Here is a 57,671-nt window from a genome sequence, read left to right as displayed (position 1 = left end):
TACGAGATCGCCACGGCTCTGAGACCAGATGCAGGGACCAAGTCGGTGGAGGTTCAGCGTCCCCCTTGGCTGGGTGCGTCCGTCTAGCCACACAGCCCGCAGACCCGCAGCCCAACAGCGATGAACGGTGAGACGCATGAGCTCCGCCTCGACCAGTCTTCTCCCTGTCGATGCCAACCTCGGCTGGACCCTGGCCGTGCTCCTCGCAACAGCCGTGGCGGTTACCGCCACGGCCCGTTTGTCCCCCGATCAAGGCTTTGGCCGAGCGCGCGAAGTCCTGACTGCGGGAGTGCGTGCTGCCGTGCAACTCACAGCCGTATCCGCGGTCATCGGATGGGTGGTGTCCTCCCGCGCCGGCCTGCCGGCGTTCCTGATCCTGATGTACGGGGTCGCGGTACGCACTGCAGGCCGACGGATCACCGCGAACGGATCCTGGTGGTGGGCAGGAGTGCCGATCGCCGCGAGTGTGGTACCAGCTATCGCCCTCCTTCTGGCCACACGACTCGTCCCGCCCCACGGCATATCCGTCATCCCGATCACCGGAATCCTGATCGGAGGCGCCCTCACCGCGACCGTCCTGGCCGGCCGCCAGAGTCTCTCGGCGCTCGCGCAACGCCACGGTGAGGTCGAGGCCGGTCTGGCGCTCGGGATGACGGAACGCGATGCCAGGATCGAGATCGCGAGGCCCGCCGCTTCCGACGCGCTGCTTCCGGGTCTCGACCAGACTCGGACCGTCGGCCTGGTGACCCTGCCGGGCGCTTTTGTGGGCATGCTGCTCGGCGGAGCCGACCCACTGGTCGCCGGAGCCGTTCAGCTCTTCGTCCTCATAGCCCTGATGGCCATTCAAGCCGTGGCTGTGACGGTCACTCTCGAACTTGTAGCCCGTTGCCACATCACCGCCGAGCAACCAGGCGGGCCCCGGGCGACACACACCCGACGGTTCTCTGTGCACCGCCGGCGGACGCCGGTCCCGCCACAACCGTGACACCGCTGCGGACTCCATGCGCGAGACGGAAGCCACAAGACCCGCGCGCCGACGCTCGCTTGCCCCCAGGCGTTCAGGCACGTCGCGCGAATCGGCACACCAGCCCCTTCTACGCAGTGCAGGCTCTCGCCCTTTGCCGAGCGGGCGCAGGCGGAGGAGACGATGTACGACTCGAAGCGGCCCGTCGACCAGACCAAAGAGGAGACACGGCGCAGGGGCCCGGGGTGCCTGCTGCCTCGGTGTGGGCAGGCACCCCGGAGCACATACTCAAAAATTGGCCGGCAAACGACTCGGCTTTCGCTGGCGCCGTTGAGGCGGCAGCGGCCCTGACCACCGCCCATGACCTTCAGCAGGGCAAGCGTCGAACCCGCGCGGCGATCCGAGTCATGCTGGTGGCTCTCAGCTCAAGGACAGGGTGGCAGACTGCGGCTGAAATCGCGGGCTTCACGGCACACCAGTTCCGCCAGCTCCGGAAGACTTCCCCCTCACTTGCCGCGCTCACGGACGCAGCCAGACGGCGCGCCTGCGCAGACCGGCGCACTTTTGGCGTTCCTCGGCAAGCTCTTCCAGCCCGGCCGCCGCGACCTGTCCTGGGTTGGGTGGCTACGCCCGCTCGCTGCGGGTCCTGCCTTCCTGGGCGTGCGCGTAGGCCATGAGGCCGAGCAGGACAGCCAGCAGGACCGCGGATGAACCAGGAGTACCGAGGTTGAGACCGCCCTTGGCGACCGGCTTGGTCAGGAAGTCGCCCGCAGTCGCGCCGAGCGGGCGGGTGAGGACGAACGCGATCCAGAACAGCAGGACGTTCGGCACCACGGGCACCTTCATCAGGGCGACCAGTACAGCGAGCAGCCCGGTCACCAGCAGCGCGCCGCCCGCGTAGCCGAGGCCGGAACTGTCGGACAGGAAGTCACCCATGGAGGTGCCCAGGGTGTTGGAAACGAGGATCGCCGACCAGAACAGGGCCTCGCCGCGGAAGGTGACGATGTCGCGGATCTGGAACGTCATTCCGCTCAGCCGCCAGACCGCGAAGACGACCACCAGGATCGAGATGAGGATCGCCGCGCCGACGGGATAGCCGAGGCCGAGGCCCTGTGGCCCCCAGCCGAGTGCGGTGGCGCCGCCGGACAGGTACTTGGTGCTGGCGTCGCGGTTCATGAAGTCGGACATCGTGGTGCCGGCCATGCTGGTCGACAGGATGACCGTCCAGTAGAAGAACGGGTTGTAGCGGCGGGACCTGAGCTGGACGACGAGGGTCACCACGAAGATCAGAAACAGCGCGATCGTGGTGAGGAAGTAACCCAGCTTCAGGGTCTGGGAGAAGAGGTCTCCGGCGGTCTCGCCCAGCGTCGTCGCCGCGATCTTCATGATCCAGAAGGCGAGGGTGACCTCGGGCAGTTTCTTCATCACCGATTTCGTCGTGCTCGCGACGTCGAAATCGGTGAGGCCGTTCGGCTGCTGCAAGGCGGGGGCTCCTTGTGGGGTCGCACGGCAGGACGCTAGCCCGGCTATGGAGAGCGAGCGCCTTGCCAGATGGGCGACCGCGGCGAAGCGATCGCGATCAACGACCTTGGCAGCGTCAACCTGAACCCCGCCTGAATGCCTGCTCCTTCCCTGTTCAGGCGGCGTGGCGCGCGGCTTACTGCGGCTGCACGACGTCCTTCCGGGTCATCGCCAGGTACACCACCAGGCCGAGGACGACACCGAGGAACAGCACGCTCGTGACGACGGTGCCCAGGCCCACTCCGCCGTCACCGGTCGGCTGCGAGAGGTAGTCGCCGACGGACGCACCGAGCGGGCGGGTGAGAATGTAGGCGATCCAGAAGCTCCACACCGCGTCCAGGTCAAGCGCGAAGTGTGCGAGGGCGACCGCGGCGATGACCAGGGCGAACAGGACCGCGGACAGCCAGTAGCCGAAGTCCATCCGCTCGGAGACCAGGTCTCCCGCCGCGGTGCCGAGAGCGAAAGTGAACAGGACGGCGAGCCAGTAGAAGGACTCGCGGCTGGTGGTGTCGATGCTGTGGATGGACAGTGTCCGCTCGCGCCGGTACCAGACCACGAAGACCACCGCGAGGACGATCGCGAAGACGCTGGTGCTCGTCTCCAGCGGCACCCCCATGTTGTCGGTGAGATTGTCGCTGATCAGCGTGCCGACGACGCTGATCAGCGCGACGGCCGACCAGTACACGCCGGCACGGTAGGCGCCCGTGCGGAACTGCACGACCAGGACGACCGCCAGCAGGGCGCTCATCAACACCGACACTCGGGTCAGGCCGAGCCCGGCCTTCTCGTCGAGCAGGTCGGCGGCGGTCTCCCCGACCGTCGTGCACAGCACCTTGATGATCCAGAAGTAGACAGTGACCTCGGGCACCTTGTTCCAGCAGAACCGGCGGCCCGAGGACGCCGCGGCATCGACCGACGAGGCCGCCGTGGTTTCTGATGTCTCGTGTGCCATGAGGCCCGACCGTGCCACGGACTACCTGAACACATCCTGACTGCCGTGTCGCATTCGCCGCCCCGCCGCCCTCGCCCGAGCAGCGTGGTGCCGTGTCGCCTCCCGGCCACGGCCTTGTCATGGCGGCGCTCCGCTCTTGCCGCCGGACTCCAGATCCCCGTCCTGCATCAGCCGTGACTCCCGCGAGATGTACATCTCCAACCGGGGCGGGGGCACCATCACCGTGTTCGACTTCAAGGAGGGCCGACTGACCAAGAAGTGGCGCCTGCCGGACGGCGGCAGCCCCGACATGGGCTGCCTCTCCACGGATGGCAAGGTCCTGCGGCTGTCTGGCCGCTACAACTCCGCGGTTACGCCATCGACACCACCACCGATGAGCAGCTCGCCCGCATCAGGGTGGGCAGTGGCCCGCCGGCCTCGCGGTGAAGCGTGATCGGCGGCGACTCCAGCGGAGTCGCCGCCGATCAGGTCCGTCAGCGCATATCCGCGAGTAGGGTGCGGAGTTCAGCCTCCTGGTGGGCCGACGACATCGGCGGGTTCGAGTGGTCGATACCGAAGGTCTTCAGGACCTGGTCCATCTGGGCGTCGAGGAACGTCCATCCTGTGTTGTCCAGCGGCTGCAACGAAGCCTGGTCAGCATCCCAGAGGTCTCGCAGCGACTGGGCAGCTGTGTGGGCCCCGGTAGCGTTCCCCGAATGTACGTCCCTGAGCGAGGTCGATGCGAGTGTCCTCAGCGCGTCGACCTTCGTGGACGGGAACTTCTTCACGGCCTGGCCAGGGGCGAGGTGAACGGTGGAGGTGGCGTCTTCCTCCGGCGCCGGTCCGACGTGCGGCTGGCTGTGCGCCCAGACCAGCAGGACCCCGGTGGCCACGGCGAGGAGGACGAAGCCCACCAGCGCGGTGCGCTCCCTGCGCGGGTTCGCGGTGATCTGCGGGGTGTGCGAAGCCTCGTAGGTCTCGGTCACGTCGGAGCGCGTCACCGTCAGGTAGACGACAGTCGCCAGGATCAGGCCGAGGAAGATCAGGCTGGTGGTGAAGGTGCCCAGTGCGAGGCCGGTCGGTTCGCCCGGCTGAGCGACCTTCGGGGAGGCGAGCCAGTCACCGATGTTGGCGCCGAGCGGGCGGGTCAGGATGTAGGCGAGCCAGAAGGACAGCACCGGGTTCGCGCCGAACTTCCGCAGCAGCGTGATCGAAGCGATGAGGCCGAGCGGCAGCAGGACCGAGACTCCCGGGCTCCAGCCGGTGAGTTCGAGGGTCCAGTCGCCGGTCGCGGTGCCGAGCGCGAAGGTGACCAGAACGGTGAGCCAGTAGAACGACTCACGCGACAGCGTCGTGACCGAGTGGATCGAGAGGGTGCGCTCGCGCAGCCACCACACGCCGAAGACCACGGCGAGCAGGACCGAGAACACTGTGGAGCTGATCCACAGCGGCACGTTGAGCTGGTCGGTCAGGATGTCGGTGTAGAGCGTGCCCGTGACACTGACAACGACCACGGTCAGCCAGTACGGGAACGGGACGTACCGCTTCAGCCGCAGCTGGACACCCAGAACCACCACGAACACCGCGGTGAAGATCCATGCCGTGTTCACCAGGCCGACGCCCAGCTTCATGTTGATCCAGTCGGCGAAACTCTCACCGACGGTCGTGCACAGGATCTTGATCACCCAGAACCAGAGGGTGACCTCGGGAACCTTGTTCAGCATCAGCCGCCCGCTGCAGCGCGTGCGGGCTTCGCTTGTCGTTGTCATGCAACAAGGTTGGCTCGGCCAACCTGCACACAACCTGACTACGCGATCGCCTCTGGCGTGGGGAAGGTCACCTCGACGCGACCGTGACCATCCGCGATCGCACGGACTGCCACTCCCGCGGACACGGCGAGACGTTGCACTACCGCCAGCCCCAACCCGTGCCCGTCGCCGCTGGTCACGCCCGCTTCGAAGACCCGGTCAACCTCCGCCGGGTCGAACCCCGGGCCGTCGTCGAGGACATCGATCACGGCCCCCTGGGGCTGGACGCGCGCCGTGACCCAGACGCGCGAACTCGCATGCCGCAGGCCGTTCTCCAGCAGTGGGGACAACACAGCCACAACGAGTTCGGTCGCCACGGCGACATCGACGTCGGCCGGGATGGCGAGTTCGATGGAGCGACCCGCGATCGCCTGTCGCGCCGCCGCCCTGAGATCGCAGCGGGTACCGCCGCCGATCCGTGTCCGGGCGGCACCAAGAATCGTGGTGATCGCCGTGTTCAGGCGGTCGACCTCGGTCAGAACGGCCTCTGGTGCCACATGCTGACCGGAAAGTTGCGCCAACTGTGCCTCGCCCCGCAGGGCCGTCAGGGGCGTCCGCAACTCATGGGCGATCTCATCGGTGAGCCGGCGCTCGTCCGCGAGCGCGTTGTCCACGCGGTCGAGCAGGCGGTCGAGAGTTCGCCCGAGCTCCCCGAATTCATCCCGAGGAACTCCGAGGTCGAATCGGCGCCCGGGTTCGTGATCGCCCCATTCGTCGGCGAGAGCGGCCATTTCGTGGACCACCCTCAACGCACGACCCACCACGAGGTGCGCGACGACGCCTGCGAGCAGGATCGAGATGCCGCCCAGAATGAGTGACATCGTCAGGCTGTGCTGCTCCGACGTCTCGTACTGCGTCAGATCCACCCTCACGACCACCATGACGTGGTGGCCTTCCAGCCGGATCGGCTGGGCGTACAGAAGGTGACTGCCGACCGTGGTGGTCTGGGACTGCCCGGAGCCTACGAGCGCATCGACGCGTTCAAGGACGCTGCCCGGCACGATCCCGTCAATGAGGTGCCCATCGGCGTACACCCAGGAGACCGTGTCGAGCGCTTCGTTGCCGCCCTCGATCAGCACGACGTGGCCACCGCGTACGGCTACGTTCGCCGCCACCGCCTCCGCACGTGTATGCGCCAGAGCGTTCGCGTCGGCGTCGGTCACCTGGCTCAGCAACACGTGCGAGACCACCACCAGCACTGCGACCACCGCTGTCGCGATCAGAACCGCAAGGGCGACGACCCTCCCGCGGAAGCCCGTCACTCCCATCGATAGCCCACCCCGCGGACCGTCGCCAGGCGATCGGCCACGCCCAGCGCACCGAGCTTGGTCCGTAGCCGGCGAACGTAGGAGTCAAGGGTGTTGTCGCTGACCTGCGCGCCATGCGGCCAGCCCGCAGCAACCAGGGCGTGGCGGCGTACCGCGTCGCCCTGTGAGGCGATGAGCCTGCCCAGCAACCGGAACTCGGTCGGCGTCAGGCTCTCGCTCGTCGAGCCGTGGATCACGACATGTTTCGCCGGATCGAGAACGACGCCCCTCGGCGGGGTCGTCGCGGTTGCTCTGCGTAGCAGGGCGCGGACCCTCACCAGCAACTCCGGGATGTCGAACGGTTTCGTCATGTAGTCGTCGGCTCCCGCCTCGAAGCCGCCCACCTTGTGATGCATGCCGTCCAGAGCGGTGAGCATCAGCACCGGAGCATCAACGCCACGGGCCCGCAGCGCCAAGCAGACATCGCGGCCGTCAGCGTCCGGGAGTCCTAGATCCAGGACGACCAGGCGAGGGACCGGCTCAAGTTGCCGCAGCAGGCTGTCCGCGGTGGAAGCGACTGCGACCGTATGGCCGTCGTGCTCAAGTGCACGCTTGAGCACGTCACGGACCGCTGCGTCATCCTCACACACCACAATAAAAGCCACAGACTGACCTCAGGTACTCCAGCAACGGTTCTCCATTTTCCCCGGCCAGCGCCCTGGTAGTGCCCGAGATCCGCGACGGCTTCTACCTCCGGTGCGGCTGGGCGGTCCCGCGTCGCTCTGCCCTTCAGGCTCAACGTCGGCGACGACCGGTGCAGTGCGCCCGCTGATGCCGCCCCGCCATTGACCGGACGCTGATCACCCTCGCCCCTCCTCGGACCGTGCCGCCCGGCGCCCGCGGTACACCTCGGCGACGAGGGGGACCAGAGACACGACGACGATCAGTGCCACCAACGGGAGCAGGTAGCGGTCGACGTTCGGGATCGACGAGCCGAGTCCGTACCCCGCGAGGGTGAGGCCGACGCTCCACACGAGCCCGCCGACGACCTGCCACAGGGTGAACGTCCGTACCGGCACCTCCAGCGCACCCGCCACCGGATTGAGGACCGTGCGCACCACGGGCACGAAACGGGCCAGCACGATGGCCTTGGCATACCCATAGCGCTCCAGGAGTTCCTCCGCGCGCTTCGCCCCTTCGTGCAGTCGCGGGGAGTGGCTGCGAGCCAGCAGTGCTCCGCCGGCCTTCCGCCCGAGCAGATATCCGCACTGAGCCCCGGCCAGCGCGCCTGCTGCCGCCGCCACGAGCAAGGGGCCGAGAGACAGGTGCAGGCCCCCCTGCGCCGACCCCGTGCACAGCAGGCCGGCGGTGAACAGCAAAGAGTCGCCCGGCAGGAAGAATCCAATCAGCAGTCCTGTCTCGGCGAACATCACCACCGCGACGCCCAGCACACCGAAGGCCGCCAGCAGGGAGTGGGCGTCGAGCACGTTCACAGCCAACTGGGACGCCGCCGGAATCGGTGCCGTCATGGAGCAGGGTCCTTTCGGATGGATTAGTTCAGACAGACAACTAGCCGACTACAGCCTTGTAGACATCTTCTGGAACCCTAGACGCTCGCCGGGAGCATCCGCTCCCGCATGTCACCCTGGCGCGGCCGACGACAGAAGGTCGACATAGGCCGGAAGGCTGCCCGGTTCCCGCGATACGCCCACCATACGCCCCACCTCTACGTGATGTAGTAGGCGTTCGGGAATCGTCCGGAATCTCACATTTCGCCGGGCGGTCGGGCGAGACGAGAGAGGCGGCGTCACGGCGATCGCCCCAGACGATCAGCCTGTTCATCGGGACACGTACCCCAGGACCTCCACGATGGCCTTCACCCCGGCCATCGCTGCCCGAGTCGGCACACCGCCGGCGACTTCCGCGCGGTGCGGTCACGGACCTTTCTCATCGCGGTTGCCAGCGCCCCGAACCCCGACGACGATCACGACGGCCCGCGCGCTGGCCATATCATCCTCTTAGCCACCGTGACCAGGCGCTTTGGCGAGGCATTCAGGTTGTGGTCAGGTTGAACGCGCGGTAATGAAATTCATGCACCGGAAGTCCCCAAGCGACGGTAAAGGGGCCGGGGGCAGCGGGAGATGACCATGTCATCGTGCGCACCATGACCACAGACCGTCTCCTCGACGACCGCCCCCTCACCTCCTTGCGCACCATGGCGAACAAGGTGCCGGAAGTGACCGCCTACTTCTGGATCATCAAGGTTCTCACCACCGGGATGGGCGAGACCGCGTCGGACCTGCTGGCCAAGGTCCTCGGCCCGGTGCCGGCGGTCGGTCTCGGAGGTCTCGCCCTGGCTCTCTCCCTGGCCGTGCAGTTCGCCGTGCGACGTTACGTCGCCTGGGTCTACTGGACGGCCGTCGTCATGGTCAGTGTGTTCGGCACGATGGCCGCCGACGTGCTGCATGTCGGTCTCGGCGTGCCGTACATCGCGTCCACTCCGCTCTTCCTCGTCACGCTGGCCGCGGTCTTCGCCCTCTGGTACGCCGCCGAACGCACCCTGTCCATCCACAGCATCACCACGCGCAGCCGGGAGCTCTTCTACTGGGCCGCCGTCCTGGCGACCTTCGCCCTCGGCACCGCCGCCGGTGACCTCACCGCGACCGCCGGATTCGGCTACCTCGGCTCGGCCGTCCTCTTCGCCGTGGCGATCGGCGTGCCCGCACTCGCCCACCGCTTCGGGAGCCTGGCCGCCGTGCCCGCCTTCTGGACGGCGTACGTCATCACCCGCCCCCTGGGCGCATCCCTCGCCGACTGGATGGCACTCGGGCACACTCGTGGCGGCCTCGGGTTGGGACTCGGTCCGGTCACCCTCGCCTGGACGGTCGCCATCGCCTGCTTCGTCGGCTACCTGGCGGTCTCACGCAAGGACACGTCCTACAACAAGTAGGACATGGGCGGTAGCCTGTACGCAACGACGGCGAGGGAAGGTGGACGGCGAGGTGACGGGCCAAGGAGACGAGGAAGCCCACGAGGCATCCGGCAGGCGGGCTCGCGGCCAACTGGAGAGCGATGTACTCGCCGCGCTCTGGGCGGCAGACGGTCCACGGACCGCGCGGGAAGTCCGGGAACAGCTGCCGGGCGACCTCGCTTACACGACCGTACTCACCATCCTGTCCCGGCTGCATGACAAGGGCATGCTGGTACGGCACCGCGAGGGCCGTGGCTATGCCTACGAGCCGGCCCGCGACGAGGCGTCGCACACCGCCCAGCGCATGCACTCTCTGCTGACGGGTGGCTCCGACCGTCAGGCGGTGCTGACCCGTTTCGTCTCGGAGTTGTCCGAACAGGACGAGCACCTGCTGCAGCAGCTGCTGTCCGGGCACGACGACGTACTCCCCGAGAGCCGGCGTCCGCCCGGGAAGCGGTGAGCCGGTGCTGGTCAGCGTCTATATTCCGTTCCTCGTCACGGCCGCACTCGCCGTGCTCGCACCGCCCGTGGCGCACCGGCTGCCCCCGCGCCCTGCGGCCCTGGCGCTGGCCTGCGCCGCGCTGGTGACGGCGGCCGGATGGGCGGGATCCCTCGCCCTGCTGGCTTTCACCGGCGTGGCGCAGATCCCGCAGATCGCCGAGGAGGGCCGCTGGTCCGTGTCCGCGCTGCGCTCCCAGGATCCCGTCTATGCCGTGGTCGCGGCCGTCAGCACCCTGGTGCTCGCGGTGTGTGTCGTCTCCCTCGGCTTGGCCGCCGTCCGGCAGGGCCGCCACCTGCTCCGGGCCCGGCGGGAGTGTGCCGAGCTGCCCGGGCACACGGAGTTGGCCGTACTCGACGACGACGTCCCGCTGGCCTTCGCACTGCCTGGGTCACCGGGCCGGATCGTCGTGTCCCGGGGGATGCTGCGCCGTCTCGGTGACGCCGAGCGCGAGGCACTGCTCGCCCACGAGCGGGCGCATCTGCGCGGGCGTCACCACGTCTTCCAGAGCGTGTGGCGGCTCACGGCCGCCCTGAACCCCTTGCTGCGACCAGTGGCCGTCGCGGGCAACTTCGTCCTGGAGCGCTGGGCCGACGAGGAGGCCGCCGAGCGGGTCGGTGACCGTACGGTCGTCGCCCACGCCGTGGGCCGCGCCGCCCTGGCATCCGCCGGTGCGTCCCGTCCCGCCGCGCTGGCCGCGACCGGCGGGGTGGTGCCCCAGCGGGTACGGGCCCTGCTGGCCCCGCCGCCCGCCCGTCGCAGTCTGCCCTTGCTGGCGGGCGGTCTGCTGCTGGCCGTCTGCTGCGCGAGCCTGGCCAACGCCGCCTCGGACAGCGACCGCATGCTGGACAGCGCGCAGTGGGCGCTGTCCAGGGCACATGCCAATACCACCACCGCGCCGACCGACCACGACGATGCCCCTGGGCACGGACCGGACGGCTGCTGTGCCGCCCCTGATCGTCCGGATCACGGAGAGCGGCATTTCTGACCTGCCACGCGCCGGCCCTCACCCCGTCGCGCGGTCGCCCGGAAGGATCGGCAGGGGCACGGCGAACATACCCGGTGCACGGCTCGCACCAAGGCGAGCCGGCCGCCGAGCGAGAAGGCCGGTTCACGGGCGAGCGTGAGCCCGATGCCGGCGCCCGGCCGGTCTACGCCGAGTCCTCGTCCACCGACACCGGCGGCCACAACGAGAAAGCCACGGCCGCCGCCCTCGTGCGCACCGCCCAGGCGGATGCTGGTCGCCGTCATCACCGCCGACGGCGGCAAGCCGCCGCGCTACTGACCGGGGCCGGCTCCGGGTCCGTCTGGACGGTCCGGTGTACGCGCGCCTTTCCCCAGGTCCCACTGACACATGGCCGCCTCGCTGCCGGTAACCGGCCCGCCGGCCCTGGTGCCGGTACTTCCGGTGCCGCGACTCCTGGTCCTGGCGGTTCTGACACGCCGCCAGATGGTGTGAGTCTGCGCTGTCGGACGGACGGTCAAAGTGGCTCCCCCGCCGAAGCGGCTTGCCGGGCCGGCGCTGTGGTGGCGATGAGCTCGGTCGTCAGCAAGGGGCGCAGCGACCCATGGCTCAGGGCGCCGACCAGCGGGGTGGCCCAGCGGCGCAGCGCCAAGCTGACGAGGAAGGCGACCGGGAGGGCGACGGCAGCGGAGCCGAGGACGTCGTGGGGGTAGTGGGCACCGACGTAGACCCGGCTGAAGCCCTCCAGTACGGCGAACACGGCGGCGACGGCGCTCAGCCGGCGGTCGAGCAGGAAGAGCGCTGCCACGGTCGCGGCGGCGACGGCGGCGTGGCCGCTGGGGAAGGCGTAGTCCGAAGGTGCCGGGCAGGTGTCGACGAAGTAGGCGTGGGGCATCGACCGGCAGGGCCGCACCTCCGCGACGAGCTTCTTGACGACCTCGGCGGCAGCGAAGGCTGTCAGGACGGCGACCGGCGCGGCCAGCGCGACGGTCATCACCTGCGGGCCACGGCGCCGTGCGGTCCACCAGCCCGCGATCATGAGGATGGCGAAGACCCCGAGACCAAGGTTGGTCCACACCTCCATGGGCGTGTTGAGCCACTCGGTGTCACGGGCGAAGTCGGTGACCGAGGTGAACAACGAGCCGTCGATGCCGGATCCGTCGAGGGCCAGTTGCGCGGTGGCGGCCACGGCCATAGGGAGAGGTCCTTCCGTCCTTGTGAGTGCGTCAAGTGCTCACGGGATGAGCGAGCGGCCATGGGATTCGGGCTCTGTCATCGGTCACCTCGCGCTCGTGAGATGACGCTTGAATGACATGGCTACGACGCCAGAGTGACCACCCGACTAATCTACTACATCTTGTAGATCAATGAGGATGGGCCGTTCGCCGCCCAGTGCGGCCAAGGTCGGTTGTTGCCCGGCGGTGCCTGCGGAGACCCCCACCTGACGGGTCAAGCCCAGAGCAGGGACGACGCTGCATGCGCGAGGTCGGATTGGTTCGATCGGGGGCAAGGGGCGACGACCGGGACGAACCGCCCCAGCAATACCGCCAGCCTGGGCCCGTAGCGCGCGAACAGCGCCTCGGCCTGGTTCGGACCTCGCCACGCCCCCCGGGCCCGCGCGGCCGCACCGCCCGGCCGCCGCACCACCCCAGCCAGAAACCGGTCTGCGCACCGGCGAGCGCACCCACACCTGCGCAGGTCAGCACCAAGGGCAGTGACAGCCGGGCCGCACCCAGCGTAGTGAGCGAGCACGCCAGCCCGGCAACAGCAGGGGCAACCGGGCAGGAAAACGCCCACCACGGGCAGGGCGGTCTCGGCGAAGACCACGACCGGTACGGCCCACGCCCCGAACCTCGTCAGCATCGCCCGTGGATCCAGCGCTGCCGCAGTGGTCATGAGACCTGACGCCATCGGCACCCCTCCCCTCAGCCAACCGCCAATGCCTCTACATCTCGCAGTAACTTGACCGGCATCAACCGGGATGCCACAGCCCGAGCCGCTACCGGACCCCCATCCTGCGGCGATCGCTTCCTAAGTTCTACATCATGTAGTAGTTTCCCTTCTCGGCACCACAGCGGTCGAGTCGTGGCCCTGGCCCGCGCGCAGGCGCGGCCTCGGCCTGCCCGCAGCGCCGTCTGGGCCGGGGTATGCCGCCGGGGTATGCCCGGCGTGCCCCGTAGCCCATCAGGAGGCGATCCACCGTGGTCCACCGTGACGACCTGGTGCCGGAGTCTGCGCCCTCGCCGTCCGCCGCACCGCCGCAGGGCGGTGCCGGGCGGATCGCGATCATTTCGGCCGGTGTCGGCGCGGGACACGACGGTGCGGCTGCGGGGCTGGCCGAGCGGCTGGCCGAGCACGGGTACCTGGTGGACCGGCACGACTTCCTCGACCTGCTGCCCACCGGTACGGGCCGACTGCTGTGCGGTACCTACCACCGCATGCTGACCTGGATGCCGGACGGCTACCAACGCCTGTACGCGGCCACCGACCGGGCCGTACGCCCCGGCGCGGTGTGGCGGGCCCTGTTTCGCGCAGCCGAGCAGCGCACCCTGCGGGCGCTCGCGCCGGACACCCGCGCGGTCGTCTCGACCTACCCCGGCGCCAGCCAGGTCCTCGGTGCACTGCGCCGGCGCGGCAAGCTGACGGTGCCGGCCTTCACCTACCTCACCGACTTCTCCGTCCACACCCTCTGGGTTGCCCCCGGCATCGACGCCCACCTGGCCGTGCACCCGGTGCCGGCGGCCCAGGCCCACGTACAGGGCGCGGCCGCCGCCACCGTCGTCGGTCCGGTCACCGATGCGCGCTTCACCCCCGCCACCGCCGGGCAACGGACCGCCGCCCGCGAGCGGTTCGCCCTGCCCGCGGACGCGCCCCTGGCCCTGCTGGTCGCCGGGTCGTGGGGCGTCGGACCGGTGCGACGGGCCGCCGCCGAGATACGGGAGACCGGGGTCGCGGTGCCCGTGGTGGTGTGCGGACGCAACGAGTCCCTCGTGGAGGAGTTGCGCGCGGACGGCATCGCGCACACTTTCGGATGGGTGGACGACATGCCCGGGCTGATGCACGCCTGCGACGTCCTGGTGCAGAACGCGGGCGGGCTGACCTCGCTGGAGGCGTTCGCCGCCGGGCTGCCGGTGGCCAGTTACCGCTGCATCCCCGGTCACGGCCAGACCAACGCGGACGCCCTGGACGAGGCGGGCCTGGCGGCCTGGATCCGCGACCCGGCGGACCTCGGCCCGGTGCTGGCCGAGCTCCTCCACGGACCACGCGGTCGGGCCCAGCGTGCGGCGGGGCTCGACCTGCATCGCCTGGCCCCCGGACCGGTGACCGCCATCGCCGCCAGAACCGGGCCGCACCCCGCGCCGGACGCACAGCCCGTGGTACGGCGCTTCGCCGGCCGACGACGGATCGCCCTGACGGCCGTCACCGTGGCGGCCACGGCCTGTCTGGGCGTCGCCGCCCCACTGGCCTACGCCTACAACGAGACGCCCGCCCGCTTCACGGCCGTCGCCCATTACCTGGATGGAGACGGACGATGACCCCGGCCCGTCTCGTCCGTGCCACGGCGCTCGCCTCGGCCGCAGCGGTGCCCGCGCTCGCGGCATTGCACGCGGCACCCGTCATCTCCACATTCGGGCCGCTGCGCAACGCGGCCATGCCGCGCCTGGCCGGACGCGGCCGGCCGGATCACGTCGCGCTCACCTTCGACGACGGCCCCGACCACCTGTCCACCCCGCGCTTCCTAGACTTTCTCGACGCACGCGGGCTGCGGGCCACCTTCTTCCTGCTCGGCTCCATGCTGGCCCGCTCACCGGGGCCGGCCAAGGAGATGGCTGCGGCCGGCCACGAGATCGCCGTCCACGGCTGGCACCACCGCCCGCTGCTGCTCCGCGGTCCCCGCGCCGCCTACGACGACCTCGCCCGCGCCCGCGACGCCGTGGCCGACGTCACCGGCAGGCCACCCGTGCTCTTCCGGCCGCCTTACGGGGTGATGAGCACCGCCGCCCATCTGGCCTGCCGGCGCCTCGGTCTGACCCCGGTGCTGTGGACCTGCTGGGGCGAGGACTGGCGCAGACGGGCCACCCCTCAGTCCGTCGAGCGCACCGTCCTGACGGACCTGCGCGGTGGCGGCACCATCCTGCTCCACGACTCAGACTGCACCTCCGCCACCGGCTCCTGGCGCACTACCCTCGCCGCGCTGCCCCGCATCCTCGACACCTGCCAGGAACGCGGCTGGCAGGTCGGCCCCCTGCGCGAACACGGCGTCCCCGGCCTGCCCCGCCGGTGAACGCTCGCGCCAAAAACACGCCGCCCAGCGCCGGCCGCGCTGTCGGTGTTCGCCAGGGCGACCCCAGAATTCCCGGCGTTCTTCCTCCAGGTCACCACGCCCGTCGGCCGCGTTCCGCCATGATCTGAGTGAAGGGTTGAGCCACAGTTTGGAACCTCAGATGATTGCTTCCTGGCGGTCGGCGACTCCACCTGTCAAGTCCCGGTGGTGGTACACGCCCAGGCCCTTCACCGGCTGTGGAGCCGCGGCGAGCGGATCGGCGTCCCACAACACACTGGCGAGTGAGGCGGCGCCGGACCGCGATGCGACGACTCAGGGCCGGCCGCGGGCGCTTGTCGGCGCAGGTGTACTGCTCGTCGGCGTGGGCGTGGGTGAGATGTTGCCGCCGGTCGTGCCGCCGAGGAGGCCGCCGCCAGTACCGGCAGTGGTTCCGGCGGTGTCGGTCGGACTCGGGCTGACACAGTGCTTCCCGTGCCCGCGGCACGGTGCGTTGGTAGGGGTCGGAGTGGCCGGCACGGTCGGGGTGGCCGGGGGTGTGCTCTGGGCCGCAGTGGCGGAGGGGGTGGGCGAGGGCGCGCCGTATTCGTCCGTGGACTGACCGAGCGCGGGTGCGGGCGGGAACTGCTGGACGGGTTGCCCCTGGAGGGCGGCGGTCATGTAGCCGGTCCACACCTCGGTGGGCATGTCGGCGCCGAAGACCTTGGCGTAGCCGCCGACGCCCTGCATCGACTGGAGGCCGGCGTTCTTCGGGTCCTCCTTGAACATGCTCACGGCCGTGGTCAGTTGCGGGGTGTAGCCGATGAACCAGGCGGACTTGTAGTCGTCGGTCGTACCCGTCTTGCCGGCTGCCGGGCGGCCCAGGGCCTGAGCGTTGGTACCGGTGCCATTCTTGACGACGTCTCGCAGGACGTCGGTGATGGTGCCGGCGGTCGAGGCGGGCATGGCCGTGGTGCCCTTGGGCTTGTCGAAGCCGGTCAGCTGCCGGCCGTTGGCGACGACCTTGGTGACCGAGTACGGCTCGTGCTGGATCCCGCCGTCGTCGAAGGTGGCGTACGCGTCTGCCATCCGGATCGCCGACGGTGTGGAGGTACCGATGTAGAAGCCCGGGGTGTCGTACTGCAGGGTCGTGCGCAGGAGCCCCGCTTTCAGGGCCTCGCCCTCCACGTTGTCGTAGCCGACGTACTCGCCGAGCTGGACGTAGGGGGTGTTGACCGACTGCTCCATCGCCCTGCGCAGGGTGATGTAACCCCACTTCGTGGACACGTCGTTGCGCTGGTGCAGGAGCCCCGTGGGATCCTTCGAGTCCGGCAGCTCCCGGCCCTGCTGGTTCTTGATGGTGATGCCGTCGTCGCCGTCGAACTTCGAGGCCGGGGTGATCGGTGCGGCCGGCTGCCCCGGGGAGAGGACCGCGCCATGGTCGAGGGCGGCGGCCAGGTCGACGGGTTTGAAGGTGGAGCCGACCGGCACGCCGGTCGCGTCCGCGTTGTCCGTCCAGTGTCCCTTGTTCCAGCCGGGCCCGCCGTACAGGGCGACGATCGCGCCGGTGGACGGATCGATCGACGCCGCGCCGACCTGGACGTCCTTGTCGGCCGTGCGGTGCTGCGGATCGAGATGCTTCCGCTCCATCGCCGTGACGGACGTCGACAGGGCGCTGACCTTCTTCTTGTCGAAGGTGGTGTAGATCTGGTAGCCGCCGTGACCCATCTGCTGGTCCGTGAGGGACGTGTGGGCCTCGACGTATTTCTCTGCGGTCTGCACCAGGTATCCGGTCTGCCCGGCCATGCCCGCCGACGGCGTGTACGGCTTGGGCGTGGGGAACCCCGCCGCGAGGTACTGCTGTTCCTGGGCGTCGGTGATCTTGTGGATCTTGGCCATCCGGTCCAGCACGTACGTCCAGCGGGCCTTGGCCTGGGCCTTGGCCTGCGGGTCGGTGTCGGCGTGCATCAGCAGGCTCGGCTCGTTGACCGTGGCGGCGATGAAGGCCCCCTGGCTGACGTTCAGCTGGAAGGCGTGCACGTGGTAGTAGGTACGGGCCGCGGCCTCGATGCCGTAGGCGTCCCGGCCGTAGTAGCAGGTGTTGAGGTAGCCCTGCAGTATCTGCTGCTTGGACAGCTGGCCGCCGATCTTCAGGGAGATCATGATCTCCCTCAGCTTGCGGGTGACCGACTGGTCCTGGCTGAGGTAGGTGTTCTTCACGAACTGCTGGGTGATGGTGGACCCCGACTGCACCTCACCTCCCGTGGCCATGTGGTAGACGGCGCGGAGCATGCCCTGTGTGTCGACGCCCGGGTCGGAGTAGAAGGTGGCGTTCTCCGCGGCGAGGAAGTCCCACTGCACCAGCTTCGGCACCTGGGCGAGATCGACGTTCTGCCGGTTGGTCGCCCCCTGGGTGGTCATCACCGAGCCGTCCGACCAGTAGTAGGTGTTGCTCTGCGCTTGGGTACTGGGGTTCGCACTGGGAATGGTCGTCGTGGCGTAGGCGTAGCCGAACAGGCCCAGCAGGCCGGCGACGAACAGCAGGAAGGTGCCCGACACCAGCTTCCACGACGGCAGCCACCGGCGGAGGCCACGTCGACCGGCGCGCGGGTAGTCGATCAGGCTCCGCCGACTGCCGGCAGTTCGGCGGGCGCGCCCGTCCCGGGACTGCGCAGCCCTGCGTGCCGCGGCCCGGCCACCGTTGTGCATGCCGTCAGAGCCGGGCGATGTGGTCCTCCCCGACGATCGGCGCCGATGTTCGCTCATTCTCGCCACTCCTCAGTCAGCGCCCCGTCCCCCGTCAGCGCCGCGAGGCCACCCACGGATGCCCCCTTGGGGCCTGCCGGGACGCGCTTGCACCCCTGACAGCTCCTACATGTTGTAAGAGTAAGGCGCGCCCGCACTACGCATGCGGCCGCCCCCTGACCAAAGGCGCGAGGCAGCGGGCCGCCATCAGAGGTCGGGCTGCCGCTCTCTCTTCGGCCGGAGCGGAGCAAAGGGTGAGCTGGTCACAGGTGTCGGTTCTGTGATGCGGATCCGCCGTCGGGTTCGGCTCGCGAACAGGACGGAGAGCACGAGCGAGGTGATGAGCGAGATGACGCCGCCCAGGACCAGGGTGAAGCGGGCTCCGAGAGCGTCGGACACCAGGCCGACCAGCGGTGCGCCGACAGGGGTGCCGCCGAGGAGGACGAGAAAGTACACGGACAGGACGCGACCCCGCAGCCGTGGGTCGGCATGGAGCTGGACCAGCGCGTTGGCGGTGGTGGTCACGGTCACCGCGGCACATCCGGTGACGAACAGCAGGACCAGGAACGAGCCATAGCTCGGCATGAGGCCCTGCGCGACTTCCAGTGCGCCGAAGCCGATCGTGGTGGAGGTCAGACGGCGTGCGGTGGGGGGCTTGCCGTGGTTGGCCCAGTAGATCGCGCCGAGGAGGCTGCCCAGAGCGTAGGCGGCGGAGAGGTAGCCAAAGGCGGCGGCGCCTGTGTGGAACACGGTGATGGCGACGAGCGAGATGGTGACCTGGAAGTTGAGGCCGAAGGTGCCGACGAAGGCGATGAGGCTGATCGGCAGGAGCAGTTCCGGGGTGGTGGCGATGTGGCGGAGTGCCTCGCGCGCTCGGGTGCGGCCCGGCCGCGCGCGGACAGGGGCGTCCGGCATGTCGGCACGGATGCTGATCAGGCCGTAGAGGACGGCCAGGTACGAGGCGGTGTTCAGGAGGAACACCGGGCCCGTGCCGAAGGCTGCGACGGTCAGGCCGGCAAGGGCCGGACCGATGGCGCGGGCCATGTTGAACTGGGCGGCGTTCAGGCTGACCGCGCTGGCCGTGCGCTCGTGGGAGACGAGTTCGCAGATGTAGGCGTTGCGGGCGGGACTGTCCACGGCGGTGGCGGCGCCGAGGGCGAAGGCCAGCGCGTAGAGGGACAGCAGGTTCACCGCTCCGGTGACCGTGAGCAGTCCCAGCAGGAGCGACTGGGCGGCCATCGCCGTCTGGGTCAGGAGCAGCGTCCGTCGCTTGGAGTACCGGTCGGCCAGCACGCCTCCGGTCAGGCCGAGCAGGGTCTGCGGCAGGAACTGCAGCGCAGTCACGATGCCGACCGCGCTGCCGCTGTTGCCGGTGGTGTGGAGGACGAGCAGGTCCTGGGCCGCGCGCTGCATCCACGTGCCGACGTTGGAGACCAGCTGTCCGAGCAGGTAGCGCCGGAAATTCGGGACGGCGAGTGCGTGCGTCGCCGGCAGGCGGAGGACGGCGCTCATGACGTATGACGGGCATACGTGTCGCCTGCGACGGGCGCGCCGGTGTCGTCGAGGTGGTGGAAGGTCGGGTGGGGGTGCATGAGGAACGCGTGGTGGGAGATGTTCCACGCGTAGGCGCCGGCCATGGCGAAGGCGACGCGGTCGCCGACGCGCAGCCGTTCGATCATGATCCGGCTTGCCAGTACGTCCTTGGGCGTGCAGAGCTGCCCGACCAGCGTCACCGGCTCGTCCTGGACCTCCGGACGGTTCCAGGGTCGCAGCCAGGTGTCGTCGGGGATCACCTCGAAGGGCTGGTCGTGCTGTTTCGCGGCCGGGGTGCGCAGGTGGTGGGTACCTCCGCGCAGTACGGCGAACGCGTGCCCCCGGCTGAACTTGATGTCCAGGACCTGGGTGACGTACCAGCCGCAGTACGCCGTGACCGAGCGGCCGGGCTCGATCCGCAGGGTGAGGTGGGGGTGGCGGGCGAGGACCCGGCGCAGTCCGGCGCCCAGAGCGGGCCAGTCGAACACCCTGGGCGGATGCGTGTAGTCGACGCCCATTCCGCCGCCCACGTTGACTTCGTGCAGGTCCACTCCGTGATCGCGGGCCCAGCTCTCGGCCCAGGCGAGGACCTTGTCGACGAGCAGGAGATGGGGCTGGGCCTGGAGGCCGCTGGCAAGGTGGAAGTGGAGGCCGCGCAGTCGGACGCCCGGGACCGACTCCAGCACCTCCAGGCAACGGTCCAGTTGTACGGGATCCACGCCGAACGGCCCGCCGCCCATGGCCAGAGCGACTCGGCCCACGTCGACGGGCAGGTTGACGCGCAGCAGGACGTCCACGGTCCGGTCGCCCAACAGGGTGGTGAGCACGCGGAGTTCGTGTTCGCTCTCGATGTGCAGGCGCTCGGCTCCCGCGTCCAGTGCACGGCTGAGCTCCTGCCGCGTCTTGCCGGGACCACCGAAGGCGATCGGTGCGCCCGGGACGATGGCGCGGACGTGGTCCAGTTCCCCGCCGGAGGCCACCTCGAAGCCGTGGACGTGTTCGGCGAGGGTGCGCAGGATCAGGGGGTCGGAGTTGGCCTTGGCCGCGTACAGCAGCTCGACGCGGTCCGGCAGTGCGGCCCGGATCATACGCACGTGTTCGCGCAGGTCGGGCAGGTCGTAGACGTAGGCGGGCAGATCGTCGTCGGGCAGGGCGGCTACGAGGTCGTACATCTCGGGCCTCACCGGACCACCTCGCGGGGGAAGTCCGCGCCGAGCGGGCTGGGCAGGGGCACGTAGGTCGCGTGCCGGTCGGCCTTGCGGGACCAGCGCAGCAGAAGGTTGGCCTTGGCCGGCAGCGGTACGCCGGACAGCAGGGCACGCAGGCGCGGCGGTTCGGCGGCGGTGCGGGCGTAGCCGGCGAGGTGGTCGCGGACCAGGCCCCACAGGGCGGGTTCCAGGGCCGGGTCGAGGTCGGCCAGGGCGCTGAGCATGTCGGCGGTGTGGTTGACCAGGAGGCAGTACGCGACCCGGTTCCAGCCGTGTTCGGGATCGTAGGTGAGGGGACCGCGCACGTCGTCAGGGAGCTCGTCGAGTGCCTGCCCGTGTCGGCCGGGCAGGAGCTTGGTGCCCTCCAGGTCGCGGAAGAACATCTGCGCGGGAGTGCCGTCGGCCTCGACGCCGACGACGACGTTCTGCAGATGGGGTTCGAGCACGACGCCGTGTTCGAAGTAGGCGGCCAGTACCGGCGGCAGCAACAGCCCGAGGTACGCGTCCCACCAGGCCAGGATGGAGCCGTCGCCGCGGGCGAGCAGCTGGGAGACATGGGCTGCGCTGGTCGGATACTCGTCCGCCACCGCGGCGGCGAGCAAGGGTGTGACCCCGGCACGCAGATGGTGGCGCAGGCCGGAGCGGACGATGACGCCGAAGCCCTCCAGGAGGGCGGTGTCGCCGGCCGTGTCGAGGGTGCGGTAGCCGGGCTCGGCCAGGAGCGCGCAGCCCGGGAAGCGGTCGGTGAGCCGGGCGAAGACGGGCTGGAGCAGCCGGTTGAGGGCAACGGCCCCGGACAGCTCATAACTCGCATGCCTGCGGACGCAGTTGGTGAGGCGGACGTTGAGGCTGAACTTCAGGAACGCGTCGGTTTCCGGGGCGTACAGCGTCCGCACCGAGGCGGTCGGCACCAGCTCCGGGCCGCCCGTGCCGGTGTCCACGACATCCCCGGCGGCGACCGCCTCGCGCAGCCGGTCGTGGTCCTTCAGCAGCCGGTACTGCCAGGGGTGCACGGGGAGTACGGCGAACTCCGGGTCGGCCACCGGGTGCAGCGCGTCCAGCACGTGCGGCTCGCCCTCCTCCCGTACGAGGTGGCGGCGTACCGCCAGATAGCGCAGGCGGAAGCGGGTGGCGGTCTCCGGGCCGTACGCCAGCCAGTCCGCCGGATCGCCGGTACGGGCCTTGGGAGTGGGATGGAAACGGTGGCCGAACACCAGGGACTGCTCCGAGGCCACGTACGGGTCCGCGGGCGCCCGGGCGCCCGCCCGCTCCTCCAGTACGTCGCGGATCGTGTCCCGGCTGTCCGCCACCTGGCCCAGGAACTCCTCGTTGACCAGGCCCGTACGCTGTTCCAGTTCCTCCTGGATGCAGCCGGCCAGCTCGCGCCAGTCCACGGTCACCCAGGAATCGCCGTCGAGCCGCTGCACCGAGCCCTCGAAGCGATGCGCTCCGATCAACGAGATCCGACGCAGCGCGGCACGCAACAGAAGGCCCCGGCGGGGCAGTCGTAGCAGGAGGTGATCGTCGACGACCGTCACCTGATGCTCGGGGGCGGACACCTCGCGGATCAGGCAGTTGAGCAGCGTGTGGGTCGTGACGAGGTCGGCCGTCCGCGACGGCTCCGCGGTCGGCGAAAGGACGGTGGTGGCGCTATCGATGTGGGGGGCCGTGTCGGTGGTCATGCGGTCGCTCCAGTGGGACAGCGGTCGGGGTCAGAGGTCAACGGCAGAGCGCCAGGGGGTTGGGCACGGACGTCCATTGCGCGGCACCCGGGTTCTCGGACAGGCGCATGGCGATGGTCGCCTTCAGCGGCATCGTGTCCCCGAAGAACGCTGCCGCGTCCTCCTGGTCCGGCAGGTCGGCGAAAACGCGGCGTCCGGCCTCGGCGACCGTGCCCCACAGCGCCCGTGGCTCAGCCGCCCGGGTCCGGCCGAGGACGTCGACCAGCTCGCTGAAGACCCCGCTGACCAGGCCGCCGAAGAGCTTGGTGCGCAGCGCGTCGATGTCGTCGCCTGCGCGGGTGCCGAGCAGCGGCGGCAGCGTGAAGCCGCATCGGGCCAGGCGGCGCGGGCTGACCCGTACGCCGTCCAAGTCCCGGTACAGCACCCGCACCGGCCGCCCGTTCCGCAGGACGACCAGGGTGTTCTGGCCGTGTGCCTCCAGCGCCACCCCCATGGACAGCAGCGTCAGAGCCGGCGGCAGGACGAGGCCGGCGAGGTCCGCCAGCCAGCGCACCGGGTCCCCCGACACCACGGCGGCTCCGGTCGCGTGCACGGCCGTGAGGGGTACGGCGATCTCCCCGGCGTCGAGGTGGCACTCGGTCGATTCCCGGATCATGGCCGTCAGGCTCGCGGAAGGCTGTCCGTCCACGCGTACCGAGCCGCCGCCCAGCTCCCGCAGGACGCGCAGGCTGCCGCTGTGTCCGGCCTTGTCGAGGACGGCCGCGACCAGCTCGGAGAGCGGGGGCCCGTCGGCGACCTCGGCCGCGGAGATGGTGCGCCGGTAGTTGGTGACCTGGACGTCGAGCGCGGTCTTGACATGGCAGCCGGGCAGCGCGCCCAGAGGTGCGAGGGTACGCAGCGACAGCAGCGGGCGGGCCGCGATCGTCTCCTCCACGACGGCCAGGTCGCGGTGGTGCCGGAGCACGTGGTCCCGCTGCCAGGGGTGCACCGGCAGCAGGTAGGCGTCGCCGTCCCGCAGTGCCCGCGGCCAGTCGCCGGCACCCTGCCAGCGGTCGGCCGGGACCGCGACCAGGGCCAGTCGGACGACCGGGTGGTGTTCGGGCGCATAGGCCAGCACGTCGGCGACGGACATGCCGGTGCGCGTCCGGCAGCAGGGGTGCTGCGGGTGGCCGTCGACGACCGCCTGCTCGGCATCCGCCGAGTCGGCCGGGGAGACCTTCCGGTCCGCGTTCGCGGCTCTGGCGAGGGCCAGGTTGACGACGCTGTTGTCGAGTTCGCCCGCCAGCCGCTCCGCCGCGGCAGTACGCAGGCCGAGCTGTCCCAGCAGCCGGGCCGGGTCGCTGATCGGCCCCTCCGGCCCTGACACGGCGAAGTCCTGCGGAACGTCGCCGAACGGCCGCGCGCCCGCCTCGGCCGCCGAGAGCGAACCGCCCCGTCGCAACTCGACAACCAAAGATCCGGCCTCACGGCGACGCCTGGTCACACCGGGCAGGGGTTCTCGTCCGAAGGCGCCCCACAGGCGGGACAGCACGGTGGCGCGTGCTCCCGGGAGCGCGGTCGCGAAGGGCTCCACCAGCTCCGGGCGGATGCGGCGCAGTTCGTCGATGGGCATGCGGTGTCCCTGGTTCTTGCGGTGGCGGGTGGTCCGGTGGTGCTCCGGTGGCACCGACCGCCCGACCGACGCTACGGGAAGACGATCAAGGGAATTGCCAGAGCGAATACAGCGGGAGGTCGCGGACACCCCCGAAACAGCATGTCGCCCTGCGCGGTTCCGGCCGGTCCAGCCGAGGAGGACGCCAGGGCCCGCGGACTGACCTTGGATCAGGTTCCCACTGTCGCCGGGGAGACCGAGTGCCGGCGTCCGACGTCTTAACTCTTGGCTTACGCCACGCTGGCCAGTCCCTTGATGTCGTCAAGAAGCCGCGCCACAGCGAATGAGCCGACCGTGGAAGATCACTGGCTCGGGGGAGCTTACGGGTTTTGCGCCACGCGCCGTGGCCGGTGTCTGTGAGCCTTTCGGCATGCGTGTCTTGCTGATCGAGGACGACGACCGGGTGGCCGGGCCGTTGGCGGAGGGTCTGCGCCGTTTCGGGTTCACCGTGGAACACGCCAGAACGGGGGCCGAGGGCCTCGCCGCGCCGGAGGTGGCGATGGTGCTGCTGGACCTGGGGCTGCCGGACATGGACGGCATCGACGTGTGCCGGACGCTGAGATCCCGCTCGTCCGTACCGATCATCATGATCACGGCCAGGGACGACGAGGTGGACCGTGTCCTCGGGCTCGAACTGGGTGCGGACGACTACGTCTCCAAGCCGTTCGGCGTACGGGAACTCGTCGCCCGGATCCGGGCCGTCACCCGCCGCGCCCGCCCAGCGGTTCCGGACCCCCAATGTGGATCTTCGAAGCCCTCTGACGGCCTCAGTCGTCCCGGGACGTCCGACATCCAGCGGATCGGCCCTCTGACCATCGACTGTCGCACCCGGCAGGTACGCCTGCACCAGACGTCCATCGCCCTCGCGCCCAAGGAGTTCGACCTGCTCACCTGCCTTGCCGAGGACCCCGGCGCCGTCTGCTCCCGCCGGCAGATTCTCGACGCGGTCTGGGAACCGAACTTCTTCGGCCCCACCAAGACCCTCGACGTCCACATCGCCGCGCTGCGGCGCAAACTCGGCGACGCGTCCTGGATCGAGAACATCCGCGGAATCGGCTTCCGCCTCGTCCCCCCGGCACATCTCGACGCCCCGTCCGCCGCGGTGCAGACGCGCGGCGGAGAGATCCGGTGACCCGTCGCCTCCTGCTCAGCCACCTGAGCCTGATACTGCTCGTCCTGCTCGCCCTCGAAGTGCCCTTCGGCGTCTTCTACGCCCGCAGCGAGCTGGCCCGCTTCTCCCGCACGGCGGAGCAAGGAGCGATGACGCTCGCCGAGGTCTGCGAGGACAAGATGGAGCACGGACTGACAGCCGACCTGCCCGACCTCGCCCTCGCGTACGGGCGGCGGACCGGCGGCACCGTGCTCGTCGCCGACCGCCGGGGCATCGTCCTCACCGACACCGCTGCCCACGCCGTGGTCGGCACGGACCTGTCCGCCGAGCCGGACATCTCCACGGCACTGCACGATCGCCCCACCGTCGGCACGCGCAGGGCCCCGCCCGCAGACAGTGAATTCCTCTTCGTCACCGTGCCGGGCGGGTCCAACCCCGCCGTCGCCTGTGTGGTGCGAACGGTGTACGCGCTGGGCCCGCTCAAGGCCAGGGTTCGCACCACCTGGCTGGTCCTCGCCGGCGTCGGTCTCGGAGTCCTCGCCGCCGCCTCCCTGATCGGGTTCGCTCTCGCGCGCTCGATCACCCGCCCCGTGCAGGCCCTGGAACGGGCCACCGCGCAGCTCGCCGAAGGGCGGATCACCGATCCCCCGGCCACCGACCACGGACCACCGGAACTGCGCAGGCTCGCCGGGTCGTTCACCCGGACCGCGACCCGGCTTCAGCACCTGCTCCAGGCTCAGCAGGCGTTCGCCTCCGACGTGTCACACCAGCTGAAGACACCCCTGACCTCACTACGCCTGCGCCTGGAGAACTTCGAGCCGCACCTCGCCCCCTGCGCCCAGGACAGCCTCGACAAGGCACTCGGAGAGCTGGAGCGGCTCAGCCGCATGGTGCAGGGGCTGCTCGCTCTCGCACGGCTGGAAAACGCCGAGATCCGCGCAGAGGCGACCGACCTCAATGCCGTCGTCTCCGACCGCGCGGACATCTGGACGGCCTTCGCCGCCGAACAGCAGGTCGACATCATCGTGTCCGGAGGCGCGTCCGTGCCGGTGCTGGCAGTCCCCGGCGCACTGGAACAGATCATCGACAACCTGCTCTCCAACGCGCTCCGTGTGTCCGCACCGGGAACCTCCGTCACGCTGGCCGTCATCACCACCCCCACGCAAGGCACCCGCACCCCGCCCATGACCGAGCTGCATGTGATCGACCAGGGCCCCGGCATGACCGAGGCCGAACGGCACAGGGCCTTCGACCGCTTCTGGCGAGCTCCCCACGCCGACCACGACGGCACCGGCCTCGGTCTGCCACTGGTCCGGCACCTCACCCGCGCAGGAGGGGGCCAGGTCACCCTGGAGGCAGCCCCCGGCGGCGGACTCGACGCGGTCGTCCGCCTCCGGCACGCCGAATGCCGCGAGCAGCAGGATCACCTCGTCACCACCGCGGACGTCGACACGGCGGCCCGATCCACACCCGCGCGGTAAGGCGCGGGTGGCCTGTACGCCGATTGCGCACCGCGAGCATCCCGACTCGCAGCCCTACAGTCCGCACACGGTTTCAGTTCAGCGCCGGACTCGCACCGGCTCCCCCGGTGGCGCCTGTCCGGCAGGCCGGTGGTGGGCCTGCCGGACTGCTGGTTCAGCGGCGCGGTGGGCGGCTGCGCGGGTCCGGTGCGGCGGGCCTGGGGGCGGCCCGGACGCCGGTCCGGTTGGCGGGAGGCGTGGCGGGACCGGTGCCGGCCTGCGAGCGTCGAATAGCTTCGCCAGACCGGAAAGGACCTCCGACGCAGGTCAGAGGCCCTTCCCCAAGCAAAGCCGCAGCTAGCGGCAGACGAGTCGGGCTGTACGCCAGGTACTGTCGCGTTCCAGGTGCAGGGGCCGGCCGACGGATACGCCCCGTCCTGCCTGTGCGGGGCGTATTGGTCGGCCGGTCCGCGGTTCAGCTGTCCTGGTTCTGCCCGCGGCTGAGGCTGAGCAGCGTGTAGAGCAGCAGGGCGGAGGCCAGGCCGACCGCCCAGCCGTAGTCGGCCAGCGGCTTGAGGAACGGGATGACACCGTCGGCGGGGAACGGGCCCTGCTTGACGCCCTTGACGACGGTGGAGTATGAGCCGCCGACGGCCAGGACACCTCCGACCACGAAGGCCGCCACCGCGCGCAGGTTCCAACCGCCCGTGTACCAGTACTGGCCCTGAGACTCGTACAACTCCCGCAGTTCCAGGCGGGCTCGGCGCACGATCCAGTAGTCGGCTACGAGGATGCCGGCCACCGTGCCAAGGAGACCTCCGACGAAGCCGAGCCACGTGAAGATGTACACATGCGGGTTGGCGATCAGTTTCCACGGCATGATCAGGACGCCGACCACGCCGGTGATCAGCGCGCCGGTGCGGAAGCTGACCAGCCGTGGCAGCAAGTTGGACAGGTCGTACGCCGGGGAGACGACGTTGGCGGCGATGTTCACCGACAGGGTCGCCACCATCACGATCAGCAGCGCGAACAACGCGCCGACGGTGTTGCTCATCTTCGCGCTCAAGGCGATCGGGTCCCAGATCGGCACCCCGTAGACAGCCTGCGAACCAGACGTGACCAGCACCGACAGGATCGCGAAGAGGGTCATCGTGGTCGGCAAGCCCAGCGCCTGACCCCACAGTTGAGCGCGCTGGCTGCCGCCGAAGCGCGTGAAGTCGGGGATGTTCAGCGACAGGGTAGACCAGAAACCGATCATGCCCATCAGGGAAGGGAAGAAGACCTTCGCGAAGTCGCTTCCCCAGCCGAGACGTGAGGGCTGGTCCAGGAGCGGACCGAAGCCGCCCGCCTTGGCGGCCATGACACCCAGCAGGACCAGCGCGCCGACTATCACCAGCGGCGCCGCCCAGTTCTCGACCCTGCGCAGGGTCTCCATGCCGCGGGTGATGATCGCGACCTCGATCAGCCAGAAGACAACAAACGACAGCCACTGGGTCCACGGCGTGCCCGATATCGTGCCGGCGTTCTGCCAGCCGTGGCCAAACAGTTTGCCGGCGAGCAGGAAGATGCCCTCCCCGCCGATCCAGGTCTGGATGCCGAACCAGCAGCAGGCCACTGCCGCGCGCACCATCGCTGGCAGGTTCGCACCGCGGACCCCGAAGGACGCCCGGGCGAAAACGGGGAACGGGATGCCGTACTTGGTTCCGGCGTGACCGGACAGCAGCATCGGCACCAGCACGATGACGTTCGCCAGCGCGATCGTCAGCACCGCCTGCTTCCAGTCCATCCCCAGCGCCACAAGCCCCGAAGCCAGCGTCCACGAAGGAATACAATGCGCCATGCCCACCCAAAGGGCGAGATAGTTGTAAGTCCCCCACGTACGGCGCTCGATCGCGACTGGCACCAGGTCCGCGTTGGCGAAACGCGAATCGTCCAGCACCGCCGGATCGGACAAGGCGACCCGGCCGTCCGGATACACCTGCTGTGCAACGGCCGGATCGGCCAGGGTTCTTTCACTGGAAGACAACGGAGACCACCTCATATCTCAGAGATCCCTGCAAGGACATGACCCGGGGAGCCTGGACTCAACCCCACGACGACAGAGAGCGAAGGACGAGCCGACCAGCCCCCGCTGACAGAAGCGCCGACGACGAAAGGCCTCCCGCCCCGGCCTACTTTGACTCACATAGCGGACAATTACTCTCCCCGTTAGCGTGATCGCCCACAAAGACGCTGGTCAGCGCCTCCTCGCGGAGTATGTGTTCTCTCTTGCGCGACACACAGCGCGGAGAAGTTGTACGTGGTCCAGGTGCGCTTCTCGACGGGGACCGGCAGCAGGTCCTCGTTGGCGTACGGGCCGCTGGGCAGCGGCGAACCAGGAGCGATCTCCACCCGGCCGTCGGCGAGGGTGACTTGGGAGGTCGGCGGTATGGCCGTGGGAGCGGTGTCGGTCATGGGCAGGCCAATCAAACGAGGGGCGGATCCGGAAAGGCCGTGCGGGCTCCGGCTCCCTCCCCGGGACGGTGGGGAGGGGAGAACAGGAGTGGGGGGATGGAGAGTTGAGCGGGGTTTATGGGTGTGGGGTCAGCCGTTGACCGCCGGGATCACCTGCGCGCCGTACGCGTCGATGACCTTCTCCTGCGCGTCGTGCATGTCGTAGAGGGCGAACTGGTCGACGCCCAGCTCACGCAGCGCGTTCAGCTTCTCGATGTGCTTCTCCACCGGGCCGATGAGGCAGAACCGGTCGACGATCTCGTCGGGCACGAACGCGGTGTCGGGGTTGTCGGCACGTCCGTGGTGGGAGTAGTCGTACCCCTCGCGCGCCTTGATGTAGTCGGTGAGTTCGTCGGGTACGGCGGCGGAGTGCTCGCCGTACTTGGAGACCAGGTCGGCCACGTGGTTGCCGACCATCCCGCCGAACCACCGGCACTGCTCGCGCGCGTGGGCGAGCGCCTCGGGCGAGTCGTCCTCGGTGACGTACGCGGGGGCGGCGACGCAGATCTTGACGTCGGACGGGTCGCGTCCGGCGGCGACGGCCGCGTCCTTGACGGCCTTGACCATGTACTCGGTCAGGTAGAGGTCGGCGAGCTGGAGGATGAACCCGTCGGCCTCCTCGCCGGTCATCTTCAGGGCCTTGGGGCCGTACGCGGCCATCCAGACGGGGAGTTCGGCGCCCGGCTTGATCCACGGGAACTTCACGACCGTACCGCCGAGGTCGGCCTCGTCGCCGCGGCCCAGCGCGCGGATGACCTTCATGGCCTCGCTGATGCGGGCGAGGGTGTTGGGCTTGCGGCCGGCGACGCGCATCGCGGAGTCGCCGCGGCCGATGCCGCACACCGTGCGGTTGCCGAACATGTCGTTGAGGGTGGCGAAGGTGGAGGCGGTGACCTCCCAGGTGCGGGTGCCGGGGTTCGTGACCATCGGGCCGACCGTCAGCTTCGACGTGTTGGAGAGGATCTGGCTGTAGATCACGAACGGCTCCTGCCACAGCACGGCGGAGTCGAAGGTCCAGCCGTACGAGAAGCCGTTGCGCTCGGCGCGCTTCATCAGGCTGATGACCCGCGAGGCAGGCGGGTCCGTCTGCAGGACGAGTCCGAAGTCCATGTGCGCCACTCCTAGTTGAGGTACTGACAGGTGGAGCGGGGCGTGTAGACACCGTGCCCGGCATGTCCGGTGTACTCCCGCTCGCTGATGACGAGTTCGCCCCGTGAGAGGACGGTCTCGACCCGGCCGGTGGTGCGCTTGCCCTCGTACGCCGAGTAGTCGACGTTCATGTGGTGCGTCTCGGCGGACATGACCTGTTCGGCGTGCGGGTCGTAGATGACGACGTCGGCGTCGGCGCCCGGGGCGATGGTGCCCTTCTTCGGGTACATGCCGAACATGCGGGCCGGGGTCGCGCAGGCGATCTCGATCCAGCGGCGGCGGGAGATGTGCCCGTCGACGACGGCCTGGTGGAGCAGGTCCATACGGTTCTCGACGCCCGGCAGACCGTTGGGGATCTTGGAGAAGTCGCCCCGGCCGAGCTCCTTCTGCCCCTCGAAGCAGAACGGGCAGTGGTCGGTGGAGACCACCTGGAGGTCGTTGGTCCGCAGGCCCTTCCAGAGCGCCGCCTGGTGCTCCTTGGGACGGAGAGGCGTGCTGCACACGTACTTCGCGCCCTCGAAGTCGGGCTCCGCGAGATTGTCCGTGGACAGGAACAGGTACTGCGGGCAGGTCTCGCCGAAGACGTTCAGGCCCTCGTCGCGCGCCCTCGTCAGCTCGGCGACGGCCTCCTGCGCCGAGACGTGCACGACGTACAGCGGCGCACCGGCGACCTGGGCGAGCCTGATGGCGCGGTGGGTGGCCTCGGCTTCGAGGAGCGCCTTGCGCACCTCGCCGTGATAGCGGGGGTCGGTCTCGCCGCGCGCCAGCGCCTGTTCGACCAGTACGTCGATCGCGATGCCGTTCTCGGCGTGCATCATGATCAGGCCGCCGTTCTCGGCGGAGCGCTGCATGGCACGCAGGATCTGGCCGTCGTCGCTGTAGAAGACGCCCGGGTAGGCCATGAACTGCTTGAACGAGGTGACCCCCTCCTCGACCAGGAGGTCCATCTCCTTGAGCGTCTCCTGGTTCACATCGGAGACGATCATGTGGAAGGCGTAGTCGATGGCGCAGTTGCCCTCGGCCTTGGCGTGCCACGTGTCCAGGCCCTCGCGCAGGGTGTGCCCGACGCTCTGCACCGCGAAGTCGACGATCGTCGTCGTACCGCCCCAGGCGGCGGCCCGGGTGCCGGTCTCGAAGGTGTCGGAGGCGAAGGTGCCGCCGAACGGCAGCTCCATGTGGGTGTGGGCGTCGACCCCGCCCGGGATCACGTACTTCCCGGTGGCGTCGATGACCCTCTCGGCCGTCCAGGCCTCGGCGGCCGGGGTGCCGGAGGCGGCGAGGGCGGCGATACGGCCGTCCTCGATCAGGACGTCGGCGTGGATCTCGTCGGACGCGGTGATGACGAGACCACCACGGATGACGGTACGGCTGCTCATGCGATAACGCTCCGCTGGGTTGTGGTCGAAAGGTGCGGGTCGTCTGTGGCTGGTCGCGCCCCGCGGCGGAGCCGCGTGTGGACGCTGCCCCGCGCCCCCTGCGGGGCGCGGGTACCGCCTGGTTCTACGGAGCGGTCAGCGGGTTGTACGCGTCCGGGCGGCGGTCGCGGTAGAACTGCCAGCGGTCGCGGACCTCGCGCAACTTGGCCAGGTCCAGGTCGCGGACCACGAGTTCGGTCTCCTTGTCGCTCGCCACCTCGCCGACGAACTGGGCCTCCGGGTCGACGAAGTACGAGGTCCCGTAGAAGTCGTTGTCGCCGAGCTCCTCGACGCCGACCCGGTTGATGGCGCCGACGAAGTACTCGTTGGCGACGGCCGCCGCCGGCTGCTCCAGTTGCCACAGATAGCCGGACAGGCCTCGCGAGGTGGCCGACGGGTTGAAGACGATCTCCGCGCCCTCGAGGCCCAACGCCCGCCAGCCCTCGGGGAAGTGCCGGTCGTAGCAGATGTAGACGCCGATCCTGCCGACGGCCGTGTCGAAGACCGGCCAGCCGCTGTTCCCGGGGCGGAAGTAGAACTTCTCCCAGAAGCCGGGGACCTGCGGGATGTGGTGCTTGCGGTACTTGCCGAGGTACGAACCGTCCGCGTCGATCACGGCGGCGGTGTTGTAGAGGACGCCGGGCTGCTCCTCCTCGTACATCGGCAGGATCAGGACGAGGCCCAGTTCCCTGGCGAGCGCCTGGAAGCGCTTGACGATGGGGCCGTCGGGGATCTGTTCGGCGTACTCGTAGAACGCCTTGTCCTGGACCTGGCAGAAGTACGGTCCGTAGAACAGCTCCTGGAAGCACAGGACTTGAGCACCCTGCGCGGCCGCGTCGCGGGCCGCCTGCTCGTGTACCTGGATCATCGACTCCTTGTCGCCGGTCCAGGCGGTCTGGAAGAGGGCGGCACGGATCACTCTGCTCATCGGGACCTCCGGTCGCTCGGTGTGCGAGGAGCCTAGAAAGCCGGCAAGCCTGCTCTGAGTTGCACGGTGTCACGTCTGCGGGCGCCCGACGTGTCACGGTGTCACCCTGTCGTGGGCTCATGTTTCACCGCCGTTTTCCCAGGTCGTCGCATGTTTCACCCCTGTTGCGCGTCATGCGCGAGGAGCGCGATGTGCACCGAGGCCGCCTGCTCGAAGTCGTCGAGGTCGACACCGAGCCGCGCCTGTATCGCCTCCAGGCGGCGGTACAGCGCGGGCCGGGAGACGTGGTGGAGCTGGGCGGTGCGGGACTTGTTGCGGCCGGTGGCGAGGTACGTCCGCAGCACGGACAGCAGGTCCTCGTCGGCCCCGCACAGCAGCCCGTCCAGCTCCCGCTCCGCGAAGGACTGCACATGCGGATCGTCCCGCAGCAGCCGGATCAGCCCGCGCAGGTGTACGTCCCTCAGGCGGACGACGGCCGGGAGGTCGAGGGCGGTGGCGGAGTCGGCCACCGCGTCGGCCACGTGCCGGGCCTCACGCAGCCCGGCGGGCACGTCGTCCCAGGCGATACGACCGTCGGCCGCGGCGACCACCGTACGGGCCGCGCCGGACTTCGTCCGCAGCCGGGCCGCGAAGTGCGCCGCGAGCGCCTCGGCGTCCTGGTCGCGGGCGAGGCTCAGCAGGACGGCGGTGACTCCCTCGGTCAGCTCGGCGACCAGGCCGGGCAGCCCCAGCAAGCGCAGCATCCGGTCGAGTTGGCCCGGGTCGCCGTCGCGCACGACCAGCGGGACGAAGGCCCGCCGGTTGACCGGCAGTCCGGCGGCACGCGCCCGGGGCAGCAGCTGCCTGGCGGGTACGACACCGCTGATCAGGTCGGTCAGCAGGCTCTGCGCGGACTGCTCCTCCCAGGTGTGGGCGGAGCCGCCGCCGAGCATGCGGTGCAGGACGAGGGCCTCGGCGGCACGGTCGGCGAGCAGCCGCCCGGTGGCGGTGTCGCCGCGGTAGCCGCACAGCACGATCCCGCCCCACCGCTCCCCGCGCCCGCCGAGCTCGGCGCGGATCCAGCCGTCGCCCTCGCTGCCGCCGGCCTGCCGGGAGATGCGTTCCCAGTCGCGCAGCACGTCGTCCACCGCCGACCGCTCCCCCGCCGTGGCCAGGACGCGGTGGGCGAGGTTGGTGACGACGACGGGACAGGCGCTGTGGTGGGCGATCTCGTCGAGCAGGCGTTGCAGCGGGGCGCCGACGGTGATGAGTGCGGTGAGGGCCGTACGGACGGCCTCGGAGAGGCTGACGGCGGCGAACTTGCGCCGTACCAGCCGGGACTGGACCTCCTCCGTCAGTTCGGCGAAGGGGAAGGGCCGGTGGAGGACGACCATGGGCAGTCCGCAGCGCTCGGCGGCGCGGCGCATCACGTCCGGCGGGGCCGGGAAGGCGCGGCCGAGTCCGAGGACGACGGCGGCTGCCTCGGCGCGGTGCAGTGACTGGATGTACTCGGCCTGGAGGCTGTCGTCGCCGGCCAGCAGCACTCCGGTGGTGAGGACCATCTCGCCGCCGCTGAGCATCACGCCGACGTCGGCTGCCTCGGCGACGTGCACCCAGCGCACGGGCCGGTCGAGCTGGCTCGCGCCGGCCACCACCTCGGGCTCCCCTGCGAGCACCCGTTCCAGAGTGAGGACCTGGCGGACCGACAGGGCGGGTTCCAAGGCGGTGGTCATGGCGGTGTTCCCTTGTTGTGGCGTTACCGAGTGCCCGTTATCGGATGCTCCTCAGAGCGCGTTCGAGGATCGCGGCGCCTTCGTCGGCCTCCGCGACGGTGAGGGACAGCGGCGGTGCGATGCGCAGGGCGCTGGTGTTGTGTCCGCCGCCCTTGCCGATGAGCAGGCCGCCCTCGCGGGCCGCTTCGAGCACGGCGGAGGCGGCCTGCGGATCGGCCTCGTCCGTCCCGGGCCTGACGAGTTCGACGCCGATCATCAGCCCCCGGCCGCGTACCTCCCGTACCCCCGGAACCTGCGCGCCGACGGCCCGCAGCCGTTCGATGAGCAGGCCGCCGACGCGCCGGGCGTTGCCCTGGAGGTCGTGTTCGAGGAGGTAACCGAGGTTGGCGAGCCCGGCCGCCATGGTGACCTGGGTGCCGCCGAACGTCGAAATGCTGTTGGCGTCGAGGCAGTTCATGATCTCGGCGCGGGCGACGACACCGCCGATGGACATGCCGTTGCCGATGCCCTTGGCGAAGGTGACGAGGTCCGGCGGGCCGCTGCCGGCGTGCGCCTGCCAGCCCCAGAAGTGCTCGCCGGTGCGGCCCCAGCCGGTCTGCACCTCGTCGGCGATCCACAGGATGCCCCGCTCCTGGAGCACCTCGCGGAAGGCCGCGTACAGACCGTCGGGCGGGGAGGTGAAGCCGCCTACGCCCTGGATGGGTTCGGCGATCAGCGCGGCGGGCGGGCGGGTGTGGCCGAGGAGGTCCTTCAGGTCCTCGACACAGGCCGCGATGAAGTCGTCGTCGCCGAGATGGGCGAACGGACCGCGCGTGCGCACACCTCCGTGGACGTACAGCGTCTGCAGCGGCGACAGGGACGTCGGGGACCAGCCGCGGTTGCCGGTGATGCCGACCGCGCTGAAGGAGCGGCCGTGGTAGCTGTTGCGCATCGCGAGGATCGTGTTGCTGCGCCGGTATGCCGTCGCGAGCAGCAGGGCGGTGTCGTTGGCCTCGGTGCCGGAGGTGGTGAAGAAGACGCGGGCGTCCGGGATGGCGCTCAGCTTGGCGATGCGCTCGGCGAGTTCGACCATCGGCCGGTTGAGGTAGAGCGTGGAGGAGTGGATGATCCTTCCGGCCTGCTCGCTCACCGCCTTCGTCACCTCGGGCAGGGCGTGCGCGGTCATCGTGGTCAGGATGCCGCCGAAGAAGTCCAGGTAGCGGTTGCCGTCGGCGTCCCAGACGTGCCGGCCCTCGCCGTGGGTGATCTCGAGGGGGTCCTCGTAGTAGAGGGCGAGCCAGTCCGGGAGGACGTTGCGGTGGCGGGCGTGGAGCTCGTTCACGGCTGCACCAGCCCCTCGTAGGCGTCGGGGCGGCGGTCGCGGTAGAAGGCCCACTGCTGCCGGACCTCCTCGATCAGGTCGAAGTCGAGGTCACGGACGACGAGTTCCTCCTTCGTGTCGCTGGCCACCTCGCCCACGAACTGGCCGCGCGGGTTCACGAAGTAGCTCGTGCCGTAGAAGTCGTTGTCGCCGTACTCCTCCTGGCCGACGCGGTTGATCGCGGCGATGAAGTACTCGTTGGCGACGGCCGCGGCGGGCTGCTCCAGCTGCCACAGATAGGCGGACAGGCCACGGTGGGTGGCCGACGGGTTGTAGACGAGCTGGGCGCCGTTCAGGCCGAGTTGGCGCCAGCCCTCCGGGAAGTGGCGGTCGTAGCAGATGTAGACGCCGACCTTCCCCACGGCCGTGTCGAAGACGGGCCAGCCCACGTTGCCCGGTTTGAAGTAGTACTTCTCCCAGAAGCCCTTGACCTGCGGGATGTGGTGCTTGCGGTACTTGCCGAGGAAGGTGCCGTCGGCGTCGATCACGGCCGCGGTGTTGTAGTAGAAGCCGGACTGCTCGACCTCGAAGACCGGGACGACGATCACCATGCCGGTCTCGCGGGCGAGCTCCTGCATACGGCTCACGGTCGGCCCGTCGGGAACCGGCTCGGCCCAGCGGTAGTGCTCGGGTTCCTGGACCTGACAGAAGTAGGGGGCGTTGAACACTTCCTGGAACCCGATGATCCTGGCTCCCTGCCGGGCCGCCTCGCGCGCGTGTTCCTCGTGTTTCGCCACCATGGACTCGGTGTCGCCGGTCCAGGTGGCCTGGACCAGTGCGGCTCGTACGACGTTGGCCATGAGCTGCTCCTTCGACGGGACGTCAGAGCCTCTACGCCCGTAGACGCAGGTCGTAGAGGGACGAACGTAAGCCTCTCGGACGGCCTTGCCAAGACCATCGTCGTTAACCCGCGGAGTCGATCGCGTTTCGCACCCCTGTGGGTGATCCGCTGGGACGGTCAGGTGGCGAAGCCGGCGGCTCAGGCGGTGAAACCGGCCACCCTCAGGGCGTGCACCAGGTCCCAGTGTCGCTCGTCCGAGACACCCTGGGCCGCCTCCAGCAGCAGCGGTACGAGGGACTGCGGGTCCGGCGCGACGCTGCGGGCCGCCTCCTCGGGGGGCCGCACGCGCACGTACGCGTCGAGGAGCGCGCGGACCTCGCGCCGGCGGCCCTCGCCGGCCAGGGAGAGCACGGCCTCGCCTATCTCGGCGGCGGGGCGGGCGACGCCCTGCCGCAGCATCTGCTCGCCGTCGGCGCTGCGGCCGGCCGCGACCAGGGCGTCGGCGGCGGCGACCAGCCGGTCGCCGGGCAGCGCGGCGGCCTCCCACAGCAGGGTCGCCCAGTCGGCGCCGAGCCCGGCGCGCTGGAGCTCGGCGGCGAGCAGCGGGAAACGGGCGGCCGGCCAGTACGTGACCTCGACCAGCAGGGCGTGTGCCTCGCCGCTGCGGCCTTCGGCCCGCAGCCGCACCAGCCGCCGCACCGTCTCGGCGGTCTCCCGCCCGGCCGCCGCGTCCAGCGGCTCGACCTCCGGCTCCACCCGCGCCACCGCCTCGGCGGCCCCCGCGAAGCGCGCTCCGCGCGGGGTGCGGCCGGTGGCGGCCGGGGCCGGCGCGGGCAGGGACGGTACGGCCTCCGGCGATACGACGGCGGGGGCGGCCTCCTCCTCGATCACCCCGGCGAACCGGGCACTGCCACGGCGCCGCTTGCGCTGCTTGGCGGGGGTGGGTGCGGGAACGGGGGCCGAAGCGACATCGGCGGGCGGCGTGTCGGTGATGGGCGCCGGCTCGGGGGCTGCGGAAGCCGGGGCGTCGTATCGGGGGCTCGGGGCTCCGTAGACGCCGGGGTCTCGGTGCTGGGAGGCGTCGTGTGCGCGGGGGGCGGGGTGCCCGGAACCGTCATGGGGGCCGGGGACGGGGGACTCGGAACCGCCATGCGCACCAGGGGCGCGGTACTCAGAACCGCCATGTGCACCAGGGACGGGGGACTCGGAACCGCCATGTGTACCGGGGTCGCGGTACTCGGAGCCGTCGTAGGCGCCGGGTTGGAAGTACTCGGAGCGAGGGGCGTCGGGTCCGTCGTACTCGCGGGTCGTGCCGTGCTCCGGGCCCGGGAAGCCGGCCCCGGAGGGGGCCGCGCCGCGGGTGTCGCGTTGCCGGGGCAGCGACTGGGGGCCGGAGTCGCGGGGACGGCCTCCGTCGAGCCGGTACACGGCCTCCGCGTCCGCACCCGGCCGCCGGACGGCCTGCGTGCCCCGCACCTGGCCGCCCACTCCCCGCCGGTCCAACTCCTCCATGCGGGCTCGGAGTTCGGCGCACCGCGCGGTGGCGCGTTCGTGGTCGTCGCGGGCCCAGGCGAGGTCGAGGCGTACCGTGTCGACCTCCTCCCTGGTGGTGGCGGAGGCGAGCAAACGGCCGAGGTCGGCCTGCCGTTCGGCGGCGTACCGCTGTTCGCGGAGCATCACGTCGAGCCGGTCACCGAGGGCGTCCCGGCCGCCGGGCCGGGCGTCGTACGTCGAGAGCGCGGCGGCGTGCAGTGCGCGGGCGCGCTCCTTCTCCGGCGCGGCGACCGCGGGCCCGTACCCCGCGGCAAGGTCCTGGAGGAGCGCCTCCACGACGTCCCAGGGCGGCACTTCGTGCCCGTCGAGACAGGCCTGCATGCCGTCGGGATCGCGCTGCCAGAACACCGCGCACCAACCGCCGCCCTGATCAAGGCGGGCCAGCAGGCCATCCAGGTACTTCGCGAACTCCCGTACCCGGCCCGGGAGTTGATCCACTGTCATCGCCCAACTCCCGCCAGACCGGAATACTCCGCTTCGCAGGAAACACCGGACGTGTTACAGGACGGCTACGGGGAGTTTTCAGAGTGGACGCAGTGACCTCCGCGACCGCGGCCCCCGGCCGTGACATCAGCCCCCGAGGCCGCCCAGCCCTCCAAGGACCCCGAGCACCCCGGCCGGCGCACACCGGCCCGCCAGCTCGTCCATCGACAGCCCGAGCGCGCGGGCCAGCGCGGCCACCGTGAAGAACGCGGGCGTCGGCGCCCGGCCGGTCTCGATCTTGCGGAGCGTCTCGGCGGAGATGCCCGCGCTCGCCGCGACCGACGTCATGCTGCGGTCGCCGCGGGCCTCACGCAGCAGCCGGCCGAGCCGTTCGCCACGTTCGCGTTCTTCGGGGGTCAGCGGAGTGCGCACCATGCCGCCATTCTAATACCGGTATAGTAATTGGCATGGTGGAGCTGAAGACAGACACATCGATCGACGCCATGTACGAGGCGGGCCAGGTCGTCGCCAGGGCCCTCACAGCCGTACGCGAGGCCGCGGACGTCGGCGTCCCCCTACTGGAGCTGGACGCGCTGGCGCACGACGTGCTGCGCGGGGCGGGCGCGACCTCGCCGTTCCTCGGCTACCGGCCCTCCTTCGCCCCCACCCCCTTCCCTGCCGTCATCTGCGCCTCCGTGAACGATGCCATCGTGCACGGCATCCCGGACGGCTACCGGCTGCGCGACGGCGACCTGCTCTCCGTCGACTTCGGCGCCGAACTGGGGGGCTGGGTGGGCGACTCGGCGATCAGTTTCGTCGTGGGCACCCCGCGTCCGGCGGACCTGCGGCTGATCGAGACCGCCGAGCGGGCGCTGGCCGCGGGCATCGAGGCGGCCGTCGTCGGCAACCGCATCGGCGACATCGCGCACGCGATCGGCTCGGTGTGCCGCGCCGCCGGTTACGGCGTCCCGGACGGCTTCGGCGGCCACGGTGTCGGCCGGCGCATGCACGAGGACCCGCCCGTCCCGAACGAGGGCCGCCCCGGCCGCGGCCTTCCCCTGCGCCACGGCATGGTCCTGGCGATCGAGCCCATGCTCGTCGCGAGCGGGCGGGACGGCTATCACGCGGCCCCCGACGGCTGGACGCTGCGCACGGACGACGGCTCCCGGGCGGCCCACGTCGAGCACACGGTGGCCGTCACGGAGGCGGGCCCCCGCATCCTGACGGCCCGCTGACCGTCGCGGCGGGCATCCGCCGGCAGCTGCCCCCGAGTCATGTTCTTCGCGGTCCCGCCCGCACGGCCGTCGCCGCCACGGACTCCGGCCGCTGTCTGCTGCTCGCCGAGGAGGACGAGGCGGACGAGGCAGCCGCGGAGCTCTGCGGCTTCGTCAATCCCCACAGCGCGCGGGACGGGCGTGTCCACGTCGACAACCCGCATGTGCGGCCCGGCCGGGTCGGCACCGGCCTCGGTCGCCTCCCCCTGCCGCGCGACTTCGCCCGGGCCGCGTCGGCGTACCCCGGCCGGGACGTCTTCCTGGAGGTGCTGCGCGGCAACGATCGTGCGATCGTGTTCTACGAGCGCCAGGGCGGCCTGCGCACGGCAGAGCGCCCGCTGCGTCTGGCCTCGGGCCTCGTGCTGGACGAGATCGAGTACACCTGGCCCGCCGCCGTGGTGGGCCGCCTGACGGCAGCGGACGTATGGGACTCGCCGCAGGCGTAAGCCGGCCGCGTCCGGGCACCCGCGTCCGGACGTGCACGTCGATCAGCGAGCGCGTCCCGGTACTCCCCCGGGTTCCCGGCTCCGCCCGGACCGGGGGACCTCATCGGGACGCCGGAACGGAACGCCATGACCAGCGGCTTCACGGGACCGGAAGGATACGGCCCGGACCCCCTCGGAGAATTCCTCGCACGCTTCTTCGGCGGACCGCGCCCCGGTCCCCGGCAGATCGACATCGGCCGGCTGCTCAGTCAGCCGGCCCGGGAGCTGGTGCGCGGCGCCGCCCAGTACGCCGCCGAGCACGGCAGCCGGGACCTGGACACGCAGCATCTGCTGCGGGCCGCGCTCGCCGCGGAGCCCACCCGGAGCCTGCTCAGCCGCGCCGGCGCGGACCCCGACTCCCTGGCGACGGAGATCGACGAGCGCTCGGGCCCGGTCCAGCACCCGCCGGGTGAGGCCCCGCCGCCCACCTCGCTCTCCCTGACCCCGGCCGTCAAGCGCGCCCTGCTGGACGCCCACGAACTGGCTCGCGCGAACCGCGCCGGTTACATCGGCCCCGAGCACGTGCTCAGCGCCCTGGCCGCCAACCCGGACTCCGCCGCCGGCCACATCCTCAACTCGGCCCACTTCGCCCCCACCGGGCTGCCGCCCGAGGCACCGGACGGGGTGCAGCCGCCGCTCGCCGAACGCCCGCGGCCCACCTCGACGCCGACTCTCGACAAGTACGGCCGCGATCTCACCGACCTGGCCCGGCAGGGCCGTATCGACCCGGTGATCGGCCGGGACGAGGAGATCGAGCAGACCATCGAGGTGCTCTCCCGGCGCGGCAAGAACAACCCGGTGCTCATCGGTGACGCGGGCGTCGGCAAGACCGCCATCGTGGAGGGGCTCGCCCAGCGCATCGCCGACGGGGACGTGCCGGACGTGCTCACCGGCCGCCGGGTGGTCTCCCTGGATCTGACCGGCGTGGTCGCCGGCACCCGGTTCCGCGGGGACTTCGAGGAGCGGCTGAACAACATCGTGGGCGAGATCCGCGCCCACTCCGACGAACTGATCGTCTTCATCGACGAGTTGCACACCGTCGTCGGCGCCGGCTCGGGCGGCGAGGGCGGCGCGATGGACGCGGGCAACATCCTCAAGCCGGCGCTGGCCCGCGGCGAGCTGCACGTCGTGGGCGCCACCACGCTGGAGGAGTACCGGCGGATCGAGAAGGACGCGGCGCTGGCCCGCCGGTTCCAGCCGATCCTGGTGCCGGAGCCGACCGGCGCGGACGCGATCGAGATCCTGCGCGGACTGCGCGACCGCTACGAGGCCCACCACCAGGTCCGCTACACCGACGAGGCGCTGGTGGCGGCCGTGGAGCTGTCCGACCGCTATCTCACCGACCGCCGGCTGCCCGACAAGGCCATCGACCTGATCGACCAGGCCGGAGCCCGGGTACGGCTCGGCGCCCGTACGAAGGGTACGGACGTACGGACGATGGAGCGCGAGGTCGAGCAGCTCACCTGTGACAAGGACCAGGCGGTCGCCGACGAGCAGTACGAGCAGGCCACCCAACTGCGAGACCGAATCGGCGAGTTGAAGGAGCGGATCGCGGAGGCCACGGGCGAGGAGGCCGACGAGGGGCAGAACCTGGAGGTGACGGCGGAGGCCATCGCCGAGGTGGTGTCCCGGCAGACCGGTATCCCGATCAGCCGGCTCACCCAGGAGGAGAAGGAACGCCTCCTCGGTCTGGAGAAGCATCTGCACCAGCGGGTGATCGGCCAGGACGAGGCCGTCGGTGTCGTCGCCGAGGCGGTGCTGCGGTCCCGCGCCGGACTGTCCAGCCCCGACCGGCCGATCGGCAGCTTCCTCTTCCTCGGCCCGACCGGTGTCGGCAAGACGGAGCTGGCCCGCGCGCTCGCGGACGCGCTGTTCGGCAGCGAGGAGCGTATGGTCCGGCTCGACATGAGCGAGTACCAGGAGCGGCACACGGTCAGCCGACTGGTGGGCGCCCCGCCCGGCTACGTCGGCCACGAGGAGGCCGGCCAGCTCACCGAGGTGGTGCGCAGGCATCCGTACTCGCTGCTCCTGCTGGACGAGGTCGAGAAGGCGCACCCGGACGTCTTCAACATCCTGCTCCAGGTCCTCGACGACGGCCGGCTCACCGACTCCCAGGGCCGCACGGTCGACTTCACCAACACGGTGATCGTGATGACGAGCAACCTCGGCTCCGAGGCGATCATCCGGCGCGGCGCCGGTATCGGTTTCGGGCCGGGTGGCGGCGAGGCCGACGAGGAGGCGCGGCGCGAGCAGGTCCTGCGACCGCTGCGCGAGCACTTCCGGCCGGAGTTCCTCAACCGCATCGACGAGATCGTCGTCTTCCGCCAGCTCACCACGGACCAGCTGCGGAAGATCACCGACCTGCTGCTGGAGAAGACCCGTCGGCTGCTGCACGCGCAGGGCATCGGGGTCGAGTTCACCGACGCGGCCGTCGACTGGCTGGCCGAGCGCGGCTACCAGCCCGAGTACGGCGCCCGTCCGCTGCGCCGCACCATTCAGCGGGAGGTCGACAACCGGCTGTCCCGGCTGCTCCTCGACGGCCGGATCGGGGAGGGCGGCCGGGTGACGGTGGACGTGGCGGACGGACAGCTCGCGTTCCGTACACAGGAAGCGGAAACCGAGCAGCCGCCCGCCCCCGAGCTGTGAGGTGCTACGACGCCGGAGACACCACCATCGCCGAGCCGCCGCCGCGCCGTACCGTCTCGGCGGCGGCCAGCCACTTCCCGTTCGGCAGCCGCTGGACGCCGGTCGCCGCGCCGATCTCCGGGTTCAGCTTGAAGCTGTGCCCGATGGCTTCCAGCCGTGTCCTCACGTCGCTGTCGTAGAGACCGGGTTCGAGCTCGGTCTGGGCCGCGTTACGCTGGCTGGCGCGGGGTGCGGCGATCGCGTCGACGAGCGGCAGGCGCCGGTCGAGGAACCCGGTGAGGGTCTGGAGCACGGTGGTGATGATGGTCGCGCCGCCGGGGGATCCGAGCGCCACCACCGGCTTGTCGTTCTTGTCGAGCACGATCGTCGGGGAGATCGACGACCGCGGCCGCTTGCCCGGACCCGGCAGGTTCGGGTCGTGCACGGCCGGGTTGGCCGGGGTGAAGGAGAAGTCCGTCAGCTCGTTGTTGAGGAGAAAGCCCCGGCCGGGGACGGTGATGCCGCTGCCGCCGGTCTGCTCGATGGTGAGCGTGTAGGAGACGACGTTGCCCCACTTGTCGGCGACCGTCAGATGCGTGGTGTTCTCGCCCTCGTACGTCGTCGGGGCCGCGGTGCCGCCGGTGGCGCAGGCCGCCGGGTCGCGGGGGTCGCCGGGGGTGACGGGGCTGGTGAGGACGGCGTCGTCCTTGATGAGGCACGCGCGCGAGTCGGCGTACCGCTGTGACAGCAGTTCCTTCGTCGGTACGTCCTCGAAGGCGGGGTCGCCGACCCAGCGCCCGCGGTCCGCGAACGCGATCCGGCCGGCCTCGATGAAGTGGTGCAGGTACTGGACCTCGCTTGCCTTGGAGAGGTCCGTCTTCTCCAGGATGTTGAGGGCCTCGCCGACGGTGGTGCCGCCGGAGGAGGAGGGCGCGATGGAGTAGACGCCGAGGCCGCGGTACGAGGTCCTGGTGGGCGCCTGGAGCTTGGCCCGGTAGGCCCCGAGGTCCTTGGCCGAGAGGTCGCCGGGGCGGGCCTTCCAGCCGGAAGCCACGTCCACGGGCGGGTTGTTGACCGTCTTCAGGACGTCCTTGCCGATGTCGCCCCGGTAGACCGCGCCGACGCCTTCTTTGCCCAACTCCTGGTAGGTGCGGGCGAGATCGGGGTTCTTGAAGGTCGAGCCGACGACGGGGAGCCGTCCGCCCGGCAGGAACAGCTCGGCGGTGTCCGGGAAGTAGCGGAAGCGGGTCTCGTTGGAGGCCGTCTGCGCACGGAAGGTGTCGTCGACGGTGAAGCCGTCGCGGGCTATCCGCTCGGCCGGCTTGAGTACCGTGCCGAGCTTTTCGCTGCCCCACTTGTCCAGCGCCGTCGCCCAGGTGGCGGGCGTGCCGGGTGTGCCGACGCTCAGGCCGCTGGAGACGGCGTCGGCGAAGGCGAGCGCCTTGCCGTTCTCCACGAACAGGTTGGAGTCGGCGGTCAGCGGGGCGGTCTCGCGGCCGTCGATGGTCTGCACCTTACGGGACTTGGCGTCGTAGTAGACGAAGTAGCCGCCTCCGCCGATGCCGGCGGAGTAGGGCTCGGTCACGCCGAGTGCGGCGGCTGTGGCGACGGCCGCGTCGACAGCGTTGCCGCCCTTCTTCAGGACCTCGATGCCGGCGGCGGAGGCGTCCGCGTCGACGCTGGCGACCGCGCCGCCGTAGCCGACGGCGACCGGGACTTTCGCGGGGCTGTTCCCGGCGGAGCCGGTCTGTGCGGCGGGTGGCGCCGCGGCCCCCACCGACACCACAGCGGCCGAAACCGCCAGGACTGCCAGATTCCGCGCGACAGGGCGACGCATCCGCACCTCCAGTCAAGGGACCGTTCAAGCAGCCTAATCCATCACCCTGGCCGCGTCAGGACCGTGTCGAACACCGGTCCGCACGGGCCCGCTACCATGCGCGCCCATGACTGACGACGTGCGCAACATCGTCCTGGGCGTGGTGGCGGCCGGCATCAGCGCCGCTCTCGGCTGGCTGGCCCGCACCTACCTCTGGAAGCGCAGGCTGCGACGCAAGCAGGCCTTCTTCGGGCTGCCGGACAACTCCGAGTCGCTGCTGGTGGTCAACCGCGAGGCGGGCGGTCCCGAGCTGACGGTGACGCGGCACGACGTGTTCGCCCTCCTGGAACTGGCCGCGCTCGTCAAGGACTGCAACGCGAACGCCCAGGTCGTCGCGCACGACGCGGCGCAGCAGGGGTTCGGGGAACGCACCGAGTTCTGCGTGGGCGGGCCGGCTTCCAACCGCCGTATGGCCGCGCATCTCGGCTCCCTGCTGCCGGGGGTGCGGGTGAACGTCGACGCCGAGCCCGGTCCGGACCGCGGCGCCTTCCAGATAGGCAGCGAGCACTACCGGCTGGATCCGGGCAAGGGCGAGTACGTGATCCTGGCCCGGCTCACGGCGGGCCGGCGCCGGGACGCGCGCCCGGTGTTCCTCTTCTGCGGCCAGCGCGCCATCACCAACCAGGCCGCGACCCGCTATCTCGCCCGCAACCACGAGCGGCTGGCCCGCAAACACGGCAGCGCTTCCTTCGCCCTGCTGCTGAAGGTCGTCAACTCGCAGGCGTACGGCCCTGACGTCGTCGAACTCGTCGCCGACGTGACACGTGCGGCCCAGGCGCCGCTGCCGGCTCCGGCACCCGAGCCGACACGGACCTCACACCGCGCCTCCTGAGTTCGTTCACGAACCAACAATCGTTACTCGCACGTAACTTACCCACGGGTTACCTGCGGTAAGGGGGCGAGGTTACCGTTCGGTCACTTTCCACTTACACGAGTGAGGAGTGACCCATGCATCAAAAGGGCGCGGAGCGCCTTCAAACCGGGTGGCGGCGGCCGACGGGCGGGCATCGTCGCAAGGCCCTGCGTACGACCGCCGTGGGCGCCGTCTCCGCGACCCTGATCGCCGGCAGCGTCCTCGGGCTCGCTCCCGCCGCACAGGCGGCCGGCAACAGCGTCCGCTTCGTGGACATCGCCGGCGACGGCGGCACCGTCCTCAAGGCGAACGTCGTCACCCCGGCGGGCTCCGACGGCACGCACCGCTACCCGCTGATCGTGCTGCCCACGAGCTGGGGCCTGCCCCAGGTCGAGTATCTCGCGCAGGCCCAGCAGCTCGCGAACTCCGGTTACATCGTGCTCACTTACAACGTCCGCGGCTTCTGGCAGTCCGGTGGCGAGATAGAAGTGGCGGGACCTCCCGACATAGCCGACGCGTCCAAGGTCATCGACTGGGCGATCGCCAACACCCCCACCGACGCACAGCACATCGGCATGGCGGGCGTCTCCTACGGCGCCGGCATCAGCCTGATCGCCGCCGCCCACGACAAGCGGATCAAGGCCGTCGCCGCACTGAGCGGCTGGGCGGACCTGATCGACTCGATCTACTCCGGCCGCACCCAGCACTCCCAGGCCGCGGCCCTGCTGGACGTCGCCGGGACGGCCACCGGCCGCGAGAGCGCCGAGCTCGAGCAGGTCTTCTCGGACTTCTTCGCCTCGGACCTGTCACGGGAGCAGGACATCATCAACTGGGGGAAGAAACGTTCGGCCGCAACATATGTGGACCAGCTGAACAAGAACGGCGCCGCGGTCATGATGGCCAACGCCTGGGGCGACACGATCTTCCCGCCCAACCAGTACGCCGACTTCTACGAGAAGCTCACCGGCCCGAAGCGGCTGGAGTTCCGCCCCGGCGACCACGCGACCGCCGAGGTCACCGGACTGTTCGGACTGCCCAACGACGTGTGGACCGACACCGGGCGCTGGTTCGACCACTACCTCAAGGGCGAGGACAACGGCATCGACCGCGAACAGCCGGTCCAGCTCAAGTCCCGCTCCACGGGCGGCTACGAGGGCTACCCGGACTGGAAGTCGGTCGGCGCCACCACCCGCAAGATCAATCTCGCGGGCACCACCACGATCCACGCCAATGTCGACTCCGGGGCGGACGGCGGGATCGTCTTCCTGTCGAGCATCCTCGACCAGGTCGCCCAGATCCCCCCGATCGCGTCGATCCCGCTGCTCCCCCGCCGCTGGGCGGCCGTATGGCAGTCGGAGAAGTACGCCACCGCCCAACAGGTACGCGGCACGGCCAAGTTGCACACCACGGTCACCCCCACCAAGGAGAGCGGCACCCTCGTCGCCTACCTGTACGACGTGGGCCCGCTCGGCCTCGGCAAGCTGGTGAGCAACGCGCCGTACACCTTCCACGGGGTCACTCCCGGCAAGCCCTTCGGCCTCGACCTGGACCTGTTCTCCACGGCCTACGACGTCCCGGCAGGGCACCGGCTCGCCCTGGTCGTCGACACGGTCGACCCGCTCTACATCGAGCACAACCCGTCCGGCGCGCAGCTGACCTTCTCCTCGCCGGCGAACGACCCGTCGTACGTGTCGGTTCCGCTGCGCGAGCAGTGATCTCCGGCCGCGGCCGGGCGGGTATGGCTCTGTGAACTGCCGCCCCCTACGGTTTGGGGGCCGTGGGGGGTCCCCCACCCGGCAGCAGCGTCCCGGGTTCGGCCGCGGCCACCTCCACGGCTTTGGTCTTGGGACTGCGCTGCTCCCGCCGGGACACCCAGCCGGCGAACCAGGAGAGCAGCATGCACATCCCGATGTAGATCGGCGAGATCACCATCACCACGGGGATGAACGGCAAATCGTAGTCGAGGTTCGACGCGATGAGCTTCCCGGCGTGGAGGAACTCCTCGTAGGTGATCAGGTAGCCGAGCGAGGTGTCCTTCAGGGCCACCACCAGCTGGCTGATGATGGCGGGCAGCATGGCCCGCACGGCCTGGGGCACGAGGACGTACGACATGACCTGCGTCTTGCGCATGCCGAGCGCGAACGCGGCCTCCCGCTGGCCGCGTTCCACGGAGTTGACACCCGAGCGGAACACCTCGGCGAGCACGGAGCCGTTGTAGAGGGTCAGTCCGGCGACGAGGGCGGGCAACGGCTGCACCTTGAGCGCCACGAAGATGAAGAAGATCATCACCAGGACGGGCATGGCGCGGAAGAACTCCACGACGACCGTGGCCAGCCAGCGCACCGGCCGGTGGTCCGACAGCCGCCCGGTCGCCAGCGCTCCGCCGAGCGCCAGCGACAGGACAGCCGCGATGGCGAAGGCCTTGAGCGTGTTGCCGAGGCCGCGCAGCAGGAGCTCCTGGATTCCCTTGTACTCGAAGGGCATCCACTTCGTGTAGGTGAACTGCTGGGTGGTGAAGAGGAGATACAGGATCCAGGCGAGCAGGGCGAGCAGCACGACGGTGGACACGACACCGTAGATCCGGTGCCGCTGCCGGGTTCTGGGGCCCGGTACGTCGTAGAGGGCGACTGCGGGTGTCAACGGGCGACTCCCCACTTCTTCTCCAGCACGTTGAACAGCGCGCTGATGGCGAGGGTGATGATCAGGTAGCCGACGGCGATCCAGACGAAGGTCCAGACGATGTTGTAGCCGAGTTCGCTGAGGGTCTTGTACGTGCTGAGCAGTTCGGTGACGCTGAACGCGCCCGCGATCGCGGAGTTCTTGGCGAGTGCGATGAGGGTGGAGCCGACCGGCGGGATCACGGAGCGGAACGCCTGCGGCAGGACGACCAGGTTCAGGGTCTGCGCGAAGGTCATCCCGAGGCTGCGGGCCGCCTCGCCCTGCCCTCGGGGCACGGTGTTGATGCCGGAGCGCAGCGCCTCGCAGATGAACGCCGAGGTGTAACAGCCGAGGGCGAGGACGGCGAACACCTGGAAGGGCAGGACCAGTCCGAACCTGGGGAGGCCGAGCAGCACCGCGAAGAACAGCAGGGTCAGCGGGGTGTTGCGCAGCACGGTGACCCACACGGTGCCGAAGATGCGCAGCGAGCCGACGGGCGCGACCCGGAACGAGGCCATGAGGAAGCCGAGGACGAGGGCCAGCACCGAGGCGTAGACGGTGAGTTCGACCGTGCCGAGGAAGCCCTCGGCGTAGAGGGAGAAGTTTTGAGTCAGTACGTTCATGAGCCGGCCTGGTAGCGGTCGATCGGGGGCGGGGTCGGCGCGGGCACGCCGGACAGGCCGAGCGTGGCCTCGTACGCCTTCTTCCAGTCGCCGTTCTTCTCACGGGCCTCCAACGCGTCGTCGAGGGCGTAGCGCAGGGCGTTGTCGCCGTGCGGGACGCCGATGCCGTACGGCTCCTCGGAGAAGGGCTTGCCGACCACCTTGAGCTCGTCGGGGAGCTTCGCCGCGTAGCCGATGAGGATGGCGTCGTCGGTGGTGACGGCGTCGACCTGGTAGGTGAGCAGGTTGTCGACGCAGACGGAGTAGGTGTCGTAGGCGACGAGGATCGCTTTCGGGAAGTTTTCCTTGATGCGCTGGTACGGCGTCGAGCCGGTCACCGAGCACACCCGTTTGCCGTCGAGGTCCTGGGGGCCGTGGATGTCGTTCTCGTCGGCCCGCACCAGCAGCGACTGCCCGGCCATGTAGTAGGGGCCGGCGAAGCCGACGAGCTTCCTGCGGTTGGCGTTGATGGTGTAGGTGCCGACGTAGAAGTCGATCTGACCGTTCTGCAGGGCGGTCTCTCGGTTCGCGGAGGCGATCGTCTTGAAGCGGATCGTGCTGGGGTCGAAGCCCAGGGAGGCGGACATCATCCTGGCGATCTCGATGTCGAAGCCGGAGTAGGCGCCGGTCGCCGGGTCCTTCTCGCCCAGGTACGGCTGGTCCTCCTTGACCCCGACGACCAGGTACCCGCGCTTCTTCGCCCGGGTCCAGGTCGGGGACTCGGGGAGCCGGAATCCTTGTGCCACCTCGTAGTTGGGGAGTTTGTCGGCCGCGGGTCCCTTGCTGGGCGGGCTGCCCTCCTTGCCGCAGGCGACGACGACGCCGAGCAGCACGGTGAGCAGGGCCAGGACGGCGGACACACGTGGGGTACGGAACATGGGTCGCACTCCCGCTCAGTGCTTGAGGATCTTGGAGAGGAAGTCCTTGGCGCGGTCGGTGCGCGGGTCGGTGAAGAACTCCTCCGGGGTGCGGTCCTCGATGATCCGGCCGTCGGCCATGAAGACCACCCGGTTGGCGGCCGAGCGGGCGAAGCCCATCTCGTGGGTGATGACGACCATGGTCATGCCGTCGCGGGCGAGCTGCCGCATGACCTCCAGGACCTCGTTGATCATCTCGGGGTCGAGGGCCGAGGTCGGCTCGTCGAACAGCAGCGCCTTGGGTTCCATGGCGAGGGCGCGGGCGATGGCCACGCGCTGCTGCTGGCCGCCGGAGAGCTGGACCGGGTACTTGGGCGCGTGGGCGGCGAGGCCGACGCGGTCGAGGAGTTCGAGCGAGCGCTTGTCGGCGTCCTCCTTCTTGCGCTTGCGGACCTTGACCTGCCCCAGCGAGACGTTCTGCAGGACCGTCTTGTGGGCGAAGAGGTTGAAGGACTGGAAGACCATGCCGACGTCCGCGCGGAGCCTGGCGAGTTCCTTGCCCTCCTCGGGCAGCCGCTTGCCGTCGAGCATGATCGTCCCGGACTCGATCGGCTCCAGCCGGTTGATCGCCCGGCACAGGGTCGACTTTCCCGAGCCGGACGGGCCGATGACGACGACCACCTCCCCCTTGCCGACGGTGAGGTTGATGTCCTGGAGGACATGCAACTCCCCGAAGTGCTTGTTGACGTCCTGCAGCTCGATCAACGGATCGACAGCCATGCCCACCCTTACTCACCTCAGCTGTGTCGTGACTGCCGCAAACTATCCAGACAGGGATCAAGGTCCCTCACGACACGCACTTTTCGGGCATTAGCCGTATTTACGGCAACTGGCCATCTCTCGCCTACGCCTCGGCCACCTCCGCGTACAGCTGCGAGAGCTCGGGAACACCGCTCGCGGCCCACTCGTGACCGGCGGTCACCACGTCGAACTCACGGCCGGAGGCGAGCCGTACGACGGGCTGCCCGCCGGGCCAGACCTCCCAGACGGCGCCCGCAACGGTGCGCACGATGACGGTCCCCAGGTAGAGGCCCGCGTCGTTGCCGAGCCAGGGCAGGACCTCCTCGTCGTCGCGCCAGCGTGGCACCAGCTGGTCGAGCGCCTCCAACGAGGCGGCGGAATCGTCGAGTTGGACGCCCTCCTGGGACGCCTGTGAGCGCAGCAACTCACACTCGGAGAGGAGTTCGGCGACACCCTCGGGGTCGGCGGAGATCTCCGCGCCGTCGCTCTTCTTGCGCCGGTTGCCCAGGAAAGGGATGTTCATACGTCCAGCGTGTCATTCGTACCGGCGTACGCACCACAGGCGCGCCCGATGGTCTCGTCCGGTGGATTCCACCCGGCCTTCCCGCATGGCTCGTTGACCGGGGTACGGCGCGTCTCTAACTTCGCGGTGCCTGTGCGCACGACCGGTGAGCGGGAGGAGTCGTCACGTGCATCGAGGTGTCCGGGGTTTCCCGCTCGCGCTCGCCCTGTTCACGACGGCCCTGGTGCCGGCGTCCGCCGCGCGGGCCACCGACCCGCCCCGGTCCGCCCCGCTCCCCCTGGAGCGGCTCTTCGACAACACGGCCGTCAGTGACGACGCCCGGCCCGCCGAGGCGGACTTCGACGGCTCGGGCGCCTCCCTGTCGGCCCGGGACCTCACGGCCGCGGGCTGGACGCCCGGCCGCACCCTCACCGTGCAGGGGGCCCAGCTGACCTGGCCGCGACGGCAGCCGGGCGAGCCGGACAACGTACGGGCCGCCGGGCAGGAGGTGCGGGTCGGCGGGCGCGGCGACGCCCTCGCCTTCCTGCTGGCCGGCGACCACGGCGGCGAGGTGAGCGGCTCGGGCACCGTCACGTACGCGGACGGCACGCACTCCTCGTACCTGCTCAGCGCCTCCGACTGGCGCACCGGTCCGCTCGCCACGAAGGCGGTGGGGCTCCCGCACATCAACACGCCCGGCGGCCGGCTCACCGAGAAGGCCCGGCTGTACGTCGTGACGGTGCCGCTCGCGCCGGGCCGCGAGGTCGCCTCGGTGCGGCTGCCGCGCGCGGACGGTCTGCACGTGTTCGCGCTGTCGGTGCGGGCGGCCGGCGGCTGGACCGGCACCTGGGCCGCGGCGACCTCCGGCTACGCGGCCGTGGGGCCGTGGAGCGACCGCACGCTGCGGCTCGTGGTGCACACGTCGGTGGGCGGGCCCCGGGTGCGACTGCGGTTCGACAACACGTTCGGTTCCGCTCCGGTGCGGATCGGCCGTGCGACGGTGGCGGTGCGGGCGGCGGGCGCGGCGGCCCGAGGCGCGCCGATGCGGCTGTCCTTCCGGGGTGCGGCAGGCGTCGACGTCCCGGCGGGAGCGCAGGCGGTCAGCGATCCGCTCGGCTTCAAGGTGCCCGCGAACGCCGATCTGCTGGTGAGCTTCCATCTCCCCGGCACCGTCAGGGCGGCTCCCGTGCACCGGCTCGCGGTGCAGCGGTCGTACCTGAGCGGACCGGGCGACCACACGGCCGACGGCTCGGCGGCGGCGTACGCCTCGACGCTGACGACCTGGCCGCTGCTGACCGGGGTGGACGTGAGCGGCGGACCGGGGGCGGTGGTCGCGCTGGGCGACTCGATCACCGACGGGGACCGGTCGACGGTGGGCGCGAACCGGCGCTGGCCCGACGTGCTCGCCGCCCGTCTGCTGCGGCAGACCGCGGTCCCCCGCTACGGCGTCCTCAACCAGGGCATCTCCGGCAACCGCGTCGTCGCCGACCGCTATCCCGGGGACGGCGTCTCCACGGACGCCGGCGGGGTGAGCGCGCTGCACCGCCTCGACCGGGACGTGTTCGCCCAGACCTCGGCGCGCACGGCGGTCGTGTTCGAGGGCGTGAACGACGTGCGGTCGGGCGCGACGGCCGAGCAGGTGACCGCGGGACTGCGGAATATCGCGGACCGGGCGCACGCCCGGGGGCTGCGGGTGCTGGCGGCGACGATCCTGCCGTGCGGAGGGGATTCCCGGTGCACGGCGTCGGTCGAGGCCGAGCGGGCCGCGGTCAACGCCTGGATCCGCCGCTCCGGGATCTTCGACGGCGTCCTCGACTTCGACGCCGTCCTGCGCGATCCCGACCGCCCCACGCGCATCCTGGCCGCGTACGACAGCGGGGATCATCTGCATCCCGGGGACGCCGGGCTGGCGGCCCTCGCGAACTCCGTGGACCTGGCTCTTCTCTGACCGGGGGCTACACGTCCAGGTCCACGACGACCGGCGCGTGGTCCGAGGCGCCCTTGCCCTTGCGCTCCTCCCGGTCCACGTACGCGTCCTTGACCGCCTTGGCGAACGGCTCGTTGCCGTACACCAGGTCGATGCGCATGCCGCGGTTCTTGGGGAAGCAGAGCTGGCGGTAGTCCCAGTACGTGTAGGGGTGCTCGTACTTCAGGGGCCGCGGGACGACATCGGACAGGCCCGTCTCGCGCAGGGCGGTCAGGGCGGCGCGCTCGGCGGGGGTGACGTGGGTGAGGCCCTCGAAGACGGCCACGTCGTAGACGTCGTCGTCCGTCGGCGCCACGTTGTAGTCGCCGAGGACGGCGAACGGGCGGCTGCCGGACGCGTCGCCCGCGACGGCCGCCTTCAGGGCCTCGAACCACTGGAGCTTGTAGGCGTAGTGGGCGTGGCCGACCTCGCGCCCGTTCGGCACGTACACCGACCAGACGCGGGCCGGGCCGCAGGTCGCGGAGATCGCTCGGGGCTCCTCGACGCCCTCGTAGCCGGGATCGCCGGGCAGGCCCTTGACCACGTCCTCGAGGCCGACGCGGGAGATCACCGCGACGCCGTTCCACCGGCCGGTCGCGTGCACCGCCGCCTCGTAGCCCAGTTCGCGCAGCTGGTCGAACGGGAACTGGGCCTCGGCGATCTTGGCTTCCTGGAGGCAGAGCACGTCCGTGTTGCTGCTCTCCAGCCAGGCCAGGAGCCTCGGCAGGCGGGCGGTGATCGAGTTCACGTTCCAGGTCGCGATGCGCATGCCTCACAACCTACCCGGCGGGTACGACAACGGGCCCGCTCCCCCGCTACACCTCCGCCGACGCCCCCGGCGTCAGCCGCAGGTGCTCCGCGCCGCCCAGGGCGCCGATCTGGCGGTCGTAGATCGGGCGGGCGAGGTCGGTGAGGAGGGCGTCGTGGATGTCGTAGGCGCGCTGCGGCTTGACCTCGCGGACGTACTCGATGACCTCGGAGATCTTGTTCCACGGAGCCATCACCGGGAGCATCAGGGTCTCCACCGGCTGGTCGGGGACGGTGAGCGCGTCGCCGGGGTGGAAGACGCGGCCGCCGTCGACGAGGTAGCCGACGTTGGTGATGCGCGGGATGTCCGGGTGGATCACCGCGTGCAGCTCGCCGTGGACCTGGACGTCGAAGCCCGCGGCGGTGAAGGTGTCGCCGTGGCCGACGGTGTGCACACGGCCCGGGAACGCGGCCGAGATCTGCTCCGCGACGGAGCGCAGCGTCCAGATCTCGGCGGCCGGGTCGGCCTCCAGAGCGGCCCGCAGCCGCCCCTCGTCGAAGTGGTCGGGATGCTCGTGCGTGACGAGGATCGCGTCGGCGCCGAGCGCCGCGTCCTCCTCGCTGTACGCTCCGGGGTCGATGACGAGCGTCCGCCCGTCCTTCTCCAGACGGACACAGGCGTGCGACTTCTTCGTGAGCTTCATGGGTCCCATCCTGCCCCCACTGTCGCGGCGGCGGGCCCCTCAGGGTGGTGCTCCCGGTACCCGGCCGGCGATCACTCGGCGGGGGTCGTCTCCTCCCGAATGACCTGCTGGGCCACCCTGAAGGCGCTGTTCGCCGCCGGGACTCCGCAGTAGACCGCCGCCTGGAGCAGCACTTCCTTGATCTCGTCCGGGGTGAGGCCGTTGCGCAGGGCGGCCCGGGTGTGGAAGGCGAGCTCTTCCAGGTGGCCGCCCGCGACCAGCGCCGTGAGGGTGATGCAGCTGCGCGAGCGCCGGTCGAGGCCGGGCCGGTCCCAGATCTCGCCCCACGCGTAGCGGGTGACCAATTCCTGGAAGTCCCCCGAGAAGTCGTCGGCCTGCGCCAGCGCCCGGTCGACGTGCGCGTCGCCGAGCACTTCGCGGCGCACCTTGAGCCCGGTGTCGTACCGGTCCGGCCGGCCCGCCTGCTGCGGCGGTACGACGGCCGGGGCGATCTCGGCGATCGGCGCGGTGGGCTGGGGCGCGGCCAGGGCCGGCTTGACCGGGGCGGCCGGGATGGCCATCTGGCCGGTGGCCGAGTCGAAGGCGGGCTGCCAGGCGGTCGAGAAGTGGTGGACGAGCAGGTCGGTGACGGCGGCCGGCTGCTCCACGGGGACCAGGTGGGAGGCGCCGGGGACGACCGCCAGACGGGCGTCCGGGATGCCGGCGACCAGCGTGCGGGCCTCGGCGGGGCCGGTGACCTGGTCCTCCGAACCGACCAGGACGAGGGTCGGCACACCGACGCGCGTCAGTTCGTGCCGTACGTCGAACGCGGCGAGCGCCTCACAGGCCGCGATGTAGCAGCCGGGGTCGGTGGTACGCACCATCTGCACCGCCCACTCGGTGATCGCGGGCTGGGCGGCCGCGAACCCACCGGTGAACCAGCGCTCCGGGGACGTACGGGCGATGGGGTCGAGCCCGTTCGTCCGTACGATCACCCCGCGCTGCCGGAACTCGTCGGCCGTCCCGAACCGGGGCGAGGCGGCGATCACCACGAGCGAGGCGAGCCGCTCCGGGTGCCGCAGGGCCAGCTCGACACCGATCGCGCCGCCCAGGGCGCAGCCCGCGTACGCGAAGCGCTGCACGCCGAGCGCGTCGAGCGTGGCGAGCAGGCGCGCGGCCAGGTCGGACACCGCGCCGGCCGGGTGCGCGGGCGCGCCACCGTGCCCGGGCAGGTCGAACCGGAAGACCCGCCACTGCCTGGTCAGCTCCGGGACCTGGCGGTCCCACATGTGCCATGTAGTGCCCAGTGAGGGACCCAAGATCAGGACAGGGGCGTCTTCTGGCCCGTCAAAGCGGTATTGCAGGGTGTTCGGCGGTGTCTCACTCACGCCCCAGACCCTCTCACGTCTCACGGACGCCCCTATAACGCGGGGGCGCGGGAGATCGGTCTGACCAGGTTGAAGACCTCGCGGGCGGCATATCGCTTGAGGCATCGGATGATCTCACGTCGGGTCTTGCCTTCCTGGGTGCGGCGTTCGTAGTACGCCTGGGTTCGGGGGTCGTGGCGCAGGCGGGTGAACACGATGCGGTGCAGGGCGGCGTTGGCCTGCCGGTCGCCGCCGTGGTTGAGCCGTCGCGTGATGCGCCGCCCGGAGGAGTACTCGATGGGGCTGACTCCGCAAAGGGCAGCAAAGGACGCCTCGGTGTTCAGCCGCTCGGGATTGTCCCCCATGGTGATCAGGAGAGTGACGGCGCTGTCCGGGCCGATGCCCATCGGTACGAGCAGTTGCGGCGCGTGGCGTTCGACGAGCCGGGTCAGGCGTTGGTTCAGCTCGTTGATCTGCCCGGTGAGCTGTTCGATGCGTTCGGCGAGCATGCGTAATGTCATGTGGGTGGCCTGGACCACCGCGTCCTCGTCTCCCCCACCCTCGGGAGAGCCGAGGCGCGCGCAGGTGCGGAACAGCTCGGCATTGCCCAAGCTCGACAACCGTTCCCGCAGGGCGGGGTCGGCGATCACTAGGACGGCCTTGAGCTGGTTGATCGCCTGTGTGCGGGCCTTGACCGCGGAGTCCTTGGCGAGTTTGTAGATCCGGGCGCCTTGCACGGGTCCGTCGCCGGACTTGGCCTGGGCCCGGGTGCGACCGCTGAGCACGGCTCGCGCTGCGGCCTGCGCATCGAGCGGGTCCGACTTGCCGAGCAGACGGCGGGCTGTGCGGTCGGGCCGGTTCACTTCGAACACCTGGATCTGCTGGGTCAGCAGGTAGCGGGACAGGCCCGCGCCGAAGGTACCGGTGCCCTCCACACCGGCCCGGCGCACCGTCCCCCGCCTGCGGGCCCACACGAGCAGCCGCCGGTAGCCGGCCACCGTCGCCGGAAAGGACTCGGTGCCCAAGATCTTGCCCAGCGGGGACACCACGGCGGCGACGTGCACCTCACCGTGCGTGTCCACGCCGAGCACGATTTCTCTCCGCACGGGAGGATCCGTACTGGAGGAGGTGCTGCGCTGTCTGGTCGTCATGGTGGTTCGCCTCCCGCAGGGTGACACGCTGAGTGGATGGCACCGGCCCGCTCGGGCGGTCTGAACCGTGATGGCGCCTGGAACTCGGCAAGGCCCCTATTGGGACACGCCCTGTGGCTCGGTGACAGCAGAAGCCAGCCCGCAACGACGGTCGACAAGCCTGTGACTGGACACTTCGGTCAAAGATCTCAAGAGTCAGACCCCCGTCCGGGACGGCATCGCGCAACCGTCGCATCGATCCCGGCGTATCGGCATCTACCGACCACAGCCGGATGGCTTCGCCCGAACCAATGCCCAACCTGGCCGGAGCAGGCTGAGAATGAGCTGACTCCCCGCCCACTCGCGACCGGCAATGACAGACAGCCGTCTGGGCCGCCTTACGGTCGCCCTCCATCGGCCATCGCACAAACGGCTTCGAGCCCTCATTCTGGTGCACGGTTGTCCGCAAGTCATGGCGCGGGCTGCCAAAGAGGCTGCCTAGCAACTCGGCAAAGGCACCGGCGAGTGCTTGGGAACTCGGTCTACTCGAGTAACGGGGAACAGCAGCACCGCACGAGGGGGCGCCCGCGTGGAAGGCATGGCGCATGTGGGCGCTGCCGGACCCGATGCTCGCGGCCCCCGTCACCGACCCGGCGCCGCCCGATGGGTGGGCCGCCGAGGAGAAGTGGGACGGTTCTCCAGACACCTCGTGATGTCTCAGTGCGTTGTGGCAAACCGGATCTTGTTCGAGCGGCAGCGGTGATCATCTGGACGGAGGTTCGGGTGCGGGTGCGGGCATGAGAGAACGGGCCCC

45 protein-coding genes and 2 pseudogenes are annotated in these 57,671 nt (G+C 70.3%); 15 read left to right on the top strand and 32 right to left on the bottom strand.

Annotated features, from left to right (window positions below; translation table 11 throughout):
- Positions 1–136 precede the first annotated feature (136 nt).
- Complete coding sequence (locus ACFY16_RS37605) at positions 137–985, top strand: ABC transporter permease (RefSeq protein WP_390651719.1); 849 nt, start codon at positions 137–139, stop codon at positions 983–985.
- Between the two features lie 603 nt (positions 986–1,588).
- Here the strand turns inward: ACFY16_RS37605 and ACFY16_RS37600 are convergent.
- A complete protein-coding gene (locus ACFY16_RS37600) occupies positions 1,589–2,446 on the bottom strand; it encodes a hypothetical protein (RefSeq protein ID WP_390651718.1) in 858 nt (285 codons plus the stop codon).
- Positions 2,447–2,621: 175 nt separating this feature from the next.
- Positions 2,622–3,437 (bottom strand): hypothetical protein, encoded by an 816-nt coding sequence (locus ACFY16_RS37595; RefSeq protein ID WP_390651717.1) that lies wholly within the window; start codon positions 3,435–3,437, stop codon positions 2,622–2,624.
- A 166-nt stretch (positions 3,438–3,603) separates the two neighbouring features.
- On the opposite strand from ACFY16_RS37595, the pseudogene ACFY16_RS37590 reads away from it, so the two are divergent.
- A pseudogene (locus ACFY16_RS37590) lies at positions 3,604–3,848 on the top strand (YncE family protein); the annotation flags it as partial.
- A 62-nt stretch (positions 3,849–3,910) separates the two neighbouring features.
- Here ACFY16_RS37590 and ACFY16_RS37585 read toward each other — a convergent pair.
- The 4 genes from ACFY16_RS37585 to ACFY16_RS37570 form a co-directional block, all read right to left on the bottom strand.
- Positions 3,911–5,185 (bottom strand): hypothetical protein, encoded by a 1,275-nt coding sequence (locus tag ACFY16_RS37585; protein ID WP_390651716.1) that lies wholly within the window; start codon positions 5,183–5,185, stop codon positions 3,911–3,913.
- Between the two features lie 38 nt (positions 5,186–5,223).
- The gene (locus ACFY16_RS37580; protein WP_390651715.1) at positions 5,224–6,492 is read right to left on the bottom strand and encodes a sensor histidine kinase; all 1,269 of its coding nucleotides are present in this window, start codon (positions 6,490–6,492) and stop codon (positions 5,224–5,226) included.
- On the bottom strand, positions 6,483–7,136 hold the full coding sequence (locus ACFY16_RS37575) for a response regulator transcription factor (RefSeq protein ID WP_390651714.1): 654 nt from the start codon (positions 7,134–7,136) through the stop codon (positions 6,483–6,485). Before ACFY16_RS37575 ends, ACFY16_RS37580 begins: the two co-directional genes overlap by 10 nt.
- A 195-nt stretch (positions 7,137–7,331) precedes the next feature.
- On the bottom strand, positions 7,332–8,000 hold the full coding sequence (locus tag ACFY16_RS37570) for a DedA family protein (protein WP_390651713.1): 669 nt from the start codon (positions 7,998–8,000) through the stop codon (positions 7,332–7,334).
- Positions 8,001–8,635: 635 nt separating this feature from the next.
- On the opposite strand from ACFY16_RS37570, the gene ACFY16_RS37565 reads away from it, so the two are divergent.
- Genes ACFY16_RS37565 through ACFY16_RS37555 form a run of 3 tightly spaced genes read left to right on the top strand, consistent with a single transcriptional unit; the run spans position 8,636 to position 10,929 of the window.
- A complete protein-coding gene (locus ACFY16_RS37565; protein ID WP_390651712.1) occupies positions 8,636–9,421 on the top strand; it encodes a hypothetical protein in 786 nt (261 codons plus the stop codon).
- A gap of 52 nt (positions 9,422–9,473) precedes the next feature.
- Positions 9,474–9,902 (top strand): BlaI/MecI/CopY family transcriptional regulator, encoded by a 429-nt coding sequence (locus tag ACFY16_RS37560; protein WP_390651711.1) that lies wholly within the window; start codon positions 9,474–9,476, stop codon positions 9,900–9,902.
- Positions 9,903–9,906: 4 nt separating this feature from the next.
- Complete coding sequence (locus ACFY16_RS37555; protein WP_390651710.1) at positions 9,907–10,929, top strand: M56 family metallopeptidase; 1,023 nt, start codon at positions 9,907–9,909, stop codon at positions 10,927–10,929.
- A 493-nt stretch (positions 10,930–11,422) separates the two neighbouring features.
- Here the strand turns inward: ACFY16_RS37555 and ACFY16_RS37550 are convergent, their stop codons facing one another.
- Entirely contained in the window at positions 11,423–12,100 is a 678-nt protein-coding gene (locus ACFY16_RS37550) for a phosphatase PAP2 family protein (protein ID WP_390651709.1), read from the bottom strand.
- A gap of 1,006 nt (positions 12,101–13,106) precedes the next feature.
- Between ACFY16_RS37550 and ACFY16_RS37545 the strand changes: the two genes are divergently transcribed.
- On the top strand, positions 13,107–14,441 hold the full coding sequence (locus ACFY16_RS37545; RefSeq protein WP_390651708.1) for a glycosyltransferase: 1,335 nt from the start codon (positions 13,107–13,109) through the stop codon (positions 14,439–14,441).
- The gene (locus ACFY16_RS37540) at positions 14,438–15,190 is read left to right on the top strand and encodes a polysaccharide deacetylase family protein (RefSeq protein WP_390651707.1); all 753 of its coding nucleotides are present in this window, start codon (positions 14,438–14,440) and stop codon (positions 15,188–15,190) included. Before ACFY16_RS37545 ends, ACFY16_RS37540 begins: the two co-directional genes overlap by 4 nt.
- 312 nt (positions 15,191–15,502) lie before the next feature.
- Here ACFY16_RS37540 and ACFY16_RS37535 read toward each other — a convergent pair whose 3' ends face one another.
- The 5 genes from ACFY16_RS37535 to ACFY16_RS37515 all read right to left on the bottom strand — a co-directional run bounded on the left by ACFY16_RS37535 (position 15,503) and on the right by ACFY16_RS37515 (position 23,946).
- On the bottom strand, positions 15,503–17,725 hold the full coding sequence (locus ACFY16_RS37535) for a transglycosylase domain-containing protein (RefSeq protein ID WP_390651706.1): 2,223 nt from the start codon (positions 17,723–17,725) through the stop codon (positions 15,503–15,505).
- 393 nt (positions 17,726–18,118) lie between these two features.
- Positions 18,119–19,423 carry an MFS transporter gene (locus tag ACFY16_RS37530; RefSeq protein ID WP_390651705.1) on the bottom strand — a complete coding sequence of 435 codons (1,305 nt, stop codon included), beginning with the start codon at positions 19,421–19,423 and terminating at the stop codon, positions 18,119–18,121.
- Complete coding sequence (locus ACFY16_RS37525) at positions 19,420–20,628, bottom strand: type III PLP-dependent enzyme (RefSeq protein WP_390651704.1); 1,209 nt, start codon at positions 20,626–20,628, stop codon at positions 19,420–19,422. Before ACFY16_RS37525 ends, ACFY16_RS37530 begins: the two co-directional genes overlap by 4 nt.
- A complete protein-coding gene (locus ACFY16_RS37520) occupies positions 20,625–22,334 on the bottom strand; it encodes an IucA/IucC family protein (protein ID WP_390651703.1) in 1,710 nt (569 codons plus the stop codon). The genes ACFY16_RS37525 and ACFY16_RS37520 overlap by 4 nt, the downstream gene beginning before the upstream one ends.
- Positions 22,335–22,371: 37 nt before the next feature.
- Positions 22,372–23,946, bottom strand: a complete 1,575-nt coding sequence (locus ACFY16_RS37515; RefSeq protein WP_390651702.1) for an IucA/IucC family protein — start codon at positions 23,944–23,946, stop codon at positions 22,372–22,374.
- A 409-nt stretch (positions 23,947–24,355) separates the two neighbouring features.
- Here ACFY16_RS37515 and ACFY16_RS37510 point away from each other — a divergent pair, with 409 nt between their 5' ends.
- Positions 24,356–25,117 carry a response regulator transcription factor gene (locus ACFY16_RS37510; RefSeq protein WP_390651701.1) on the top strand — a complete coding sequence of 254 codons (762 nt, stop codon included), beginning with the start codon at positions 24,356–24,358 and terminating at the stop codon, positions 25,115–25,117.
- Positions 25,114–26,577 carry a sensor histidine kinase gene (locus ACFY16_RS37505; RefSeq protein WP_390651700.1) on the top strand — a complete coding sequence of 488 codons (1,464 nt, stop codon included), beginning with the start codon at positions 25,114–25,116 and terminating at the stop codon, positions 26,575–26,577. The genes ACFY16_RS37510 and ACFY16_RS37505 overlap by 4 nt, the downstream gene beginning before the upstream one ends.
- Positions 26,578–27,031: 454 nt before the next feature.
- On the opposite strand, the gene ACFY16_RS37500 is transcribed toward ACFY16_RS37505, so the two are convergent.
- The 10 genes and pseudogenes from ACFY16_RS37500 to ACFY16_RS37455 form a co-directional block, all read right to left on the bottom strand.
- A complete protein-coding gene (locus ACFY16_RS37500; protein WP_390651699.1) occupies positions 27,032–28,597 on the bottom strand; it encodes an NCS1 family nucleobase:cation symporter-1 in 1,566 nt (521 codons plus the stop codon).
- Positions 28,598–28,830: 233 nt separating this feature from the next.
- Positions 28,831–29,010: pseudogene (locus tag ACFY16_RS37495) on the bottom strand (nitrate reductase); the annotation flags it as partial.
- A gap of 129 nt (positions 29,011–29,139) precedes the next feature.
- Positions 29,140–30,159 carry a TIGR03842 family LLM class F420-dependent oxidoreductase gene (locus tag ACFY16_RS37490; protein WP_390651698.1) on the bottom strand — a complete coding sequence of 340 codons (1,020 nt, stop codon included), beginning with the start codon at positions 30,157–30,159 and terminating at the stop codon, positions 29,140–29,142.
- An 11-nt stretch (positions 30,160–30,170) separates the two neighbouring features.
- Complete coding sequence (hydA, locus tag ACFY16_RS37485; RefSeq protein WP_390651697.1) at positions 30,171–31,574, bottom strand: dihydropyrimidinase; 1,404 nt, start codon at positions 31,572–31,574, stop codon at positions 30,171–30,173.
- A gap of 124 nt (positions 31,575–31,698) precedes the next feature.
- The gene (locus ACFY16_RS37480; RefSeq protein ID WP_390651696.1) at positions 31,699–32,541 is read right to left on the bottom strand and encodes a nitrilase-related carbon-nitrogen hydrolase; all 843 of its coding nucleotides are present in this window, start codon (positions 32,539–32,541) and stop codon (positions 31,699–31,701) included.
- A 155-nt stretch (positions 32,542–32,696) separates the two neighbouring features.
- Positions 32,697–34,253 (bottom strand): PucR family transcriptional regulator, encoded by a 1,557-nt coding sequence (locus ACFY16_RS37475; protein WP_390651695.1) that lies wholly within the window; start codon positions 34,251–34,253, stop codon positions 32,697–32,699.
- Between the two features lie 37 nt (positions 34,254–34,290).
- Positions 34,291–35,574 (bottom strand): aspartate aminotransferase family protein, encoded by a 1,284-nt coding sequence (locus tag ACFY16_RS37470; protein ID WP_390651694.1) that lies wholly within the window; start codon positions 35,572–35,574, stop codon positions 34,291–34,293.
- Complete coding sequence (locus ACFY16_RS37465; protein WP_390651693.1) at positions 35,571–36,413, bottom strand: nitrilase-related carbon-nitrogen hydrolase; 843 nt, start codon at positions 36,411–36,413, stop codon at positions 35,571–35,573. Before ACFY16_RS37465 ends, ACFY16_RS37470 begins: the two co-directional genes overlap by 4 nt.
- Positions 36,414–36,592: 179 nt before the next feature.
- Positions 36,593–38,392: a hypothetical protein gene (locus tag ACFY16_RS37460; RefSeq protein WP_390651692.1), complete on the bottom strand. Its 1,800-nt coding sequence runs from the start codon at positions 38,390–38,392 to the stop codon at positions 36,593–36,595.
- A 126-nt stretch (positions 38,393–38,518) separates the two neighbouring features.
- Positions 38,519–38,806: a helix-turn-helix domain-containing protein gene (locus tag ACFY16_RS37455; protein WP_390651691.1), complete on the bottom strand. Its 288-nt coding sequence runs from the start codon at positions 38,804–38,806 to the stop codon at positions 38,519–38,521.
- Positions 38,807–38,838: 32 nt separating this feature from the next.
- On the opposite strand from ACFY16_RS37455, the gene map reads away from it, so the two are divergent.
- The 3 genes from map to ACFY16_RS37440 all read left to right on the top strand — a co-directional run bounded on the left by map (position 38,839) and on the right by ACFY16_RS37440 (position 42,776).
- Positions 38,839–39,606 carry a type I methionyl aminopeptidase gene (gene map / locus ACFY16_RS37450; RefSeq protein WP_390651690.1) on the top strand — a complete coding sequence of 256 codons (768 nt, stop codon included), beginning with the start codon at positions 38,839–38,841 and terminating at the stop codon, positions 39,604–39,606.
- 203 nt (positions 39,607–39,809) lie between these two features.
- A complete protein-coding gene (locus ACFY16_RS37445) occupies positions 39,810–40,091 on the top strand; it encodes a hypothetical protein (protein WP_390651689.1) in 282 nt (93 codons plus the stop codon).
- A gap of 126 nt (positions 40,092–40,217) precedes the next feature.
- On the top strand, positions 40,218–42,776 hold the full coding sequence (locus ACFY16_RS37440) for an ATP-dependent Clp protease ATP-binding subunit (protein WP_390651688.1): 2,559 nt from the start codon (positions 40,218–40,220) through the stop codon (positions 42,774–42,776).
- Between the two features lie 4 nt (positions 42,777–42,780).
- Here the strand turns inward: ACFY16_RS37440 and ggt are convergent, their stop codons facing one another.
- A complete protein-coding gene (ggt, locus tag ACFY16_RS37435) occupies positions 42,781–44,592 on the bottom strand; it encodes a gamma-glutamyltransferase (protein ID WP_390651687.1) in 1,812 nt (603 codons plus the stop codon).
- 106 nt (positions 44,593–44,698) lie between these two features.
- Between ggt and ACFY16_RS37430 the strand changes: the two genes are divergently transcribed.
- Together ACFY16_RS37430 and ACFY16_RS37425 are read left to right on the top strand one after the other, a co-directional pair.
- Entirely contained in the window at positions 44,699–45,463 is a 765-nt protein-coding gene (locus ACFY16_RS37430) for a hypothetical protein (protein ID WP_390651686.1), read from the top strand.
- A gap of 116 nt (positions 45,464–45,579) precedes the next feature.
- Positions 45,580–47,199, top strand: coding sequence for a CocE/NonD family hydrolase (locus ACFY16_RS37425; protein WP_390651685.1), 1,620 nt, complete (start codon positions 45,580–45,582; stop codon positions 47,197–47,199).
- Between the two features lie 46 nt (positions 47,200–47,245).
- Here ACFY16_RS37425 and ACFY16_RS37420 read toward each other — a convergent pair whose 3' ends face one another.
- The 5 genes from ACFY16_RS37420 to ACFY16_RS37400 all read right to left on the bottom strand — a co-directional run bounded on the left by ACFY16_RS37420 (position 47,246) and on the right by ACFY16_RS37400 (position 50,985).
- Positions 47,246–48,124 carry an amino acid ABC transporter permease gene (locus ACFY16_RS37420; protein ID WP_390651684.1) on the bottom strand — a complete coding sequence of 293 codons (879 nt, stop codon included), beginning with the start codon at positions 48,122–48,124 and terminating at the stop codon, positions 47,246–47,248.
- Positions 48,121–48,765, bottom strand: a complete 645-nt coding sequence (locus tag ACFY16_RS37415; protein WP_390651683.1) for an amino acid ABC transporter permease — start codon at positions 48,763–48,765, stop codon at positions 48,121–48,123. Before ACFY16_RS37415 ends, ACFY16_RS37420 begins: the two co-directional genes overlap by 4 nt.
- Positions 48,762–49,682, bottom strand: a complete 921-nt coding sequence (locus ACFY16_RS37410; protein WP_390651682.1) for a glutamate ABC transporter substrate-binding protein — start codon at positions 49,680–49,682, stop codon at positions 48,762–48,764. The genes ACFY16_RS37415 and ACFY16_RS37410 overlap by 4 nt, the downstream gene beginning before the upstream one ends.
- Positions 49,683–49,697: 15 nt before the next feature.
- The gene (locus tag ACFY16_RS37405) at positions 49,698–50,441 is read right to left on the bottom strand and encodes an amino acid ABC transporter ATP-binding protein (RefSeq protein ID WP_390651681.1); all 744 of its coding nucleotides are present in this window, start codon (positions 50,439–50,441) and stop codon (positions 49,698–49,700) included.
- 124 nt (positions 50,442–50,565) lie between these two features.
- Positions 50,566–50,985, bottom strand: a complete 420-nt coding sequence (locus ACFY16_RS37400) for a DUF6278 family protein (RefSeq protein ID WP_390651680.1) — start codon at positions 50,983–50,985, stop codon at positions 50,566–50,568.
- A gap of 166 nt (positions 50,986–51,151) precedes the next feature.
- Between ACFY16_RS37400 and ACFY16_RS37395 the strand changes: the two genes are divergently transcribed.
- The gene (locus ACFY16_RS37395) at positions 51,152–52,912 is read left to right on the top strand and encodes an SGNH/GDSL hydrolase family protein (protein WP_390651679.1); all 1,761 of its coding nucleotides are present in this window, start codon (positions 51,152–51,154) and stop codon (positions 52,910–52,912) included.
- A 7-nt stretch (positions 52,913–52,919) separates the two neighbouring features.
- On the opposite strand, the gene ACFY16_RS37390 is transcribed toward ACFY16_RS37395, so the two are convergent.
- The 4 genes from ACFY16_RS37390 to ACFY16_RS37375 form a co-directional block, all read right to left on the bottom strand.
- Entirely contained in the window at positions 52,920–53,699 is a 780-nt protein-coding gene (locus ACFY16_RS37390) for an exodeoxyribonuclease III (RefSeq protein WP_390651678.1), read from the bottom strand.
- 46 nt (positions 53,700–53,745) lie between these two features.
- Positions 53,746–54,381 carry an MBL fold metallo-hydrolase gene (locus ACFY16_RS37385; RefSeq protein ID WP_390651677.1) on the bottom strand — a complete coding sequence of 212 codons (636 nt, stop codon included), beginning with the start codon at positions 54,379–54,381 and terminating at the stop codon, positions 53,746–53,748.
- A gap of 71 nt (positions 54,382–54,452) precedes the next feature.
- A complete protein-coding gene (gene pcaC / locus ACFY16_RS37380; RefSeq protein ID WP_390651676.1) occupies positions 54,453–55,748 on the bottom strand; it encodes a 4-carboxymuconolactone decarboxylase in 1,296 nt (431 codons plus the stop codon).
- Between the two features lie 32 nt (positions 55,749–55,780).
- Complete coding sequence (locus ACFY16_RS37375; protein ID WP_390651675.1) at positions 55,781–56,878, bottom strand: IS110 family transposase; 1,098 nt, start codon at positions 56,876–56,878, stop codon at positions 55,781–55,783.
- Positions 56,879–57,671 lie beyond the last annotated feature (793 nt).

This window comes from Streptomyces sp. NPDC001315 (assembly GCF_042896175.1).
Lineage (GTDB): Bacteria > Actinomycetota > Actinomycetes > Streptomycetales > Streptomycetaceae > Streptomyces.
The sequence above is the reverse complement of the archived record's forward strand: the minus strand, read 5'-3'. Positions and strand labels throughout refer to the sequence as shown.

Bases quoted from the DNA above. Each gene is read 5' to 3' on its own strand.
- ACFY16_RS37530 (WP_390651705.1), bottom strand. From the start codon at position 19,423: ATGAGCGCCGTCCTCCGCCTGCCGGCGACGCACGCACTCGCCGTCCCG.
- ACFY16_RS37490 (WP_390651698.1), bottom strand. From the start codon at position 30,159: ATGGACTTCGGACTCGTCCTGCAGACGGACCCGCCTGCCTCGCGGGTC.
- ACFY16_RS37500 (WP_390651699.1), bottom strand. From the start codon at position 28,597: ATGAGGTGGTCTCCGTTGTCTTCCAGTGAAAGAACCCTGGCCGATCCG.
- ACFY16_RS37460 (WP_390651692.1), bottom strand. From the start codon at position 38,392: ATGACAGTGGATCAACTCCCGGGCCGGGTACGGGAGTTCGCGAAGTAC.
- ACFY16_RS37405 (WP_390651681.1), bottom strand. From the start codon at position 50,441: ATGGCTGTCGATCCGTTGATCGAGCTGCAGGACGTCAACAAGCACTTC.
- ACFY16_RS37410 (WP_390651682.1), bottom strand. From the start codon at position 49,682: ATGTTCCGTACCCCACGTGTGTCCGCCGTCCTGGCCCTGCTCACCGTG.
- ACFY16_RS37585 (WP_390651716.1), bottom strand. From the start codon at position 5,185: ATGACAACGACAAGCGAAGCCCGCACGCGCTGCAGCGGGCGGCTGATG.
- ACFY16_RS37515 (WP_390651702.1), bottom strand. From the start codon at position 23,946: ATGCCCATCGACGAACTGCGCCGCATCCGCCCGGAGCTGGTGGAGCCC.
- ACFY16_RS37580 (WP_390651715.1), bottom strand. From the start codon at position 6,492: ATGGGAGTGACGGGCTTCCGCGGGAGGGTCGTCGCCCTTGCGGTTCTG.
- ACFY16_RS37455 (WP_390651691.1), bottom strand. From the start codon at position 38,806: ATGGTGCGCACTCCGCTGACCCCCGAAGAACGCGAACGTGGCGAACGG.
- ACFY16_RS37540 (WP_390651707.1), top strand. From the start codon at position 14,438: ATGACCCCGGCCCGTCTCGTCCGTGCCACGGCGCTCGCCTCGGCCGCA.
- ACFY16_RS37415 (WP_390651683.1), bottom strand. From the start codon at position 48,765: ATGAACGTACTGACTCAAAACTTCTCCCTCTACGCCGAGGGCTTCCTC.
- ACFY16_RS37510 (WP_390651701.1), top strand. From the start codon at position 24,356: ATGCGTGTCTTGCTGATCGAGGACGACGACCGGGTGGCCGGGCCGTTG.
- ACFY16_RS37475 (WP_390651695.1), bottom strand. From the start codon at position 34,253: ATGACCACCGCCTTGGAACCCGCCCTGTCGGTCCGCCAGGTCCTCACT.
- ACFY16_RS37565 (WP_390651712.1), top strand. From the start codon at position 8,636: ATGACCACAGACCGTCTCCTCGACGACCGCCCCCTCACCTCCTTGCGC.
- ACFY16_RS37375 (WP_390651675.1), bottom strand. From the start codon at position 56,878: ATGACGACCAGACAGCGCAGCACCTCCTCCAGTACGGATCCTCCCGTG.
- ACFY16_RS37550 (WP_390651709.1), bottom strand. From the start codon at position 12,100: ATGGCCGTGGCCGCCACCGCGCAACTGGCCCTCGACGGATCCGGCATC.
- ACFY16_RS37430 (WP_390651686.1), top strand. From the start codon at position 44,699: ATGACTGACGACGTGCGCAACATCGTCCTGGGCGTGGTGGCGGCCGGC.
- ACFY16_RS37595 (WP_390651717.1), bottom strand. From the start codon at position 3,437: ATGGCACACGAGACATCAGAAACCACGGCGGCCTCGTCGGTCGATGCC.
- ACFY16_RS37480 (WP_390651696.1), bottom strand. From the start codon at position 32,541: ATGAGCAGAGTGATCCGTGCCGCCCTCTTCCAGACCGCCTGGACCGGC.
- ACFY16_RS37520 (WP_390651703.1), bottom strand. From the start codon at position 22,334: ATGACCACCGACACGGCCCCCCACATCGATAGCGCCACCACCGTCCTT.
- ACFY16_RS37390 (WP_390651678.1), bottom strand. From the start codon at position 53,699: ATGCGCATCGCGACCTGGAACGTGAACTCGATCACCGCCCGCCTGCCG.
- ACFY16_RS37400 (WP_390651680.1), bottom strand. From the start codon at position 50,985: ATGAACATCCCTTTCCTGGGCAACCGGCGCAAGAAGAGCGACGGCGCG.
- ACFY16_RS37385 (WP_390651677.1), bottom strand. From the start codon at position 54,381: ATGAAGCTCACGAAGAAGTCGCACGCCTGTGTCCGTCTGGAGAAGGAC.
- hydA (WP_390651697.1), bottom strand. From the start codon at position 31,574: ATGAGCAGCCGTACCGTCATCCGTGGTGGTCTCGTCATCACCGCGTCC.
- ACFY16_RS37605 (WP_390651719.1), top strand. From the start codon at position 137: ATGAGCTCCGCCTCGACCAGTCTTCTCCCTGTCGATGCCAACCTCGGC.
- ACFY16_RS37465 (WP_390651693.1), bottom strand. From the start codon at position 36,413: ATGGCCAACGTCGTACGAGCCGCACTGGTCCAGGCCACCTGGACCGGC.
- ACFY16_RS37570 (WP_390651713.1), bottom strand. From the start codon at position 8,000: ATGACGGCACCGATTCCGGCGGCGTCCCAGTTGGCTGTGAACGTGCTC.
- ACFY16_RS37440 (WP_390651688.1), top strand. From the start codon at position 40,218: ATGACCAGCGGCTTCACGGGACCGGAAGGATACGGCCCGGACCCCCTC.
- ACFY16_RS37425 (WP_390651685.1), top strand. From the start codon at position 45,580: ATGCATCAAAAGGGCGCGGAGCGCCTTCAAACCGGGTGGCGGCGGCCG.
- map (WP_390651690.1), top strand. From the start codon at position 38,839: ATGGTGGAGCTGAAGACAGACACATCGATCGACGCCATGTACGAGGCG.
- ggt (WP_390651687.1), bottom strand. From the start codon at position 44,592: ATGCGTCGCCCTGTCGCGCGGAATCTGGCAGTCCTGGCGGTTTCGGCC.